Origin of the sequence: Paraburkholderia translucens, assembly GCF_020881035.1 — a bacterium.
GTDB classification, from domain to species: Bacteria; Pseudomonadota; Gammaproteobacteria; order Burkholderiales; family Burkholderiaceae; genus Paraburkholderia; species Paraburkholderia translucens.
Window position 1 is genome coordinate 1 of record NZ_JAJITC010000017.1, and the last position, 57,186, is coordinate 57,186.

The window sequence follows — 57,186 nt, forward strand, 5'->3', positions numbered from 1 at the left end:
ATTCCCGTCGTGTTGTCATGCTGAGCTGCCTCGCCATAAGTCGCTCCCGCCAGCATTCTGACGGGTAGCAAATTACATGAGGCAATGCCCGTGGCTCGGTAACAAAAAAACTGAGTCAATGCGCGCCGGTCGTTGACGATTGTTTTGGCCGGTGGTGAGGAGTCGGAGGCGGCGTAGCCGCCGGAGACCACGAACCACCGGCGGCGCCGCGTCAGCGGGGCAAGAGGATGGTTGATCGATTCTCAAAGAAGAAGCGGTCAGCACATGTCTGGAACCCGCATCACCGACCAACAGGTTCGCCTCTATATGAACAAGCGCAAACACCACCCGCAGGAACTGGCGGCCGCGAAGGCAGGAATAAGCGTGCGAAGCGCACGCCGCATCGAGCGTGACGCGACGTTGCCATCCCAGAAGCCGCAGCGCTCCTGGCGTACGCGTTCCGATCCGCTCGTCGATGTCTGGGACAGCGAGGTCGTGCCGTTGCTGCGTAACGCTCCCCATCTGATGGGCATCACGATCCTGCGCAAGCTGCAGGATGATCACCCGGGCTGCTATCCCGACAGCATGCGTCGCACGCTGGTACGACGCATTTCTCAATGGCGGGCGCTCGAAGGTCCCAGCCAGGATATCTTCTTCCCCCAGGAGCATCAGCCCGGCGTGCGCGGGCTGTCGGACTTTACCGATATGAGCAAGCTGCGCGGCATCCCCTACAGTGCGCCGTCGCGCCTGATTGTCACCGCCTGAAGGTGCGCGTCTACGGCGACCGGCTCGACTGTTACCTGTCCGGCGTGCTGGTGCACAGCACCGCACGGGGCTCCCGTGCCCACGACAACCGTCACGCGCTTGATTACCGCCACTTCATTGGCTCCCTGAAGCGCAAACCGCAGGCATTCAAGGGGCTCGCGTTTCGTGACGCACTGTTCCCGCGCGAGGCCTACCGCCGGACTTGGGAACAACTCGATGGCCGCCTGTCGCAACGCGACGCATGCAAGACGATGGTTGGGCTGCTTGAACTCGCAGGCCTGCACGGCGTGGAGGCCGTACTGGCCGGGCAACTCGACCTGTTGCTCGAAGCAGGCGAGCTTCCCGATCTCAAACAGCTGCGTGAGCAGTTCGCTCCACGTCAGACCTTGTGTCCCGAGGTGGAGGTTCAGATGCCGCCCGTTGCTGTCAAGCCGATCAGCGCGCCGATGCCGAGAATCAGCAGCGCATTAGTTACGGGAGTGCCGGGCGTCATATGCGTAACATCGAGCAACACACCGGCAATGTGCCCGCCCAGCCCACTTTCGGTCATTACGGCACCAAGACCTAGCAGGCTGTTGAAAAACACCTCGCCGGCGTTGAGCACTCCGTTTCATTGAGTCGCTGCGCCGTTTGGTTGATGTCGATTTAATACTCGAAGCCTTTCATTCAGGTGGACACAATGCCATTTCCTCGCCACCAGTTGCGCCTATGCCGCTTTCGCGGCGAGCGTACGCATGCGAGTCAGGTTGTAGGCCGCCTGAGTCAACAGAAAGAGCTGGTCAACGCGTTGCAGTCCCCGAAACATCGCCTGCCGAATCCTGCCAACCGTCTTGCTCCAGCCGAAGACCTGTTCAATGCATTTGCGCTTGCGCTGACTGACGGCATAGCCGGCCCAGCGCGTTGTGCGCCCGTCGATGGCCGAACCGCCCGCGCGGCCATTGTTTTGTGCGACATGTGGCGTCACGCCGTGTGCGCGGCACGTTGCCACGAAGCCGGCCGTGTCGTAGTTCTTGTCAGCACCTACCGTAATCGATGTATCGGCAAACTGCGCGGCGCCCGCAAGCATTTCGGCTGCTGTGTCCCGCTCGGCTGTGCCATTCGCCTGCGTCACCTGTGCGTTTACCACGAGGCCGTGCCGGTTATCAGTCAGCACGTGACCCATGTAGCAAAGCATCGCGCCCGTGCCCCGACTCTTGCGAAACAGTCGGGCCTGACTGTCCGTGCTCGATTCATGCGTGTCGTTGCTACGCTTCTCGCCATGCCAGTTCTCGTGAGAGCCGGCACCACTGTCAGGCGGCGAATCGTCATCCGACTTCGTCCTCGGCACAAAGCTCTTGTGTCCGGCCCAAGCCTGAATGAGCGTCCCGTCGACGCTGAAATGCTCGCCCGACAGATGGCCACGCACGCGTGCTGTCTCGACCGTCTCGTTGAACAGACTGACCATGACATCATGGGCCATCAGCCGGTCTCGGTTCTTACTGAAAGTGGAGTGGTCCCAGACCGCATCGTCCATTGCCAGTCCGACGAACCAGCGGAACAGCATGTTGTAGGAGATTTGCTCCATCAGCATGCGTTCGCTGCGAATCGAATACAGCACTTGCAACAGCAGTGCGCGAATCAGCTTCTCCGGCGCGATGCTCGGGCGTCCGCCCTTCGCATCGCTCTCGTACATGCGCGAAAAGACCGAATCCATACGGGTGAGCGCATCGTTCAACCACAGCCGAATCGGTCGCAACGGGTGATTGGCCGGAACGAAGTCATCCAGCCTGGACATCGTGAACATCGACTCGGTATAGCCGTCCGCTCCGCGCATCGCTTCAGCCTCAGTGTTGTCCGATTCTTCGTTTCAACGCTTACCCCTCCCACGCGGATGACGCGCGCGGGAGGTATTTCAACAGCCTGCTAGAAAGCCCGCAACATAGAGGAGTGGCGTAACGTGCATCTGCTCGGTGAACTCCCTGACCGACACGATTTTCGTCTGCGGTAGCAGGCACGCGACGCCGGCCCCAAGACTCACCCATGCAGGCGATACGCCATGCCAGAAATCGGTGGAATAGCACAACAGGGACAAGCCAAGAACGACACACAAGGCGATCTCGCGCGGAGTGAGTCGCAGGCCGGCAGAATCGGATGTGCGCTGTACGTCGATGTGATCGGGATAGAGCCGGCAGATCAACCAGATCAGAAGTGCCGATTTGAGAGCGCCGAGCACCGGGAAATGCAGCAGTAGATACGGTGCGTAATGCAGCCATGAGCAGCCGATCTGCATTGCGCGCGAAAGCAGCCGTTCGCGTTGCCGTTGCATCGTGAGCAACACACTCGGCATCTTGAATGTCGATTTGCTGGATTTGCGCATCCAGCAAAAATATCCACGAAAGGAAACAAGGCCGTTCGCCGCCCCTGTGCGGCCAGTCAACACTCCCGCCGAGTCGTCGTTCAAAGACGACTGGTGCGTGTGCCGGGATTTCGCCCCCACGCGCGTACTCCAGATATTGCGCAGGGGCAAATCAATCTCGGATGACGCGAGCCTCAATATCCCGGATTGACTCACTTCGCTGCGTGCACCTGCGTCCATGACCGTCGCGTCGAATGACGCGAATATTTCGCTGGCTCTGGTACACAATGCAGATCACTTCCCATGTTAATGGGAGAGAAATGACGCGTTTTCGAGCAGTGGTTCACACCCTTTCTGTCCAGAAATCGCAAAAATCGGAACCTCTATTAATCATGTCGCCTTCGGCGACTCATTTTACGCCCGCAAACCCTCGAAATATAAATGCTGTCTCTTTATGCCGTCCCCGCTGACGCCCACCTAGCCAGTATTCCATCCGGTCTATGTGCACTACACACTGCGCACTGTACATATCGCAGTGTGCAGTGCACATAACGCATTGAACATTCGATCAGCAAATCGCTGGCGCACTCGGCATCGCAGATCATCCATAACACGTATTGATAATTGTAAAAATAGATTTATATTCCATTTAATTAATTTTACTAATTTATAATGATGTAAATCATCCTCGGCGTATGCGTCATGCTCCATCCCGACAAAATCCGCTACATGCAGCGCCTCCAGCAGGCTGCGACCCATCAGCACTTCTTCTATACGTCGGGACGAACGGACCTCGCGGGCTTCGACCGACTTGCAAAAAAATTCGCTGAAGCCTATGGCACGGAGCTCAGTCGCCAGACCAAGCACAAACACCGAATGGCCGGTGAGGCCAGCACCTGCCTGCATGCCGTACGATTGACTGCGCGGAGCGCAAACGGACAACGGGTTGTCGACTGGGTATTACTGGTAAGCGAAGGCCGTGGCCTCGTAACCCGGCGCGAACAGCTTCAGGATCTGCGCGATCCGCATTCGCGGCTGAAATCATCCGATCAGCAACACGAACTGGTCCACGACGGCAAATCCTGGTCGTGGCGATTAACCCATCGCAGCTACAACCTGTGCCTCGATCGCATTCATCGGATCGCCTCATTGTCCCCGGATCGGCGCCGGCAGATCGAAATCGATGGCGTCTTGCGGGATGCCGATGCCGAGATCCTGCTCGACCAGCTTTACGCTGAGCCGGGTTTTCGTCTCGTGCGCCGACAGGTCGGCAAGCTTGTCGCCGAACTGCGGCGCGACTGGAAACGCCTGCGGCCGGCCAGTGGACCGCAATTGTCCGAACGCTCTTTCCTTGCTTACGTCCGTTTCCTGCCGGATCGGCCCGTGGTTAATGGGCTGACGCATGCGGAAAGACGCGAGGCCTTTCTGTGCGCATTTCCCGAACAGGCCAAAAACGCGGTCGTTTACTGACGTTACTGACCAGACGTAACGCTTCAGCGCCCCCAAATCAACATGGCCATGGTGACCAGGGTCGCGATCGATCCGATCGCGCCGGAAATCACCGCCGACAATGCAACGACCGCTTCCCGGCCCTGTGCGCGAGGAAACAGGCGATGTGCGATCGCAATCATCCTTCCGTCCATTATCGGGTCCTCCACTCTCTACGTTAGGTCAAGCCCGGTATTCGAACACGCATATACGCACGTGTTCGACATAGCGATGTGCCACGACAACCAACCGGAGCCATCACATGTCGACTCGCGACCCCTTCCAGGAATTTCTCAACCAGATCCTGCACAATACCAGCCCAACCAGAACCTCGTCGACAATGGGGTTCCTGCCCTGCGCCGGCTGTTCGCCATCGCCCACGAGGACTCGGGAGCGAGCTATGTCGTTGCCCTGTTCCTGCTCGGCCTGTACAACTCGAAGCGTTTCCCGTTTCAGCTCACCGACCTGCGCATGCTCGACCGGGAATGCTTCGACGACGTACTTCGTGTTCTTAAAATGGACACCCTGGCCTGCTCGCACAGCATCGATCAATATTTTTGCCTTGGTGTAAAACGCTTCGAGCAACTGGCGATCGATTGGGGCCTCATTGACTCATCCGACTAATTGACGCAGCTCCCCGTGGCAATGCCACGGGGAGAAAGCCCAGGCACGGAATCGTTCTATCAGAACATCCGGTACTTTTCGAGCGGGAGACCATTTTTCTCGATGTAGTCGTTGTAGTACGCGATCGCTTCCGCGTTTTCCCTCAGCCAAAGCTCGGCACGCCAGTCGGACATGGCGCGGGCAAGTTCCGCCTCTGTCACGTTAGAGACATCAACGCCCAGAATTTTTGCCTCAGAAAGAAGGTTTTCAGTCGGCGAGACATTTGCCCTCCTTTCCGGGATGCCGGTACAGGTTGCCATCGTCAATTTCCACACTGATCATCGGTAAGCACAGCGTCAACACATGGTGTATCCGCTTCCCTGATTCTAGAACGCAAAATACGGCCCGGTTCTGCCCGGCGTCGAGGCATTGTCGATGGCGGCCTTAGCGCGCAGCTGGTGTGTCAGCCCCCAGGCGCTTCAAACCATCCACGAAGCCGCCAACGTAATCCGGGCTGAATTCGAACGTCAAACCCTTGCGGACCTCGTGCGCGACCGTCACCGGCTTGTAGCCGTCGCTCGTCGACTCATATTTTGTCAGCGTCTTGCCCGCGAAAATCCGGACAGGCTGATTCTGGCGATACGCATCCTCAAGCACGCTGGCCGGCAGGTCGATCATCTGGGTCCACGAGGCCCCACTACCGGTACTGTTGAAGCATTCGAGGTTTTTGATCGTCTCGCCATTCATGTCGGCGACGTGGCCGAGCGGCACATAGGTGCCGTCGCTCTTCACCAGCCAGAACTCGATGCCCTGCCCCGCATGGAAGCCGTGATAGCCATGCACGACCTCGTTATCGCTCGGGCAGCGCTCTTCCGGATGATTCGTGCGCCACGCATCGACAAAGCCACCGTTCACGATCACGCCAGCGACGATCCGATATGCCTGTGCGTGCCCGGCCGTGTTGTAGTTCGTCGAGGCCAGTTGCAGATTCAGATCGAGCCAGCCGTGGAAATCCGGATCGTTGACGAACTGCTGCCGGTAAAGCTGCGGTGCGGCATACGTCCTGACCATATTGCAACCATCGCAGCCGGGATACCCGGTCCTGACCGCGACCTTCGCGGCGACCTGGTCCCGCGTGAGCGGTGCGGTGCTGACTGCGCAGCCAGACAGCGCAATGGCACTCGCGAGCGATACGGCAAACAGAAATTTCTTCATTGTTGATCCCCGAATAGAGAGCGACGCGCAGCGGCGGACAGCATCCTGTCCGCGGCATGGATGACAACCAGATGGATTGGCAGCTGTAACCTGAAAACGATTCAGGTCAGGCAGGCGCGTGCGCGGTGCGTCACGGCGAGGTATTTCGACTTTGACTTCTCAATTTCTTTGGCCCCGAGGTGTTGTCTTGTTCTTCCGGCGCAAATTTCCACCGGAGAGCTACGTTATTTGTAGCTGTTACCTGAATAGGTTGCTACGATATTCGTAGTATGTCAACTGACAGCCTGATCATGCCGGGGAGCCATCCAGACGGGTCGATGTCATGCGGAGCATCCGCTTCCCGCGGAGTAGCCCGGAGACTCGCAACAGAAGGGGAACGAGATGAAGTCGCTGATACTGGCCTATCGCCGATTGGCCCGGGCACCGCTCATGATTCGGGCACTGGTGGGTCTGCTGACGTTTGCAACGGCGGTCCTGATCGAAGTTTTGCTGGATGCTGTCTGGACGCATTTCCACATCGACCTGTATACCGCCGACCGCTTCGTGCATGTGGTCGTCTCGCCCATCGTCGGTCTGCTGGTTGCACCCATGCTGTCTTCTCTCGCTCCCCTGTTTCATGGAGCGCCGTCGGGCAGAACGCAGCGATTTGACCGCGACGATCCATTCGATCGAGGAAATGAAGTGACTGCTCATGCCCTGCGTCACGATGACTTCGATTTCCCCAACCTTCACGACGACGACTCACGGGATTGGCCGGGACGTCTCGACTCGGGAGCAGACTGGCGCACTGATCCCAGCTATTCATGGTTTTCGGGAAACATTTTCTACGACGATCCACATCGGTCGTGAAACAATGCGGGCTGACTATTCCCCGCGGGTTTCGCACGTCTCGAAGGAGTATCTCCAATGAATGCTTTCATGCGCGAATTCATCAAGGCGGCCAGGGAGGCCCCACGGCTATTCTTCCTGCCACTCACCGGTGCAATTGAAGCGGTTCGTCGGGAGGTAGACGACCGCCGATGCGGTCGGGACCCGGAAGAGCCTGCCAATGCCCGCTCCCATCGTGGCGTCCACGATTCGCGCTGATCGGGAATCGCCGGGCACGGACCGAGTCCTATATCGATTTCCTGATCTGATACGAGTCATGGCACTGACCCTACACATTCTTGCCGTCGGCATCCCGATCGTGATCGGCGCATTCTGGCTGGCAGCGAAGCAACTCGAAGCCGAGAAGGCGAAGAAAGCTCGCGACGAGAAGCGGCAGGCGTAGGCAGGCGCCTGAGGCACCACTCTCGATCGACGCCGATGGAACGCTCCTGACATCGACAGGCTTCCTTGCACCGGTTTCGCAACCAGAGACCGGCTTGTCATCCCCCGGATTACCGCGCACCAACACTACGATCTTCGTAGTATCTGGAAAATCCATTAACTACGACATTCGTAACCTTGGAAGATACAGGGTTACGCAATGTCGGCAGCAGGAAATACGGTTTTTGGAAGTCGGCTGAAAGAAGCCCGACTTCGCGCCGGCCTCTCGCAAAAATCGCTTGGCATCGCGGCCGGTCTTGATCCGTTCGTCGCCAGCACACGCATCAATCGCTATGAACTGGATATCCACAAGGTGGATTACCCGTTCGCCTGCCGGCTGGCTGCGGAGCTTTCGGTACCCGTGGCGTACTTGTATACAGACGACGACGAACTGGCGGAATTGATCCTGCTGTACGGACAGGCATCGAAGCGGGCGCGAAGCCGGTTGCTTGCCGCTGCCCGCGAAATGTAATCGCACGCGGTCCCGCCGCAGACCCGCCTCTATCGGTATACCCGCTGAACCGGCAACAGAAAGGAAAACTGCCGGGTTGAACTACCCCGGCAGCGGTTGTGCGCCACGTCCTGTGACGACTTTGGCCATGCGGCCGTTGGTCTGATGTTTTTACTACGTCGTTTCTCCATGAAAATGAGCAGGGCTGCCAGGCCCTGCCATGGTTCAGAACACTCTCGTACACTTCAAGATACCGCCCTGGTCTTTCGCTCCGCCTGGACAACCGTCAGGTCTGCCCTCGCATCGTCGCTACTGAACCAGTCTCCCTCACCTTTACCTTGCCCGGTGCCACCCGGGCTCAATCGGTATGCAGGTGATTCCCACGTTAGCCATGTACGTCGACATGACACGCCGCCGCGCTCCGCTACCAGCAATTAGCCCTGCGGGCCTACCCCGCCTTGTGGCGGGTTTCAGGGGGTCGAGGTTCCAGAGCACCTCCCCTACTTTGCCGGCGCATCGCCGCGCCCCGACTAGCTGATCCACCTCCCGGTGAATCAACCAGCGGCTTGTCATACCTTACCCGGATGCATCCTCTGCGGATGCAACGTACGGCTTGAGCTATCCAGCGATCTCATGAGCTTGCGCCCGTGAGTACCAGACGATCCAGATTTCTCCTCACGCCCCTGCGCCATTCCTGACGCCTCAGCAGCCCACCGCCCGGGACACCGTCCGACCCTTTCGAGCCGCCCGTTGTCGGGATTTCCACCCATTCGCACATGGCAGGGTTACTCCAGTCGCCTGGAGGCCCGTTTCCGTGTCGCCCAACTTCCTGCATCACAAATCAGGATTGGGTCGAAGGAGGCATCGCAGCCCCCAGCGCCCTGCGTAGCATGGCGAGCCTGACTACAGGCACCACGCTTCAGCGGTCACTTTCAATTGATTGGCAGTCAACTGAAACTGAAGTGCACGAACGTGTCTGGGGTTGGCAGCCCCGACACATTCAATAGAGTGTGTGGACTGCCGACTCTTTCACAGATCGCATAGTCATCCTAACAGTAATTCCGGAAATCACCATACGCGCGTCTGTTATAGGGATATTTGTCGATCAGGAGGGTAACAGGTATGCATATTTCTGCCGATCCATTTTACTGATCGGCGTTCGCCATTACCTGCTGTCAGGACAAAAACCATTCCCTTCATGGTCCATGACATAACTGGAGATTCAAATGGAGAACGTTCCGCAATCACCTATTCACGTCACTTGTGATTATTTTCTGGATGCTGTCCTGGCTTGCGTCGTGCGCGATCAGGCCACCATCGACTGCATTAATGAAGTACGGCTTGTCCGGCTCGACAACAATGAAGCGCCTGTTGGCACTGTAGGACGCCTTGTGGTGTTTTACACACCGCATGGTGAACACTGGCAGTTTCGTCCCTATCGCCATCAGAGCTGGCGCAGGATGCCCGATCTGGACACAGCATCGAACTGGGCGTGGCGCTGCATGGAAACGGGGGAACTCACAACGACCATGATCGGTTCCATACCGGCTCATGCCCCCACGGCTTCGCCACAATCGGATGATGTAGGCGATCTGCCGTTTTTTTAATCAATCAAACAGGAGGGCACTCATGCCCTCCTGTTTTTTCAAGCCAGTGAGCTTCCCCTGAAATTTCGCCTTCCAGCAGGTCGCGTATAAACTCGACCCAAAGGAAGGAAAGCAGAGATGTTCAAGGTACCGCACCAGGTGTACACGGCAGAGTTCAGGGAAGCCGCCGTGCGACGAATCAAGGACGGGCAAGGCGTGAGCGCCGTGGCCCGCGAATTGGGTATGTCGACGCAGACCCTGCGCAACTGGCTGAAGGCTTTCGAGGCCGGCAAGCTGAATGGTCCCGGAGCGAAGGCCGTCACGGCGGAACAGATGGAGCTGTCGCGGCTGCGGGCGGAGAACAAGCGCTTGCAGATGGAGCTGGAAATCGCAAAAAAAGCGGCGGCGTTCTTCGCGAAGGACCTCCTGTGAAGTTCGCCTGGATTGACACACAGTGCCGGCAATACCCGCTTGCTGCGCTGTGCGAGGTCCTTTGCGTGAGCGTGAACGGCTATCGTGCGTGGAAGCGCGGCGGCACGCCCGAGCGTCAGCGGCTGACCGATGCGCAGTTGCTCACGTTGATTCGGATAATTCACGCCGAGGTCAAAGGCGCCTACGGCTCGCCGCGCATGACCGAAGAGGTTCGCTCTCGAGGCTTCCCGGCCAGCAAGGCACGCGTCGAGCGGTTGATGAGCGCCAACGGTATTCGAGCCCGCCACAAGCGCCGTTTCCGCGTGACAACTGATTCCCGGCACAAACTGCCGGTCGCGCCGAACGTATTGAACCGCAACTTCACGCCGGCCGAGCCCAATCAGGTGTTCACCTCGGACATCACGTACATCTGGACCGACGAAGGTTGGCTGTACCTGGCCGTCACGCTGGACCTGTTCAACCGGGAGGTCGTGGGCTGGTCCGTCAAGCCGCGCATGACGACGGAACTCGTGACCGACGCGCTGACGATGGCATGGTTCCGCCGCCGGCCCGCGCCCGGCGCGCTGCATCATTCGGATAGGGGCAGTCAATACGCCAGCCACGACTTCCAGCGCAAACTGAACTCGTACGGCATGCGCTGCTCGATGAGCCGCAAAGGCAGTTGCTGGGATAACGCGCCGACGGAAAGCTTCTTCAACAGCCTGAAGAACGAGCGCGTGCATGGCACGAGGTATCGCACGCACCGCGAAGCCGTCGCGGACTTGTTCGAATACATAGAAGTGTTTTATAACCGCAGTCGTCGTCATTCATCGCTTGGCTTCATGTCGCCAACCCAGTTCATACAAGACTGGCTTGTGGCTCAGCGGACAAGAGATGCGGCTGCATAACCCGGGGCCTCTGGAAGGCGAAAAACCGGGGGAACCTCAATGAGGGTTTTACCCACATTCATGTGTTCCACGAGGTGCACGAGATCGATGGTGCCACCGTGAGAATAATCGCGGGCCGGTAACATGGCTTTGCCGCCGTAAGCTTGCACACGAGGCTCTCCTGTTCATTGCATGTGCGACTTGCCGTGCCCCGTAAAGCACGACGGGGATTGTGCGGCCAACGACAAGCTGGAAGGATTGTGCGCAAGCGCCCCGCACGCCCGATTGCCTTGCCCGCTTGGAGGAGGCATGAAATCCGATCGCGCTCGGCGATGAGCCCAGCGGCCCCCAGATCTCAGGCTGGCTCGACGGATGGACACCCCGCGCAAGCGCCTATGCCGTGGCGGCCCGCTCTACCGTGGACATGGTTGCAGGCATCAATTTCGTCCGCCGACACAATTTGCGTCTGGTGGTGAAAGGTGGTGCCGCATGGCCCGCGAGACGCTCAGGACGGGTTCTGCGCTGCCTGCGCGGTTGCGCCAGGCACAATGACGAACCCGCTATTCGCCCTACCCGTCGACAACAAGCGCCAGCACGCTGAGCAAGTGACGGTCCGAATTCCAGCGGGCCAGATTGTCCGAGCAGCACTGCGCCATGCGGCCCGGCCAACCGAGGATGTTGTCGGCGCTGTGCGGCGAAGCGTCGGTCAGCAGCCGGCCCACCACCGGTCGATAGGAGGGCACAGAATGCTGTCGTTGGAATGGCTGCAATAGCCTGAGAATCCGACCGACGAGCTACGCGCGCGATCTGGTTTCGGCTGACGGTCGAGAATCGGGAGCCGTGTGACGACTGCACAGCTGCCGATTCAACCGGCCGAGCGACCGCAGCGGGACGGCTACCATCGACCGCACGGGGCGGGCTACGTTGGGAGTCAAGCTGAGCGAATCCAGTGTTGAAGACCGTGATCGCGAATCAGACGATTGATGTGGGAGTAGGAATAGGAAATCTGGAATTCCCGCTCGATGTAGCGCTGAACCAACGGATTCGTCCAGCACTCTGCCACGAAGCCTACCTTGTGCGGTGACTGCCTGATTGCGTCGATCAGCCGCGCGAGCCCATCGGCGCTAAGACGCGGCCGGCGCCCGACGTCGCCCAGTCCCATCAGCGCACCCAGCCCGCCCGCCGCGAAAACGCTCTCGTAACGCCGTGCTGTTGCGGGACTCAAATCCAGCACAGTCGCTACGCGCGCGATGTCTATCCCAGCAGCCAGCATCTGGGCTGCTCGCGCCCGGCGACCCGACCACCGTGGGCCAGTGGTGTTGTTGGTGCTCATCGCCACTCTCCGCTGAACCTTCACGAATGATCTTTACTTTTCGTCGCTGACGCCATCAGGACTGAACCGAACCAGGTCCGAGGTTCAGCCGTGATGGCACAGCCGGCGGTGATGCCGGAAAGACCAAGCAGGGATGATTGTTTGCAAGGCGGCGAATTCTGCTAGCTGGGCCTGGGCACAAGCCGCTCTACCGTCATGAGCATGACATCTGCGGATACGGGCTTCTGTCAAAACGCATCCCACAGAGCTTCGCTCGAGGCTGGCTTCTCGCCTGCACTGGCCAGGATGACGGGGATTTCAGCCAGCTTCGGATCACGTTTGAGTTGACGGCAAAATTCAATACCGCCCATTCCTGGCATATGCCAATCTGTAACAATCAGGCACGGGTGTGCGTATTTCGGCGAAACCGAACACGGATTTCGGTTGAAGTCGAACAGGGTTTCCGGAGGAAGGTGAACAGCCGTTTCGCTTGAAGTCGAACGGTTTCGGGGGTATTCCGGAATCGGTGTTCGATGGTTCGAAACGCGTGTTCATCTGTTCATCTTCCCGAAATCGGTGTTCAGCCCGCCGAAACGGCTGTTCACTCTGCCGAAATGCGTGTTCGGTGGACCGAAACGAAAGGCGCGATTTCGGTTGGCGGTACTGCGGATGGCTCAATCGGCCGGCGGTTAAGGTTGCTCCTTTTGGGAGAAACCGACGATGCCGGCTCACCGGACGACCATGCGCAAAATAAAGGATGTGCTTCGCCTGAAATGGACCTGTAATCTGTCTCACCGCCAGGTGAGCGGCGCGCTCGGCGTCGGGCTCGGTACCATTACCCAATATTTGCAACTTGCCGCCTCGGCCGGCCTGGACTGGGCGAAGATCGAGCCGCTGTCCGAGGCAGAGCTGGAGCAGTTGCTCGTCAACGGCGCAGTTCCGACGACGGCCGCCGGCAAGCGCATGGAGCCTGACTGCGCCTGGATTCATCGGGAGTTGCGCCGCAAAGGCGTGACGTTGCAACTGCTGTGGGAAGAGTACGTCGGCGCGAACCCCGGCCAGAAGACCTTGCGCTACACGCAGTTCTGTCAGCGATACAAGGACTGGGCCCAGACGTTGAAGCGGTCGATGCCCCAGCAACATTACGCCGGCGAGAAGTTGTTCGCCGACTACGCCGGGCAAACGGTGCCGATTCTCGATCGCACCGGCGGCATTGCGTTCAAGGCGCACATCTTCGTCGCCGTGCTCGGCGCATCGAATTACACGTATGCGTGCGCCACGCGTTCGGAAGCAACACCCGACTGGATCGGGCCTCATTGACGCGATGGAGTTCTGCGGCGGCGTGCCAAGGCTGCTTGTGCCTGACAACCCGAGGGCACTGATCTCGAACGCCGACCGCTACGAACCCACGCTCGGCCTGACCACGCAGGACTTCGTGAGCCATTACGGTACCGCGATGCTGCCCGCGCGCCCGCGCAAGCCGAAGGATAAGGCGAAGGTCGAGGTCGGCGTACAGATCGTCGAACGATGGATTCTCGCCCGCCTCCGGAATTACCGGTTCTACAGTCTGGCCGAACTGAACAAGGCGATCGCCGGGTTGATCAACGACCTGAATACGCGGCCGTTCAAGAAGCTCGATGGCACTCGACGCGAGTGGTTCGAGCGGCTCGACAAACCTGCACTGCGCCCGCTGCCGACGCGTCGCTACGAAATCGCCACCTTCCAGAAGTGCCGCGTCAACATTGACGCGCACATCGAGGTCGACGGTCACTACTACAGCGCACCGCACAGCCTTGTGCGTCAGGAAGTCCACGCGCGCGTGACGCGTTACGGTGTGGAAGTCCTGCACGGCGGCAAACGCGTCGCCGCCCACGCTCGCAGTCGGCTCAAGGGGAAGTACACCACCGTGGCCGAGCATATGCCTGCGGCTTACCGCGCCCATATGGAATGGACCCCGAGCCGGTTGCTGAACTGGGGCGCATCGATCGGGGTCAGCGCCGAGGCGATCGTCAGGCATTTGCTGACGAACCGTCCGCACCCGGAAATGGGATACCGCGCCTGCCTGGGTCTGCTGTCGCTGTCGCGCAAGTACGGCAAGGAGCGGCTGGAAGCGGCGTGCCAGCGCGCACTCGTGATTGGCGCGCCGACCCACGCCCAGTGATAGTAGGCCGACCCGATTGCGGTCAGCACGAGCCCGAATCCGGCGACGACCATGCCGGGGAATTTCGGCGGCTGCGGGTCATGCCGGTACGCATTTCGCTTCGACCAGATGAGGCAGGCGATCCCCGCCGCCAGAATGACGAGATTCGACAGCACGTCCGCCGCATGCGGTATCGAGCCCAGCGCGCGTTGGTCCGCGAAGTGGTGATAGGACGCTGGCTGCGCGAGCGGCCATACCAGCTGCAACACCGTGCCCACTACGAACAGCACGATGCTGCCAATCAGCAATCGGGGAATGTTCACGGAGCTCGTCTCCGGGTATGACGTCACACTCGACAGGCGCTTGCGCACCCTCCCCGTATGATCGGGCAAACCGGGCCAGGTAACAAGGTTGGCTGGATCGATTACGGCTCGTCGTAATCGCCGCCGACCTGCTCGAGTTCCTTCAACTCCTCTGCGGGGTCTTCCGGCTTCCCGGCAGCGGTCTCGTGAGTGCGCTTCGGCGAATCGACAACAGGAGGGGGCATCTTGCCGATCCCCTCGTCGATACGTTGCAGGAGATACGGGAAGAACGGATTCGATGCGATCCGGAACATCGAGTCGAGCGTCAGAATCAACGTGCCGCGCTCTCCGCGCGGCGCGAGCGTACCCAGGTTGACATTGAAGTTTTCGTCGTCGCCCGGCTTGATGCCGTAGAGCGAATCTGTCACGGGAAATGGAATCGCCACATGCGATAACGAAAAATATCCGGCGGATAGTCGATCTCCAAAGGCCGAACCTGAGTTTCCACACCGCCGGCATCGACACTGCGTTCGACCGTATGAGCCGAATCCCGTGACGCGTTGGCAATGACCGTGGTGCGATAGTTCTGCGGCCCGATGCGCAGCAGCCGCGTGAGCGCGGAATAGGACGCGACGCGCAGGAAGGTTCTGAAGCTCACGCTGCGGTTCACGTCGAACAACACGATTTCGCTGCCGTTTGCGGGAAGCTTGTCATACAGCGACGACATGACAGCAGGCGTGCTGACCGTGAAATCGGTCACCGACTGGAACGTCAGTATGGGAGGGAGCGAATTCAACCGGTTCTCGCGCTCGAGCCTCGTCATCTGCTCCTGGACGGCGCTGGTAAGCAGCCAGGACTGGCGCGCCCCGTTCACCGGGAACGAGTTGTATTTGAAGGGGTTGAATTCCGGCACGATGCCGAGCCAGGCGGCCCGCGCGAACGCAGGCAACACCGCGGGTAGTCCCACGAGGCCGGCAAACCGCGCGTAACGGGTGACGCCGATCATCGGCGAAATGAGCACGAGCCGGGTGGGAGGCGTGAGCGCGGGGTTCTCGATGGCGTCCATCGCATACTGCAGGGCAAGCGCGCCGCCGTTCGAAAAGCCTATCAGTTCGAGCGGCTTGTCCGGGCCCACGCGCCGGCGCGCTTCGCGAACCGCGAGCCGCGTTGCCGCGGCCCATTCTTGCCATGTGACGTTGGTCAGTCCCGCGGGCACGGTACCGTGTCCAGGCAAACGGATGGCGATCGCGACAAAGCCCCGGTCACGATAATTGCGCGCGATGTGCCGCAAACTGTAAGGCGAGTCCGTCATGCCATGCAGCAGCACCATCGCACCAACCGGCGGTCCTGCTGGTTCCAGTATGTATGAGCGGTTCCAGTCCTGAGCGAAGTGCTCCGGATAAATCGGTGAGCCTTCGTAGTATCGGTTCGACGGAACACGCTCGGATGCCTTGATCTTGTCGACGACGTTGACGCGCACATCCTCGAAAAGCCGCGCTTCCTCCCGCATGTACGCAATCCAGTCGCCGGCGTCCATGTCTTCGACGGTCATCTCGTGCGGTACGAAGGTGTGCCAGACCGAAAGTTCCGGGCCGCGCAGCGAAGACCACGCCCGCAAACCCAGTGCGAGCAGCGCGAGCACGACCAGAATCGATACCCCTATTTTTATTACCTTCAGCGACGTGCGTAGCATTGGTTTTCTCTTGGGAACCATTTCAAAACTGAGTATGGAAGATTCAAGCTTCCTTCGTTGAATCGCTGTCCTGGGGCGCCGGGCGTTGCTACGGCGCATCCGCCTTTTTGCTTTCTGCCGGCACGGCGCCCGGTTCGACCTTGCCGGTCTCAGGCGGGTCGACAATGCGCGCCCCTGCCGCCTTGAGGGCGGCCTGGAATTGCGGGGAGGCCAGGATGATCGTGCTCGCCGCGTTGCGCAAGCGATCGATTGCCTCATCCGGCAGCGCAAGTGAAGTCGGCAATTGATTCAGGCCGTCCCGCTCGGCTTTGTCGGCCAGTGCGTCAAATGACACGTTGACGACATAGATATCGGTATCGGGCGCTTCCACGGCCCGGGCCAGCGTGGGGTCCTTGTTATCCCTGAACGCCTCGGAGTTGCGGATCTGGCGCAACAGCGCCCAGCGGGCCTTGATGTCCTGCAATAGCTCGACTGATTCGCTGGAAAACCGGTCGATCGGCACGCCAACCGCCTGGACAAGCGTCCTGATGGCGCCTGGAGGACGTTCCGAAAGATTCCAGCTGGTCGACGGAGACGACGCCGCGTTCACCACGAAAATAATGAGTCTGCGTACGTTGTCGAGCGGCGCGGGTTGCCCGGCTTCGTGGAGCGCCTCGAATGTTCCGATGAAATCCAGCACGCCCCTTAGCCCCAGATTGTCGGAGATGCCGCCATCGACGAGATGGAAATAGGGGTTCTGGGTCGCGTCGACGATTTCGCGCAAATCCTGCAGTCGATTGAGGATACGGCTCGCGGATCGTTGCACCGTGTCGGCACTGGCAAGCGCGTGACTCCAATCGGGTTCTTCGTAGCCACACGTGCCGCCGTAGTTGTTGACCGTGATCGGAGCCAGCACGACCGGCACCGCCGAGGATGCCGCCGCCGCACGCGATAGCTTGATTGGGCCGAGATCCGCGCACATGACGTCGAAGTTCTGCTGGAGAAACACGATGCGCGATCCCGTCGTCAGTTCCGTTGCGCTGACCGCGATCATCGGACCGCCCTTGCGCTCGAGTTCGGCGAATGTCGCATTGTTGAACAGGACTTCGTCATACAGCTTCGCCGCAAGCTCGGAGCGGCTCCAGCGCGCGGAAGCCAGTGCGGGCCAGTTCACCGGATTCAGAATACGGGCGATGAGTTCGCCCTGCACATTGCGTTTGAGAAAGCGGTCCTCATAGAAGTCGAACAGATGCCTGCCGTAAAGCCCGTACGCCAGCGCGGTGAAGCTGCCGCCGGAGACTCCGGTGATCAGATCCACTTCGTCGAGCAAGCGGATCTTCTCGCCCGACTCGCCTGTCACTTCGATACGCTGCAGCGTCTCCAGCGTTCCGTATGAAAACGCGGCCGCACGCATTCCGCCACCGGAGAAGGCCAGAATGACCATGTCCTGCCTGCCGCGCCGGTTGCCTTCGAGCCGGTCGAAAGGGCTCATTTGCTGCGGGTCGTATCGAATGATCGCTGGGTTCACAGGCCGTGTCGCGCAGCCGCCAATCAACAGCAACGAAGTGGCGGCAAGCAATACGGCGTAGTTCCATGAACGCACAACCATGTCTTTACAGCCTGTGTCACCTGCCCTGCGCGGCATTGCCCTTGCGGTCGGCGCTCAAAGAGACGGGCGTACGCGAATCGGCGATATCGACCCAGCCGCCGCCCATGGCCTGATACACGCTGATCACCTGGTTATAGCGCGAGGCCTGCAAGCTGGCGAGGGCAAGCTCGGCTGAGAACAGGTCGTTTTCGGATATCAGCACTTCGAGATAGCCAATCAGGCCGTCTTCGAACTTGAGACTCGATAATCGTGCAAATTCACGCAGCGCATCGACACGCTGTTGCTGAAATCCGGTCTGCTCGATGGTCTTCTGCGAGCTGACGAGCGCATTGTTGGTGTCGTTGAACGCGCCCAGTACCGTCTGACGGTAGACCAGTTCGGCCTGGCGCTTTTGCGCCTCGGCCGACTGCACCTGGCCTTCAATGGCGCCTGAGGTGAATATCGGCCCGGTCAATCCTGCTGCGACGGACCAGAGCGCAGCAGGCCCGGAAAGGAAGTCGCCGAAGGCCGTGCTGACCGAACCCAGCGCCCCGGTCAGCGAGATCGTGGGATAGTAAAGCGCGCGCGTGGCCCCGACGTTCGCATTGGCGGAGACCAGATTTTGTTCGGCCTGCAGAATATCTGGCCGCCGCTCGAGCAGTGTCGAAGGCAGATCCGCCGGGATGACGGGAAGCACCAGCTCGCTCACCGACTTGCCGCGCGGAATCGGCCCAGGATTGCGCCCCAGCAGAATGGAGATGCCGTTTTCCACGATGGCAATCTGCTGCTCGACGGCCGGTATCGTGGACTGTGCCAGCTTGTACTGCGAGCGCACCTGGGAAAGCTCCGTCTGGGAAACGAGCCCGTCGCGGTAGCGCAGTTCGAATATCCGTAATGTTTCGCCGAAGTTACTCGCCGTGGCCCGCGCGATTTCGAGTTGCCGGTCGAGCCCGCGCAGCGTGATGTAGCTGGTCGCCACGCCGGTCACCAGCGAAAGCACGACGCCCCGCTGAGCCTGTTCGCTGGCATAGACCTGCGCCTGCGCGGCTTCGGTCAGGCGTCTCACCCGGCCGAACAGGTCGATTTGCCAGGAAGCGGACAGCATGCCCTGATAGAGATTGAAGACGGGATCGAGCACCGGGGACAGCGGTGGCATGCCGACCTCGCTGGTCCGGTTGCGGCTCACGTTGGCGCCATAGCCGATCTGCGGGAGACCCTGCGAGCGCGCAGCGCGCAACAAGCCGATGAACTGGTCGATACGCGCCGCTGCGATGCGCACGTCCAGATTGCCTTGCAGTGCGGTTTGAATCAGGTCGTTCAACACCGGGTCGTCGAACTGCTCCCACCACGCCGTGTCCACGACTTCTTCAGCCTCGGGCAAATCGACCCGCCACGTTGCGGGCACCGCCACCTCGGGGCGACCGTAATCGGGGCCCACGCTAATGCAGCCGGCCAGGCAACTGGTAGCGGCGGCAAATATCGCAGCACGCGTCAGCGTTCTCATGACGTACTCCAGGTTCTGCTGCGACCGCGTCCCGTATGCGCAGGCCGTGCAGTCGTTTGCGCCACACACATCAGGCCGCCACCGCGAGCAGGCCACCGAACAGCAGCGCCGCGAGCAACAGCGTCAGACAGGACACGGACCAGCCGCGCACGAACGCATCCGTACACACCGCGATTCGTGCGGCCCCCGCGCCGCCTCGTTGCAAACCGCGCAGGAGGCCACCGACATCGCCCACAGGCACGGACGGCACCGTCTTGCCCCATCGACTCCAGCCAATCGCGAGCGCCGCGCCAACGAGCACCGGCCAGAGTGCCGACCACAGCGCCGCGGGAGCCAGCGCCTCGGGCAGCGAGCCTACCGGGATACGCAGATACAGCACCCACGGAACGGCCAGCGAGACCACGACCATTGCCAGCCATGCCCCCCTGAGCGGCCCCGGAGCGCGCGCGTTGGAATCGGTCGTGGCCACGGCTCCCAGACAGCGCACGAAATGAAGCATCAGCAACGTGGTCGCGGCTGAAGACGCCGCAGCCAGCACGCTGGCCAGATTGCCGGACAGCAGGTCCTTGGCCGCGTATTTCGCCAACGCGCCGCCGGTCAACGGCAAGCCGCCCAAGCCCAGCGCGATGACCGCCGTGGGCAGCAGCACGAGTCGCAACGATCTGGCACCCGTCAGCACGACCACGCCCACGGCCAGAAACAGCGTGCCTTTGACGAGCAGATGGTGCGCGGCATAGTAAGCGGCCGCCACGACGGTAGCGGGATCGCCTGCGGCCAGCCCCATGCCGATCACGGCCACGAGGAAACCCATCTGGCTGACGCTCGAGTACGCAAGCACGACTTTCGGCTGAGACTGGGTGATGCCGATTGCCACGCCGTAGAACGCGCCAAACATGCCGAGCACTGCGAAAGGGATGCCGAAGTGCGGCCATGCGTCGTTGAAAGCAAATGGCAGAAAACGAACCAGTGCGATCACGCTGGCCTTGACCACCGCGCCGCTCATCACCGCCGCCGCCGGAACCGGTGCAGCGCGATAGGCATGCGGCATCCAGAAATGCAGCGGCACCATCCCGGCCTTCATGCCGAGGCCAACCAGCAGCAATAGCAGCGTGGCGTCGCGCGTAGGCGAGCCCGGCAAGGCCGCAGCCGCATCGCGTATCAGCAGGCTGCCGTGGGGCGTGGCCTGTGCCAGCAGGACCAATCCTCCGAGCACGAAAGCCTCGGCCAGCAATGCAACACCAAGATAAAGCGCGCCTGCGTATCGGGCTTCGGACCCGTCGCCCTGGAGCACCAATCCGCTGGCGCCGACACTCAACACTGCCAGCATCAGATAGAAGCCAATCAGATCGGCCGCCAGAAACACGCCCACGCTGCCGGTCAAGGCCATGAACCAGCAGACGACAAACCCATCGATATCTTCGCGACCGCGCACATAGCGTGCGGCATAGATTCCGGCGAAGACCCACAACAGCGCCGCCGTGCCGAGCAACAACGCGCCTGGCGTATCGAGCGCGAAACTCAGAGCGAACCCGCTGTGACCGAGCGTCAGGGTTTCGCTCTGGCTGGCGCCGACGGCCGCGGCCAGGGCGGGCAGCGCAGCGATCGCGAACCATGAAGGCAGGCGCCTGCGAACAGACGCCGATGCACAGAGCAGCAGCATCAGCAGTGGCAGCCCGACGGCTGCGGCGAGCAGAGCTTGGGAGAGGTTCATGGCAGCCCCGCTGGCGGCATCACTGTGCGGCCAATCTGCGCCACGTCGACCGGCAGCAGCACAGCGAGGCCAAGCACGAAGGAACACGTTGCGACGCCAAGCACGGCGAGCTGCTGGTAACGAGGCACCTGCTTTTGCGGCGACCAGCCGGGCGCGGCCGGCTCCATCGCGCGCACCACCACCAAGAAGACGTAGACGCTCGTGAGCAGGCCGCCGACCAGCATCACCAGCGCCCACCACCATTGCCCCGTCGCGAGTGCCGCCGACATCAGCAGCCACTTGGCCAGAAAGCCGCCGGAAGGCGGCAAGCCGATCAACGTGGCGCCGGCCAGCGCGAAAGCCGTCAGCGTCATGGGCAAGGCGCGCGCGACACCACGCAGGTCCGCCAGACGGTCATGCCCCAGCGTGCTATAGATCAGACCGGCCGCGAGGAACATGGCCGCTTTCGCGCTCGCGTGCGATACGGCCTGCAACACGCCGCCCGTGACGGCTCGGGCGCTTTCGTGCTGCACGGCAAGCGGGAACAGCAAGAACAGATAGCCGATCTGGGCGACCGTCGAGTAAGCGATCAGGAGCTTTAGCCGTACCTGGCGCAGCGCCACCACATTGCCGCAGACGATCGCGAGCGCCCCCAGACCCGCAAGCAGTTGCGCGCAGGAACCGCTCACGATGCCGGCGAAAACGTCGACCCACAACCGCAACACCACGAACCACGATCCCTTGATGACCAATGCCGAGAGCAGCGCGCTCGCGGCGGCGGGTGCGCCCGCGTGCGCAGGCGGCAACCACAGATGCAGCGGGAACAGCGCGGTTTTGGCGAGCATGCCGGCCGTCATCAACGCCAACGCGGTCCAGGCGAGCGGCTGCGCCCCGATCCTCGCGGCAAGCAGCGCGATGTCCAGCGTGCCATGGGCGCCATACAGCAGAAAAACGCCAAGCAGATACAGCATCGATCCGATCAGCGCGTACAGCAGATAGCGCAACGCCGCCTGCAACGTTTCGGCGCGACCATCCAGGGACACCAGGGGAACGCCGGCAAAAGTCAGCAGTTCGAGCGCGACGTAGAGCGTAAAGATGTCTGCGCTCACGAACACCAGATTGAGCGCTCCCCATACCGCCAGCAGCAGCAGCCAGAACGCCAGCGGCGCGCGGGCTTCGCTCATGCCGGACGGCGTGCCGAAATCGCCATTGGCGTAAATCGCCACCGCGCCCACCACCACGGCGACCACGAGCATCATGCAGACCGAGAGGCCGTCGGCGCGAAGCATGACGCCCAGCGGCGGCGACCAGCCGCCCAGCAGATAGCGCAATGCGTCGCCCGAGACCAGCAGTCTGGCCGCAATTTCCAGCACCGTGCCGAAGCCGAAGGCGATCGTCACCCAGGCCACGCGTTGCGCGTGGCGGCCCCCGAGCGCCAACCCCGCCAGCATCCCGGCAAAAGGCAACAACACGGCGACCACCAGCAGCAGGCCCCCCGGCGTTGATTGCCCCGTGAGCGCCAGCGTCGTCACCTCGCCTCCGTATTGGCGCGAGCCTGGCCCGACGCCGCATCACCGTCCGCCGAAAGCGAATTCGAGCCCGTTTCCGAGAACCCGCGCAGCATGAGTCCGACGGCCAGAGCAGAAGCGGCAAACGAAACGACAATCGCTGTGATCAATAGCGCCTGCGGCACCGGATCACCGGACATGCCGGCGCCCGCGCCTCGATGCGCGATCACGGCACAGGCCAGAAAAACGCCATTGCCTGTGAGGTTGAAGGCCAGCACCTTGCGCAGGGGCTGCGGGTTGACGATCAGGCCATACATGCCAAGACCCACCAGGGCGGCAGCGGTCAAGCCGAACAGTTGCGAGACGTTCATGCGTTCACCTCCGGCCGCTGAGGTGGCCCGACCAGCAGGAGTACCAGGGTCACGGCAAGCGAAGGCAGCAGCGCGGCTTCGATGATGATGATCCACGCCTTCGCCCAGCCATCGGGATACGCCAGAAACGCTCCCGCCATGACGGCGCCGAGCAGGCCAAGCGCGATGAAGACCGCCGGCCCGAGGATCAGCACGGCGCGCAGCCAGCGCCGGCTGACCGGCGGCGCGTCGCGCAGACCGGACATCATGACGAGCAGCCACATCGCGGCAATCACCGTGGCGCCCTGGAATTTGCCGCCCGGATGATCGGCGCCGACCCAGAAAATGTAGATGCCGATCACGACGCCTATCGGCGGCAATACGCGCGCCAGATACACCAGAATGTCGTTGGGGCTGACCACCTGCGCCAGTCCCGGCCTGCCGCCCCAGCAGCGGTCCGGCGCCAGCGACCAGACGCCGACCACGCCGAACAGCAACACGATCGCTTCCAGCAGCGTGTCGATCGCGCGGAACGACAGCAGGACGGCCGTGATCGGGTTGCCGACGCCAGTCGCCTGAATGTGTCGCGCCACCTCGGGCGCGAGCGTCGGGGCGGGGTCCGGCAAATTCAACAGGCAAGCGGCGATCACCACCGCGACGCCCGTGGCGGCGGCGCCCGCCGCGATGCGCATCGCGAGGCCCGGCTCCTCGGCCTGGGCTGCCGCTTCGGTTGGCTGCAGCCGCGAAGCCGCGCGAATCAGAAGCGCGCCGGTCAAGCCCGCGCCGATGGCCGCTTCCGTCAACGCCACGTCGACTGCGCGCAGCACGAGCCAGGCCAGCGTGAGCAGCAGGCCATAGGGGATGAACCCGGCGACCGCGGCGAACGTATCGCGCACGACGACCGTCCACAGTGCGAGCGCCAGCAGCAAAATCCCGATGCCGATGGAGATGGCGGCGGTCATGCGCCCTCCTCCTGCCGGCGCGCCGCGCGCGCGATGAGCTGGGACACCTCGGACGACGTCAGCATCACCAGCAGCCACACCACGATCAGCTTGAGGGCGACCACGATATGCCCGGTCTGCGGCACGAGCCCCAGCACCACCATGCCGAGGCCCAGATTGTCGGCCTTGGTCAACGCGTGCAGTCGCGTGTAGGTGTCGGGGAAGCGCAGCAGCCCGACCGTGCCGGCGACGAAGAAGAAAATGCCGGCCAGCATGGCAACGATCGTGAAGACGTCGGCTGCGGTTTTCATTTCCGGTCCTCCTGGGCGATCTCGCCTTCGGCCTGACGATCCGCCTTGACGAAGGCCACCGACGCGAACGCCGCCAGCACGGCGAGCGTCAACGCGACATCCACGACCGCCTCCACGCCGCTTGCCGTGCCGACCAGCAGCAAGGCCGCGATCCCGCCCGTGCCGAACAGTTGCGCCGCCATCATGCGGTCGGCGCGCGTGGGCCCGCGCAGCACGCTCAGCAAGCCCACGGCCACCATCAGCAGCACGAGCGCGCAAGCGGCAATGAGCACGTCAGCCATGACGTTCACCGCTGACCGAAGCGCCCACCAAAGCACCCGCGAGGCGCCGTTCTTCATCCGCCAGTTGTTCGGGAACCCGCTGCGAGGTGTCGAGGCAGTGGTAGACGAGCCCGTCCGCGGTCTCGTCCACCGGAAGCGACCCCGGCAAGAGACTCGTGATGATGGCGAAACCATTGCGCGCGGTACCCGGCGGAAAACCGACACGATAGACCACGATGCCGGGCTGCAAAGGCAGGCGCGGGTCCAAGGCGCGGCGCGCGACGTCTATGCCCGCGAGCAGGGACTGCACGAGGAAATGCGGCACGAACACGATCAAGGCGCCGAGGCGCACCTTTCCCGCGGCGGGAGGCAGCAGTCGCAGGCTCATCTGCGTCGCGACGAGCGTCGCAATCAGGCCGCAGATGAGATCGGCCGGCTTCACGCTCGGCATCAGGATGATCCATAGCGCGAGAAAACAAACCGCGCGTGCCAGCGCGACGCGCCAGTGCGAACGCCAGTCGAGCAGGAAAGCACGGAGCGTTGGTGAGCTCATGGAAGATGCGCCTCCTTGATGGAACACCCGTGAAAAAACCAGCGTGCGCGAAAACGGCGGTCGTCTGCCGGATGGCGTCAGGCCACGGTGGCTCACGTCGCCCCGCTCGCCATCCCCGAAGACTGCGACGGCGGCCGGTCTTCCTTGCCGAACACGACCATGTACAGCGCCGGCAGGAACACCAGGGTCAGTACCGTCGCCACAAGCAAGCCGCCCATGATCGCGAAGGCCATGGCGCCCCAGAACACGGTGGGCGCGATTGGGATCAGGCCGAACACGGTCGAGATCGACGTCAACATCATGGGCCGTATGCGCGAAGTGCCCGAGGCGACAACGGCCTCCAGCACACCCATACCCTCTTGCCGATAGGTCTCGATCTGCACAATCAGGATCAGGCCGTTCTTCGCGATCATGCCGATCAACGCGAGAATGCCCAGGATGGCGACAAAACCAAGCGGCCGGTTGAAAATCAGCAGCGCGAGCACCACGCCTATCAGGCCCAATGGCATCACCGAGACCACCATGGCGAGGCGCTTGAAGCTCACGAGTAGCAGCATCATGCTCGTCAGCATCAGCACGATCATCACCGGGACCACGGCAAACACCGAGGCTTGCGAAATCGCGCTTTCCTCGAAGATGCCGCCGGTCGCGACGTGGTAGCCCTTGGGCAGCTTCGCATTGAACGCATCGATCTTCGGCGCGAGCGTTGCTACGACTTCGTCGGGCAGCTTGCCATGCATCACGTCGGCGCGCACCGTGAGCGTCGGCACGCGGTTACGCCGCCATATCAGCGGCGACTCCTGTTCCTCAGTGAACGTCGCGAACTGGCTGAGTGGAACCATGCGCCCGCTCGGCGTGGGAACCTGCAACGTACTCAGCGACTGGACCGTCAGTGGCTGCTCTTCCTGCGCTCGCGCCACGACGTTGACGAGGTAGATGTCGTCGCGTATCTGCGTGAGTGGCGTGCCGGTAATGACGGTGTTCATGATGGCGGCCAGCGCAGCGGAACTCACGCCGAGCTGACGCGCTTCATCCTGGTTGATGTGGATGCGGATCTGCCGGGCCGGCTCCATCCAGTCGAAATTGATGTGGCGCGTTCGCGCGTCCGCACCCACGATACCGGCCAGATCGAGTGCGACCCTGCGCACCTGCGCCGGGTCGGGGCCAGAAACGCGATACTGCAGCGGCCACCCCACCGGCGGCCCCAGTTCCAGCGGCGACACGCGAGCGACGATGCCGGGGAATTGGTCGCTCAGTATCTTCTCCAGTTTCAATTGCAGCCGGTCCCGCGCCTCGAGACTTTTCGCGACCACGATAATCTGTGCGAAAAACGGATTGGGTAACTGAGCATTGAGCGTGAGAATAAATCGCACTGCGCCGCGGCCCACATAGCTGCTGAAGTGATCGACATCGGGATCGCTTTTCAAAATGGCTTCGAGCCGCTTGACCTGGTCTTCGGTCGCGTGGATGGACGCGTTCTGGCGCAAGGTCAGATCCACCGTCAGTTCGGGCCGGTCCGAAGCGGGAAAGAACTGCCGCGGCACGAACCGCACGAGGAAGATCGACACCACGAACGCCGCGAGCGTGATGGCAATCGTCAACCACCTCAGCCGCAGCGCGCCACGCAGGAAGCGGCCATAGGCTGTGAGCATTTTGCCGGGTTTGCGCGGCTCCTTCTCTGCCTTGGGCGCTTTCAGGATCACCACACCGACCAGCGGCGAGAAAATCACCGCACCGAACCACGACGCGAGCAGTGCGATCGCGACCACCGAAAAAATGGAAAACGTATATTCGCCGGCCGAACTCTTCGCGAAGCCAATCGGCACGAAACTCGATATCGATACGAGCGTGCCGATCAGCATTGGCGCAGCCAGCGTACGGTACGCGAAAGTCGCGGCCTGATCCTTGCTGTCACCGGCGGCGAGGCGGTTGATCATGGCGTCGACCGTGGTCATGGCGTCGTCGACCAGCAAGGTCAACGCAATGATCAGCGCGCCTAACGACACCCGGTGCAGGTCGATGTGCACGACGTCCATGATCCCGAAAACGATCGCCAGCGTCAGCGGGATCGATAACGCCACCACCGTCCCCGGCCGTATGCCCAGACTTACGAAGCTGCACACCAGGATGATGATGATGGCCTGCCAGAGCGACGCCATGAAGTCGTTGATTGCGACATCGACGGTATCCGACTGATTGGCGACCAGGAATGGCTCGATGCCGCCGGGCAGGTTCGCGGTGGCGTCGGCCATCTCGGCCTTCAGGTTGCGACCGAGCGCCAGTATGTCGCCCGAATCGCGCATGGCGATCGCGAGACCGATGGCCGGCTTGCCGTTGACGCGGAACATTGGCTGTGGAGGGTCGGCGAAGCCGCGTCTCACGGTGGCGATGTCGCCGAGGCGAACGATGCGCCCGCCCAGCACCAGGTTGACATTCTCGATGTCGCGTTCGGAATCGAAGGCGCCCGTCACCCTGAAGAACACCCGCTCCTGCCCGGTTTGCAGGACGCCGGTCGGTCTGATGAGATTTTGCGCTCTCAATGCCGCGACGATGGTCGGGTAGTCCAGACGCAGGCCCGCGAGACGGGCGGTCGAGAACTCGATGTAGATCTGTTCGTCCTGTGCACCTAACACCTCGATCTTCGAAACGTCCGGCACCAGCAGCAAACGCGAGCGAATCGCCTCGACGCGATCACGCAACTCGCGCATGTTGTAGCCGTCGGCCGTGAATCCGTAGATGATGCCGTAGGTGTCGCCGAAGTCATCGTTGAAGAACGGCCCGAGCGTTCCCGCCGGGAGCGTTTGCCGCATATCACCTACGTTTTTGCGAACCTGATACCAGATGTCCTGGACTTCGGAGGGTGGCGTGGATTGCAGAAGATCGACGAAGATCGTCGTCTGACCCGCTGTCGTATAACTGCGTATGCGATCGAGGTGACGGGTCTCCTGCAACGTGCGTTCGAGCCGCTCGGTCACCTGCGAGAGCGTATCGTCGACGGTGGCCCCCGGCCACGCGGCGGCCACCACCATGGTGCGGAATGTAAAGACCGGATCCTCGGCACGCCCCAACCGCAAGAATGACAGCGTTCCCGCCACCAGTGCGGCGATCATCAGGAACACCACCAGGGGGCGCTTCGAAAGCGCCCACTCGGAGAGATTCGGGCCAATCACCTGGGAGCCTCGGTCCAGTTAATTTTCTGTCCCGGCCGCAATGCCTGAACACCGGCAGTCACGACCACGTCGCCGGTGGCGAGGCCCTGGGAAACCTGAACGCGGTCCTCGCCATACGCCTGAAGCTCGACCTCACGCACCGAAACCGTCCCCGTCTTCGTATCGATCACCCAGACCGCCGGTTTGCCGCCGGGCTGGATCAGCGCGCTCGAGGGAATCTCGATGGCCGGCGCGCGCTGCAGCGTCATGTGGCCAATGACCGTACCACCAAGGCGCATGGCAGCCGGCGGATTGAGAACTTGAACCCGGACCGCAAAGGTTCCGGTCACCGGATCGGCCCGGGGCGATACTTCGCGCACCTTACCAACGGCGGTGACCTCAGGGTTGCTGGCAAGCGCGATGACAATGTCGGGATTGCCAGGCGCGACATCCTTGATTGCGGCGGGCACATCGAATACGGCATCCACCGCGCCTTCGCGAGCGATCTGCACGACCATGCGGCCAGCCGGAACCACCTCGCCGGGCTCCGCCCCGCGCGCCGTGACCACGCCCGCAACGTCGGAAACCAGATCGGTGTAGCTGAGCCGGTTCTGTGCGATGCTGACCAACGACTGCGCCGAATCGACTTGCGACTGGGTGATCTTTGCCATCGCTTCCGACTGTTCGAACGAAGCACGCGACACGGCATGCTCCGCAAGCAGATCGCGCATGCGGGTGAACATGGTGCGCGCTTCCAGGGCTTGTGCCTGGGCCGCGGCCAGTTGCGCCCGCGCGGACTGCAGGCTGCTTTCCTCGTTCATCCGGTCGAGCCGCGCCAGCACCTGGCCCGCCCGCACGCGGTCCCCGACATCGACGTTGCGGGACGTCATTCTTCCGTCGATACGGAACGACTGATTGATCTCGGCCTGCGCCTGCAACCTTCCGGTCAAGGAGATGGTGGTTCCCGCCTCCTGCTTTTCCACCTTGACGGCGCGTACCGGGCGGACCTCCGTCACCGGCGCTTCTTCGCCTTTACGGCAGCCCGTCAGTGAGCCTGCCGCCAATACCCACAGCAGCGCAGACAGCGTCACGGCCAAAGGCAGGGAAACCGCTCGACCCGTAGCATGATTCGCAAACACTGGCGTATTCCCCTGGATCTCTGGACGGGCCGGCCGCGTCCAACCTGACAGCACTTCGCGCCCTGTTGCAACCCCGTCGGGCACGCAGCGTATCCATCCGAAAACAACGACGATTCCTGCCCTAGAAGGCGACCGCATCGCGAATGATCGGACACGTCATGCAATGGCCGCCGCCGCGTCCGCGCCCGAGCTCCGCGCCCACGATACTCACGACCTCGATGCCGGCCTTGCGCAGCAGCGTGTTCGTATAGGTGTTGCGGTCGTAAGCGAACACGACGCCAGGCGACGTGCAAACCAGGTTCGCGCCGCTGTCCCACTGCGTGCGTTCGCGCTGGTAGTCGTTGCCGCCCGCTTCCACCACGCGCATTTTCTTGATGCCGAGCGCCGCGCTCACCACGTCGACGAAAGACTTCTTTTCCTGATGCAGTTCCATCCCCGCCGGTTGATCGCTGGGCCGGTAAGTGAAGGTTCGGGTACGCGCGAGAAAATCCGGCGCAATCAGCACGCAGTCGCGATCGGCAAACGTGAAGACCGTATCGAGGTGCATGGCCGCGCGAATTTTCGGCATGGCCGCCACGATCACCTGCTCCGCCGCGCCCTTCCTGAACAGGGTGGCGGCGAGCTGGCTGATCGCCTGGCGCGACGTGCGCTCGCTCATGCCGATCAGCACGGTCTTGTTGCCGATGGGCATGACGTCGCCGCCTTCGAGCGTGGCCATGCCGTGGTCCTCCGTGGGGTCGCCCCACCACACATTGACCTTGCCCGCAAAGTCCGGATGGAAGCGGTAGATCGCCGCCGCAAGGATCGTCTCCTCGTGCCGCGCCGGCCAGTACAGCGGATTGAGCGTCACGCCGCCGTAAATCCAGCACGTGGTGTCGCGCGTGTATAGCGTATTCGGTAGCGGCGGCAACAGATATTCGGTAGACCCGGCCGCTTCGCGCACGACCTTGAGCGCCGCACCGCCATGCGATTCGGGAAAGTCGTAGATCGACAGGCCGCCAAGCAAGGTCTCGGCCAGCTTGCGATCCTCGAGCCCTTCCAGATAGCTGCGCAGCTCGTCGATGAAGCCGAGCCCGACCTGGTTCGGCACGATCTGATTGTCGAGAATCCACTTCTTGCCGTCGGGCACAGCAACGGTTTCGGCGAGCAGGTTGTGCATTTCCACGACCTCTACACCCCGGTCGCGCATCTTGGTGACGAAGTCGAAATGATCGCGCTTCGCGTTGTCGACCCACAGCACATCGTCGAACAGCAACTCGTCGCAATTGCTCGGCGTGAGACGCGAGTGCGCCATACCAGGCGCGCACACCATCACCTTGCGCAGTTGGCCGACTTCCGAATACACCCCGAACGGGCTTTCGCTCTTCGTCTTGCCCTTTTCGTCACCCTTCGCCTTGGACATATCGATCTCCGCTTGTTCCCTTTAGATGGCCATGGTGCCCGTAGCCAACGCAATGACACCGACGATCGCCGCCACGGCCGCGACAATGAAAATCACCCAGTCGCTCGTACGCTGGAAAACCTTCAGCTTGCGCTCGCGACGCGCGAGGAAATACAGCACCGTGCCAGGTGCGTAAAGAATCGCCGAAAGCAGGATGAATTTGAGGCCTCCTGCAAGAATCATGAATATCGTATAGATCACGGCAATCGACGCCAGCACGAGATCTCGCTTGCGCTCTTCGGGTCGAACCTCGTAACTCTCTCCCCGGTTCGAGACGATCCATCCATAGGCGGCGACGAAGAGATAGGGAATCAACGACATCGAGCTCGTGAGATTGAGCATCAGCGAGAACGCATCGCGCGAGAAATACGTACTCGCGACCAGAATCTGAACAACGATATTGGTAATCCAGAGCGCATTGGCCGGCACGTCGTTGGCGTTTTCACGCGCGAACACAGCCGGCATGTCCTGATTGCGTGCCGCCGCGAACATCACCTCGGCGCAGATGAGCGACCACGCCAGATACGCGCCCAGCACAGAGATAATCAGGCCGACGCTCACGAAGATCCCGCCCCACGGACCGACCACGCTTTCGAGCACTGCCGCCATGGAGGGCTGGCGCATGCCCGCCACGTCCGCGCGCGGCAGCACGGCGAACGGCAGCATCGAAACAAGCACCATGAGCGTAGTCACACCGGCGAACCCGAGGATCGTTGCGCGCCCGATGTCCGCGCGCTCCTTCGCGTAGCGCGAATATACACTCGCACCTTCGATGCCAATGAACACGAACACGGTGACCAGCATCGTTGCGCGAATCTGCTGGATGAGGCCGCCCTCTTGCGCCGCAGACTGGATATTCAGATGGAAGGTCCCGTACTTGAATACAAACAGGAGGATGACGATGAATACCATGATCGGAATGACCTTGGCGAACGTCACGATCGTGTTGATGAACGCGGCCTGCTTCACGCCGCGAAGAATGAGGAAGTGAAACAGCCAGATGCCGACCGAAGCGACGACGATGGCGGCGACCGTATTGCCGTCGCCGAAGATCGGAAAGAACGCCCCGAGCGTGGACTTGATCAGCACCCAGTACGAAGTGTTGCCAATACAACTACTGATCCAGTACCCGAACGCCGAGAGGAAGCCCGGGTAATCGCCGAAACCTTCTTTGGCATAGACGAACACGCCGGCATCAAGCTTCGGCTTGCGCTCCGCGAGCGCCTGAAACACGCGTGCAAGCGTGTACATGCCTATGCCCGCTACGAGCCACGCAAAGGCCGCGCCGACTGGCCCCGTCGCGTTGGCGAAGGTCCGCGGCAGAGAAAATATGCCCGCGCCCACCATGCCCCCGACGACCATCGCCGTGAGCTGCAAGCGACTCATCTTCTGCTCGGTATCGGCCATTGGTTTCCTCGCTTTTCTGGAGCTTCGCTTTACAGAGAGAACAACCAGACCTGCGTCGCACTGCGCGAATCGTCTTACTGATTGCGCCTCTCAGGCGCGGCATCAACCACGTCCGACTCAATCAGGCGAGTAGCCGCACGCAAAGGCCGAGCATTGACGCCTTGTTTTCGAACGTGCCTTCGAGCTTACTCAATGGTCCGGCACGAGTAAAGACTAGTCCATTTTCTAAAAAGCGGTATTTTGTGCCGCTATCCTGAATGAACCACAGCCTTTCCCTTTGAATCGTCCGCTGCTACGTTGGCGACGACCGACAGAAGTTACCTTCTCGTGAAGATCTCGTGGTTCAACAAAGACTGCACGGACGTTTATTTGAAAATGTGCTTCACGAACTGGCTCAACGCGATTTGACGACTAGCGCTGCAAACATCTGGTTCAATCCCGACTGTATTGATGCGTCATTTGGGGAACCATTCGTGCATGACACGAATGGTTCTCAATATTGATTTCAAGTTGTTCGTAATTCTCATAGGCGGTCGTACTCCAGTCTGCCGGATAACTCGGCGACCTGTGTTGGCTCAACCGCAACGAGGACCAGTTCCGGGGCAAACCTTTATTGTCAGCACAAGGCCAATGCAACCCCTCCGGTTTCAGTTCAATGCTAGTGACCGGTCCCCGCGCAGCATCGCTGAGACCTGCCGGGGGGTGGTATATAAGCGCGACGCCCCCGTCGTTGGATCCGCATGCCGCTCTTCGATCTGCGCACAGTCGCCTTGATGTCTTCGGTCATGCCGGGACTCATGGTAATCGCCCTTTTCTCGCTTACCAGAGGTTTTCCTCAGAACATACGCGGAGTCAGTCACTGGCGCCTTTGGGTGCGCTGGTGGTCAGCATATCGTCATCCTCCTCGCGTTGCGCGGCAGCGTGCCGGACTGGCTGTCGATCCTCGTGGCAAACGGCGGAATAATCTTTGGTACGGGGCTGGGACTCGTTGGCTCACAGCTTTTCTTCGGGCGACGACCGCGTTGGCACTTCATCGCGATGCTGCTCACGATTGGCGCCGTCAGTACGGCCTGGTTGTGGTTGGCCCATGAATCCGTTGTGGGTCGAACTATCCTTATCAGCATCGTGCTGACCGTCCTTTACGGCACGCGCGGCGTCGTACTGCTGCGCGTCGGTCGACCGAATCACCCGGCTATCTCTGTTTGCGTGCTCCTTCTGGCCGAATCCATTCTGGCAGGTGCGCGCTGCATCAGCGCCGCGCTTGCGACAGAGCGCCTGACCGATCTCTTCGATCACGCCAGCGGACGGCCTTGCGGCTCTCGTAGTTCGGCTCATAGATCGCTTCGCAAGGAATCAACGTAAGTTGTAGCTCCTTCCATGCCCCGCTGAACGAGCGCTTCTCGCCCAACGTTTCCGAACGCGCGTTCATGGTGTCGAACGGGTTCACGCCCTCAGGGATATGCCGCCGCGGGACAATACCGAACGTCGCGAGGTCCGCTCGGTCGCGTCCCTCGACGCGCCGGATGATCGGCGCGGGATAGCCCTTGTCCACCTCATCGCGCCACGGACTGTCAGGCGGCTCGATCCCCAAGTGCTTCAATAGCTGATCGCTGCGCGCGGCTGCGAAGTTGGTGCACATGCTCCACTCCGAATCCCGGCGAAGGGTTGATCTTGGCCGACGCTCCCTAGCGCGGCACACGGCTCCATGATTCTGTGTATTCATACAGTATTCGAGGCAGATCATGGAACCGCTTCGGGAGTGGAAATGGGCCTACTTGGATGAGAAACTGGCGCGCTTCGAGCAGACCGTCGGCTGGATGACCGATGCCGAAGCGTGCGCCGTCTTCTGGGTCTGCAGCGATCAGCGTTCGCACAGGGTCGAGCACACAAAACGGGACCGTCATCGTGTCGCTCCGCTTGCCTTGGTCAAGGCACCGGCAAAAGATGTGGATTGGACGAAGGAGGCACGCCAGCGGGCGGAGCGCAGCCGTTTCGGGCTGCCGCCGCAGAGATACGTAGGCTAAAGACAGTTAGTTGCACGACGGAACGAAAGCCCCCAGAGGATTCGACCCATGCCTAGAGAGCATCGTACAAACCACGAAATGTATGATGCCGATTATCGCGACAAGGCGACGTCGCTACGTTGACGATCGGAGAACCGAGCCAGGCTTAGTGCGCATCGAGCCTCCACTGGTCCTATCGCCGCTGCGTCGTCCTGCATTAATTTTGAACTGGGCTTGTCTGCAGAAACGGGTTACCGGCACTAGAGGGATCCATGTTCGACAAGGCGCTACGTATCGAGGGCGGTCCGGACTGGCATCACTTCCACGTTTATGGCTACGCTGATCAAGCCGCGTAAACACGACTAGTTGCGACCAAGGCATGCGTAAACTTTCGAGATCGCGAATAACAGCCGCGCAAGCCGGCATTCCAGCTCCCATCACGCCCCCTGAGGGGCTCTGCGCGGGCTTTTTGCCCGCCTTTGACCCTTTACGGGCGCACCTGTGCCGTCGAGCGACCTCGCCACATGTAAAGATTGGCCAGCGCGAGCGCAACGAAGGCGCGATTGGCGTTCTTCGCCAGACCACGATAGCGCACCTTCGTGAAGCCCCACAACCGCTTCACGACCGCGAATACGTGCTCGACCCGGGCGCGGATCTTCGACTTGTTGCGGTTCTTGCGCCGCGCCACTTCGTCGACAATGTCCTTGCGACGCGTGCGCTTGTTGGTGAAGTCACGTGCCTTCGGAGCCTTGCTGTGAATCAGTGCTTTCTGGCTCGCGTATGCGCTGTCGCCGTAGACGCGTTGCTCGTTACCGTGCAGCAACTGGGGCAGCGGATGCTTGTCGTGCACATTCGCGGCCGTCACGACGGCGCTATGAGCCAGCCCGCTCTGACTGTCCACGCCAATGTGGAGCTTCATGCCGAAATACCACTGTTGGCCCTTGCGGGTCTGGTGCATCTCAGGATCCCGAGCCTTTTCCTTGTTCTTGGTCGACGAGGGTGCTCCAATCAGCGTGGCGTCCACAATCGTGCCGCTCTTGAGCTTCGCTCCGCGCTCCTGCAACACCAAGCCCACCTCCGAGAAAATCCGTTCGCCCAGTTTCTGTTCTTCCAGCAGATGCCGGAATTTGAGCATCGTCGTGGCGTCCGGCACCGTTTCGCTGCCCAGGTCAATGCCAACGAAACGGCGCAGGCTGAGGCTGTCGTACAGCGCCTCTTCGCATGCCAGGTCGGCAAGATTGAACGGTCAATCTGCGTCAGGTCCGGCAGCAGCTGTACTTCGTCGATCAGGAATTCGGCCTCCCGCGTGTCCCTCCTGACTCTGCATTGCATTTTCCTCATGAGGGAAACTGCCAGCAGGTAGAGCTCGATCGTTCGAATGGATGCGGTCATGGCGGCTTGCTCGCAGTAATTTGACTTTCTTAGCAACCGCCGTGCCGCGTTCAATGGCTGGAGCTGCGAGCCGTCCCACCGAATTCAGTTCCGGTTGCTTTGGCTGGACCGTCGCCGGTTCAGGCGAGACAGCAACTGCACAGATGGGCGACCGCAGCCGTACTACAAGCCGTCGTTGGAGTTGCAAAAGACGACTGGCGGTTCAGGGTCGATCTCGGCCAAACGCCATGGTGCAGCAAAGGATGAGCGCATCAACCGATAACGTACGGCCGAGGTGTTACCGTGATCTTGGGCCATTCAATACTGTCTAGTGCCTCTCGCATGGTCTTGGGGCTTGCTGCCTTGGTGTAGTCCACGCGACCGCTAGAACCCTGCGCCGCATGGCCCGTGATTGAGTCTGACGTTTCGGTGCCGATTCCCTTATCGGCCAGCGCCCCGCGTATCCAATGGCGGAACTTGTGCGATCCGTGAAGACGACCAGTCGGCAACCCGAGGGAGCGCCTAAGCTCCAGGAACCATTTGCCCAAGGTGTCGCCCGGTGCGCTTGCCCGGCCGCTCAATGACGGAAATGCATTGCCCGTACCACCCGCGGTTCTCTCATGCCACGCAGAGAACCACGGATCTGCCAGCAGGTGAGAAGCTAGAGCGACGATACGCTCCGATTCGTCGGTCTTGACCGTTCCGGCCTCAGCGGTAATGCGAATGGTCTTGATGCCGTGGCGGGTCTGGAAGTCCTCGCAGCGTAGCTGTGCTATCTCGCCGATACGGGCTCCGGTATGCAGAAGCAGCAGCAGGGCTGCCCGGCCATCTTCGGGCGTTACGTTATCCCAATGGCGTACTTGCTCCATCTGGTCGGAGAACAGGAGCGCCCCGAACAGTATTTCTAGTTCGTTATCGGTCCATCCTTCGCGTTTCTTCGCACCCTTGGTCTTGTCGAACGAAACCGCGAACTGGTTACGGTCGAGGATGCCATCCTTGACAGCCGTGTTCACTAAAGCATTTACGGACGTGTAGTGATTGTGAGCGGTCTTGGCCCCGAAGCCCCGCGCCTTGCTGTCTAACAGGAACTTGACGAAGGCCGCTCCGGTCGCTCGCGTCAGATTGCTCAAGGGGACTGTGCCGCACGCTTCCTCGAATAACGCTAGCGCTTTCCCGGTGCGCTTGGCGGGGTTGTCTGTCTCGGCATACCCGTTCCACTGCTGCCAGGACGGCACCATGTCCCGCAGAGTCTTGGGCGCGTCCCGAGTCTTCTTCGAAGGTTCGTCGTCGGGCGTGAGTTCCTTGGGGATGACGGGGGCGGGCGGTGTATCTACAGGTTCGCCTTGGCTTCTTTGTGCCACGGCATCCATGGCCCTAACCAGAGTTCGCGTGATGCGCTGAAGTGCCAGACGCCCCTCGGTCGAGTCCCATTCCACACGAATAGACAGAGGGTCACAAACGAAGTCTACGTACTCACGGGTGGCCGAGAAATCGCCCCGAGCTAATGCTGCTTTCCAAGCCTGCACCTGTTCCTGGTCAAACCGCTGTACCGCTGCGGCTTGCTCCTGTGTCAGAAAATCCCTCGTTTGTTCCCATGCAACCTGATCGGTATTGGGGAGGTGCCCCCTGTAGGCGCCAACCAGTATCGGGGTAACGCGGGTTTGCTCATCCAGCGTCAGGACCAGATTTTGTACAGCCTGGGCGATGTAAGCCTCTAGCTCTTCTGACAGCGGGACGAATGGTGCGGGGCGTGTGCTGTCTTCCAGCGCCTGAAATCGGACTCGGTGTTCGGCTATCAGCCGGTGTGCGATGGTGATCGCTTCAGCGCGGTTGCGGGTCTTGAGGCTGGCTCTGTATGCATCGGTCGCCAGCTTGCCACCACTCGTGCGAGGGAACAGGTGTTGAAGGTGCTTGGGAATGCCAATACGGAGCTGGTAGATACCGCTTTTGGGATGCGGTTCCAGTCCAGGAGGCAGTGTTGTCATGTCGTCCATCCGCACATTTTGACACGCGAATTGACAAGGTAGATTGACGATGCCGGAAAAGACAAAGCCCGGAAAATCTTGCCAGTATTGGGATTCCCTTTACTGGCCTGGATTTCCGGGCCTTAATCCTTGGTCGGGGCGAGAGGATTTGAACCTCCGACCACCTGCACCCCATGCAGGTACGCTACCAGGCTGCGCTACGCCCCGAACAGACGAAAAATTATAACAGACACTTCATTCGATTAGAACTGTCCCGCGCGAACAAAGTGAACCGGCTCATGAACTAGTGGCCTAGCAGATCGATTACGTTCTGCAGTTCCTTACGCAGCTTCTCCAAGTCGACGGCGGCCGCTGCCGCCGATGCCTCGCCCCGCCCCGCAGGTCCCCCAGCGCCCTCGCCTTCCTCGACCACCGCATCCGGGCTTCCGGCACCGTGCGAATCGAGACGATTGCGCGCACCGTTGATCGTAAAACCCTGCTCGTACAGCAACTCTCGAATCCGCCGGATCAACAGCACCTCGTGATGCTGATAATACCGACGATTGCCGCGTCGCTTGACCGGCCTCAACTGGGTGAACTCCTGCTCCCAATAACGCAGCACATGAGGCTTCACGCCGCATAGCTCGCTAACCTCACCGATCGTGAAGTAGCGCTTCGCCGGAATCGGAGGCAAGACGACTTTTTCGATCGTCGCTGTCATCGTCAGTTAGCCGTGATGGGTTGCGCGAAAGCGCGCCAGTCAATCAGCGCGCGAAACTCGCTTCGGCGCCGTTCTCGACGAGCGCCTTCAGCTTTTGACTTGCATGAAACGTCACCACGCGACGCGCGGCGATCGGAATCGCCTCGCCAGTCTTCGGATTTCTGCCCGGGCGCTGCGGCTTGTCGCGCAGCTGGAAGTTACCGAAGCCCGACAGCTTCACGCTATCGCCGCTCTCCAGCGCATCGCGGATCACCTCGAAAAACGCCTCGACCATGTCCTTCGCTTCCCGCTTGTTGAGCCCGACATTGTCGAACAGCAACTCGGCAAGTTCCGCTTTGGTGAGCGTCGGCGTTTCAGTGGAAACGACGGCGGGTGATGTCGGAATATCTCGAATCATGGCGCTGCGTTGCGCCGTAAGAAGGGCTTCGAAATCACTCGAGTTCATTTCATTCATATCTATCAAATGGCGCGCCAAGCGTAAAACAATGGATGCGGAAACAGCCGTGCAATTGTTAAATGCGGGTTATCCGCGCAACCGTGCGCCATATACTCGAGCCAGACGTTCCACCAGAGTTTGAATAGCCAGATCGACCGTTTCATCCTGAAGGGTTCCGCCAGTATCTTGCAAGGTCACCCGGAACGCAAGGCTTTTCTCGTGCGCGGCCAGACCACCGGAAGTGTTTGATTTTGGACGAAATTCGTCGAAAAGTGCAACCTTCTGGACCGCCTTGCAAGCCGGCTCGGACTGCGCCTTCTGAAGCTCGTCGAGCAGCGCCTGAACCTCGATTTTCTGATCGACGACCACCGCAATATCACGTCGCACCGGCGGGAATTTTGAAACTTCCGAGGGAATCGGCAATACCCGTTGCATTAATGCTTCCGCTTCGATTTCAAACAGAATCGGGGCATGCGGCAAATCATATTTTTGCATCCAGCGCGGATGCAATTCGCCAATCCAGCCCACTGCGCGGCCATTCAATTCGATCCGCGCACTGCGTCCCGGATGCAGCGCCGGATGCTCGGCCTTCACGAAATTCGCGAGCGCCGGTGCAACCAGGGCTTCGAGGTCGCCCTTCACGTCGAAGAAGTCGACCACGCGTGCCGGCGCGCCCCATTGCTCCTCGAGCGCGGGACCATAGGCAAGCGCGCCGATCATCTTCGGCTGAGCAAAGCCTTCGACCGTCAACTCGCCGGCCCTGATCGACGGATCGTGCAGGAACACGCGGCCAGCTTCGAACACGCGCACACGGTCCGCCGCACGACGGTTCAGGTTCGTGCGCAGCACATGAATGAGGCTGCCGAAGAGCGTCGTACGCATCACCGACAGCTGGCTCGCGATCGGATTGATCAGACGCACCGGGTTGCTGTTGCCCGCGAAGTCCTGCTCCCACTCGGCGTCGACGAAGCTGAAGTTCACCGTTTCCGCGTAGTCGCGTGCGGCGAGCGCGTGACGGATCGCATGGATCGAGCGTTGCGTCTCGTTGGTCGCGCGCATTTCACTGGTCGCGACCGGCGGGCGGGCCGGAATCTTTTCGAAGCCGTAGATACGCGCGACTTCTTCGATCAGATCCTCTTCGATCTCGATATCGAAGCGGTACGAAGGCGGCGTGACCGAGAACGTATCGCCGTCGCGCTCGAACGACAGACCAAGGCGCGCGAAAATCTGCGCGATTTCATCGCCGCCGATCGCGACGCCAATGATGCGGTTCGCACGCGAGACGCGCATCTTCACGGGCGCGCGCTTCGGCACGTTGACGATCTGATCGTCGACCGGACCCGCTTCGCCCCCGCAGATGTCGAGGATCAACTGCGTGATGCGCTCGATATGGTCGACGGTCGTCGCGTAGTCGACCCCGCGCTCGAAGCGATGGCCCGCATCGGTCGAGAAGTTGTACTTGCGCGAGCGGCCACGAATGCTATCGGGCCACCAGAACGCGGCTTCGAGATAGATGTTGGTGGTGTCGAGCGTCACCGCTGTGCTGTCGCCGCCCATGATGCCCGCGAGGCTCTCGATGTGCTGCTCGTCGGCGATCACGCCGACCGTTTCGTCGAGCTCGACCGTGCTGCCGTTCAGCAGCTTCAGCGTTTCGCCCTTGCGGCCCCAGCGCACGTCCATGCCGCCATGGATCTTGTCGAGATCGAACACGTGCGACGGACGCCCAAGCTCGAGCATCACGTAGTTCGAGATGTCGACGAGCGCGGAGATGCTGCGCTGGCCCGAGCGTTCGAGACGCTCGACCATCCATAGCGGCGACTTCGCGCGCGCATTGACACCGCGGATCACGCGGCCCGAGAAACGGCCGCACAGATCGGGCGCCGATATTTTCACGGGCAGCGTTTCATTGAGCTTGACCTGAGCCGGCTTGATTTCGAGCGGGCGCAGCGGTGCGCCGGTAATCGCCGACGTTTCGCGAGCGACGCCGAACACCGACAGGCAGTCCGCCTTGTTCGGTGTGAGCTTGATTTCAAAAATGGTGTCGTCGAGATTGAGCGTTTCGCGAATGTCCTGGCCGATCGGCGTATCTTCCGGCAGGATCATCAGACCGCTATGGTCTTCTGAAAGCTTCAGCTCGCGCGCCGAGCACAGCATGCCCTGGCTTTCCACGCCGCGCAGCTTCGACAGCTTGATCGCGAACGGCGCGCCGCCCTCTTCGACCGGCGGCAGTTGCGCGCCGACCAGCGCGACCGGCACCTTGATGCCGGGCGCAACGTTCGGCGCACCGCACACGATGGTCAGCGTCGCGCCGGTACCGGCGTTGACCTGACACACGTTGAGCTTGTCCGCATCCGGGTGCTTGACGACTTCCAGCACCTGGCCGACGACGATCTTCGAGGTCGGCGGCGCGGCCGGCCGCAGGTCTTCGACTTCGAGACCCGCCATCGTCAACGCGTGCGACAGCTCGTCGGTGGTCAGTTGCGGGTCGACAAAAGTTCTGAGCCAGGATTCCGGAAATTGCATGGTTCTGTGTACGTTCTGATCAGGTTGGGTCCACGTCCGGCAGATGCTTCATAAAGCCCGGTGGTCTTGCGCCGGTTCAGCGGGCTCTGCCGGGGACGCTCGCGGCACACACCGGGTGCGCTACCGCGTTCTAAGCTTTGTCGCGCTCACGCGCGCCGGTTCACGCGAATTGACGCAGGAAACGCAGGTCGTTTTCAAAGAACAGGCGCAGATCCTGCACACCGTAGCGCAGCATCGTCAGACGCTCGAGGCCGCTGCCGAAAGCGAAGCCGATGTAGCGTTCTGGGTCGAGACCCATATTGCGGATCACGGTGGGGTGAACCTGGCCGGAGCCCGAAATTTCGAGCCACTTGCCCGCGTTCTTACCCGTTTCGAACTGCATGTCGATCTCGGCCGACGGTTCGGTGAACGGAAAATACGACGGACGAAAGCGCACGAGGATGTCGTCGCGCTCGAAGAATTTCTTCAGGAAGTCGGTATAGACACCCTTCAGGTCCGCGAAACTGATGTTTTCGTCGATCCACAGGCCTTCGACCTGGTTGAACATCGGCGAATGCGTGGCGTCGCTATCCACGCGATAAGTGCGGCCCGGGACGATCACCTTGATCGGCGGCGTATTGGTGCGTGCGTAGCGCACCTGCATCGGGCTTGTATGCGTGCGCAGCAGCAGCGGGCGGCCGTCGGCATCCTTGCCGTCGACATAAAAGGTGTCCTGCATTGAACGCGCCGGATGGTTTTCGGGGCTGTTCAACGAGGTGAAGTTGTACCAGTCGGTTTCGATCTCCGGCCCATCGGCCACGTCGAATCCGATCGTACGGAAAATCTGTTCGACGCGCTCCCAGGTGCGCATCACCGGGTGCAGGCTACCCGCGGCGGCGCCGCGGCCGGGTAGCGTGACGTCGATCGCTTCAGCGGCGAGGCGCTGGTTCAGGAGCGCGTCGGCAAGTGCCTGACGACGTGCCGTCAGCGCGGCTTCGACCTGTTGCTTGACGAGGTTGATCCGTGCGCCTTCGGTCTTGCGCGTTTCGGGATCGAGTTTGCCAAGGCCCTTCAGCAGCTCGGTCAGTGCACCCGCCTTACCGAGAAAGCGGGCTTTCTCGTTCTCGAGGGTGGTGACGTCGGGGGCTTGTGCGAAGGCTTTTTGCGCGTCGGCGACAATCTGGTCCAGATCCATTGATCCCATCATTTCAACGTCAGTGTTCTATCGAAACAAAACTGGTTCTACCAACAAAAACGGGGCTCGGTGAGGAGCCCCGTTTTTGTTGCAGCGTCACCGAGACTACCGGATGTTCGCTGCAACGAACCACGCAGTTTTAATTGCCAGAAGCGCAATCAGGCTGCAACGGCGGCCTTCACCTGCTGAACGATTGCAGCAAAAGCAGCCTTGTCGAACACAGCCATGTCGGCCAGCACCTTGCGGTCCAGTTCGATCGACGCCTTCTTCAGGCCGTTGATGAACACGCTGTACGTCATGTCGTGCTGACGCACCGCCGCGTTGATACGCGTGATCCACAGTGCGCGGAACACACGCTTCTTGTTGCGGCGATCGCGGTAGGCATACTGGCCTGCGCGCATGACCGCCTGCTTGGCGATGCGATAGACGTTATTGCGACGGCCGCGGTAACCCTTGGCCAGCTTGATGATCTTCTTGTGACGGGCCCGTGCGGTAACCCCACGTTTTACTCGAGGCATGTTTCGCTCCTGTGAGTGTCGGTTAAGGGTTAAGCGAACGGCAGCATTGCGCGAACGGAGTTCAGATCGGAATCATGAACTGCCGTGGAGCCGCGCAGATGGCGTTTGTTCTTGGTGGTCTTCTTGGTAAGAATGTGACGCTTGAAGGCCTGACCGCGCTTGACGGTACCGCCCGGACGCACCACGAAGCGCTTTGCAGCGCTCTTCTTGGTCTTCATCTTCGGCATGACAACTCCATTATTAGATGGACATGGGTGTGCGGTCGGCCAGACGCCCATTTCCCGCCCTTCGAAACCCATTCCACTTGGTATGCAGACCGCCGATACCACTGGCGGCCGCTTTCCGGGAACCACCGCGCACGTACATGCGCGCCGTCCCGAAACCTTCCGATACCCCGCCGGACAGCCGGCTAGGCACCAAACGAATCGGCTTCACGGCAGCGTGCGCCACATGGCACGCCGCCGCTCCGGCCAATTGCTTCGAGCTTACTTCTTTTTCTTCGGAGCGAGCACCATGATCATCTGGCGCCCCTCCATTTTCGGCATCTGCTCGACCTGACCGACTTCGTCGAGGTCAGTACGCAGGCGTTCGAGCATGCGCATGCCGATTTCCTGGTGAGCCATTTCGCGGCCACGGAAACGCAACGTGATTTTCGTCTTGTCGCCGTCTTCGAGAAAGCGAACGAGGTTGCGCAGCTTGACGTTGTAATCACCGTCGTCGGTACCCGGGCGGAACTTGACTTCCTTGACCTGGATGACCTTCTGCTTGAGTTTGGCCTCGTGTTGCTTCTTCGCTTCCTGGTACTTGAACTTGCCGTAATCCATCAAGCGGCAAACCGGCGGAACCGCTTGGGGAGCGATTTCGACCAGATCCACGTCCTGCTGTTCCGACATTCGGAAAGCATCAGCGAGTTTCACGATGCCGAGCGGTTCGTTCTCGACGCCGACCAGTCGCACCTCGGGTGCTGTAATTTCACCGTTGATGCGGTGCGCAGACTTATCAGTAGCGATGTTACGTTTCCTCTAAAAATTAAAAAAAACGAGCCGGGGTACCAGGTGGTTCAGTTGAACGACTGCACGTCCTGGCGCAGACGCTCAATGAAGGCGTCAACAGGCATTACACCCAGATCGACACCGCCACGGGCACGCACGGCTACCGTTTGCGCTTCACGCTCCTTGTCGCCGACCACCAGTAGGTACGGCACCTTTTCCAGCGTGTGCTCGCGTATTTTATAGCTAATCTTCTCGTTGCGCAAATCGGCCTCGACTCTAACCCCTTGTTTTTGCAACGATTGGGCTAGCGACTGCGCATATTCGGCCTGGCTTTCCGCAATATTCATCACGACGGCCTGCATCGGCGCAAGCCACACCGGCATTGCACCAGCATGGTGCTCGATGAGAATCCCAAGGAAACGTTCCATCGATCCGACGATCGCCCGGTGCAGCATGATCGGGCGGCGGCGGCTGTTGTCTTCGGCGACGTATTCGGCACCCAGACGCTCCGGCAGGACCATGTCAAGCTGCAGCGTACCGCACTGCCACGAGCGGCCGAGCGCGTCCTTGATGTGGTACTCGACCTTCGGGCCGTAGAACGCGCCCTCGCCGGGCAGTTCTTCCCACGTGACGCCGCAGGCCGTCAGCGCCTCGCGCAACCCCTGCTCCGCGCGATCCCATGTCTCGTCGGTACCGGCACGCGCATCCGGGCGCAGCGACAGCTTGATCTCGACATTGTCGAAGCCGAAGTCGCGGTAGACGCTCATTGCGAGCGTGTTGAAAGCGATCGATTCGCTGATGAACTGCTCTTCAGTACAGAAAATATGCGCGTCGTCCTGCACGAAGCCGCGCACGCGCATCAGTCCATGCAGCGCGCCCGACGATTCGTTGCGATGGCACGAACCGAACTCCGCGTAACGCAGCGGCAGATCGCGATACGAGCGCAGACCGTGGTTGAACACCTGCACGTGACCGGGGCAGTTCATCGGCTTGATCGCGTAGTCCCGCTTTTCCGATTCCGTCGTGAACATGTTTTCACGATAGTTCTGCCAATGGCCCGACGCCTCCCAGAGCGAGCGGTCCATGATCATCGGCGTTTTGATTTCAAGGTAGCCCGCGTCGTTCACGCGACGGCGCATGTACTGCTCGACCTGCTGCCAAAGCGTCCAGCCGCGCGGATGCCAAAACACCATGCCCGGCGACTCGTCCTGCATATGAAACAGGTCGAGTTGCTTACCGAGCTTACGATGGTCGCGCTTCTCGGCTTCTTCGAGCATGTGAAGATACGCTTCCTGGTCCTCCTTCTTCGTCCAGGCCGTGCCATAAATGCGCTGGAGCTGCTCGTTCTTCGAGTCGCCGCGCCAGTACGCGCCCGCGACCTTCATCAGCTTGAAAACCTTCAGCTTGCCGGTGGATGGCACATGCGGGCCGCGGCACAGGTCGGTGAAGCCGCCATGCGAGTACAGCTTGATTTCGTCGCTTGCGGGGATCGATTCGATGATCTCGGCCTTGTACTTTTCGCCGATGCTCTTGAAATACTCGACCGCTTCGTCGCGTGACACCACGCGGCGCGACACCGGCTCGTCTATCTTCGCGAGTTCCTGCATGCGCTTTTCGATCTTTTCGAGATCTTCCGGCGTGAAAGGACGGTTGTACGAAAAGTCGTAATAGAAGCCGTTGTCGATGACCGGGCCGATCGTGACCTGCGCTTCCGGATACAAATCCTTCACCGCGTACGCGAGCAGGTGCGCCGTCGAGTGGCGGATGATATCGAGACCGTCTGCGTCCTTCTCCGTGACGATGGCGAGCGCCACGTCACGATCGATCAGCGCGGACGTATCGACCAGCTCACCGTCGATCTTGCCGCCGAGCGCGGCTTTCGCGAGGCCGGGGCCGATCGAGGCGGCCACTTCGGCGACGGTCACCGGATGCTCGTACTGTCGAACAGAACCGTCAGGCAAACGTATCGAAACCATTGCGTTCTCCGTGATGCCGACCGGCGGCGGCACATACAACCAGGGTCAAAAAAAGACAAAAAAAATGCGGCCCCGCTTTCGAGGGGCCGCATTCACATTTTATGCAAACTTCACCGGCGAAATTGGTCCTCGACTAGCGTCGCTCCGAAATGCTTCCGGTCAACGTTCGCGGTGTCATAACCGTATTCGCCTTTTTTGCGCTCACAGCGCTTACTGCAGTTTGCGAAATTCCGGCGAAGCCAAAATTTCATTTTCGTTGGTAGGCTCGATTGGACTCGAACCAACGACCCCCACCATGTCAAGGTGGTGCTCTAACCAGCTGAGCTACGAGCCTGAAGAAACGAGAGTATATGGGGTATGGCGCTGCTTGGCAAGCACTTTTATGCGAAGGCTCTGACTCTCCGTCGCACCACTGCCGGGCTCTTTCCCAACCGCCCGCATCTCAATTCTTGCGCGCCGCCCGCACCACGCCCGTAATCTCGCCCAGCAGTGTGGAGGCCCGCTGAATCTGCGCGGAGCTTGACACTTCGACGGTAAATTGCATGAACGCGGCATTGCGGCGCGATTGCGTCTTCACGCCGATCACGTTCATCTTTTCCCGCGCGAACACTTCGGAGATGTCGCGCAGCAGACCTTGGCGGTCCGTCGCCTCGATGCTGAGGTCGACGGGGTAGACGGATTGGCCGCGGCCACTCATCACGTCCGCCGACCACGCGGTCTGCAGCACGCGCTCCGGCGCCCGCTCGGCCATCCGGCGGAACGTCGCGCAGTCGCTGCGGTGCACCGACATCCCCTTACCGCGCGTGACGAAGCCGCAGATGTCGTCGGGCGGTGCGGGCCGGCAGCAGCGCGCGAGCTGCGTAAGCAACGCATCGACGCCGACCACCAAAACGCCGGTGGACGCGCCACGCGCGACGCTCGCGCCGCTGCTGCGCTTCTCGAATTTTTCCGGCGCCTCGACCTCGGGCTCGGGCGGCGGCGCATCCTGCAGCGCCTGCTCCACGAGCCTCAGACTGAACTCCTCCTTGCCGACTACGGAGAACAGGTCGTCGGTCGTTTTGAAGCCGAGCCGCGTGGCCAGCTGATCGAGGTTGACCGAAGTCTTGCCCTCGCGCTGCAGGGTTTTCTCGACCATCGCGCGACCGTTCGCGATGTGTTCCTGCAACTCGACCGCATTGAACCACGCGCGCACCTTCTGCCGGGCGCGCGCGCTTTGCAGATACCCCAGTTGGGGATTGAGCCAGTCGCGCGACGGACCGCCCTCCTTCACCGCCACGATCTCGACCGTCTGGCCGTTCTGCAATGGCGTGTTCAGCGGCACCATCGCGCCGTCGACGCGCGCGCCGCGGCAGCGATGCCCGAGCTCGCTGTGCAGGTGATACGCGAAGTCGATCGGCGTGGCGCCGTGCGGCAACGGGATCACGCGCGCCTGCGGCGTCAGCACGTAGATGTGATCGTCGTCGAGCGTGGCCTGGCGCAACTGCTCCCACGGCTGCGCCGCGCGCGCTTCGTCATGCTCGCCTTCTGACACCTCGTCCTTCCACGCTAGCAACTGCCGCAGCCAGGCAATCTTCTCGTCGTATTTCTCGTTCGCGGCGAAGGTACCGCCGTAACCGCGCGCGCCCGCTTCCTTGTAGCGCCAGTGCGCGGCCACGCCGTATTCGGCGAAGCTATGCATTTCCTGCGTGCGGATCTGCACTTCGAACGCGCGGCCGTCGTCGCCGATCACGACCGTGTGCAGCGACTTGTAGCCGTTCGGCTTCGGCCGCGAGATGTAGTCGTCAAACTCCTTCGGCACCGGTTGCCACAGGTTGTGCACGATGCCGAGCACGGTGTAGCAGTCCTTGATGTCCGGCACGATCACGCGAAACGCGCGCACGTCGTACAGTTCGGCGAAGTCGAGCTCCTTGCCGCGCATCTTGCGCCAGATGCTGTAGATATGCTTCGGCCGTCCGCTCACTTCCGCGCGGATGTGCGCGGCGGCGAGTTCCTGTTGCAGACGTTCGATCGCCTGCGCGACATAGCTCTCGCGTTCGACGCGCTTCTCGTCGAGCAACCTGGCGATGCGCTTGTAGGTGTCCGGCTCCTCGAAGCGGAACGCGAGGTCCTCGAGCTCCCACTTCAGTTGCCAGATGCCGAGGCGGTTCGCGAGCGGCGCGTAGATATCGAGCGTTTCGCGCGCGACGTCGGGCGACGGCGTAATCTTCGCCGCCGCGTAAAAGCGCAGTGTCTGCAATCGCGACGCGAGGCGGATCAGCACGACGCGAATGTCCTGCGCGAACGCGAGCAGCATCTTGCGCAACGCCTCGACCTGCGCACGGCGCGCGGCCTGCGCATCGCGTCCGGCTTCGGGGATCGCGTTTTGCGCCGCGCGCAGACTGACTGTGCCGAGGCGCAGCAGCTTGCGCACATCGCTGACCAGTTGCGCAACTTCTTCGCCGAAGTTCTCGGCGATCACGCGCTCCGGATCACTTAGATGCGGCGTCAGCGCAAACAGCGCCGCGGCCAGCACCGCCGGCGGATCGACGTTCAGCTTCCGGACGATCGACGCCGTGCCCGCCGCGTGATCCGCAAGCAGTTCGCCCGACGACAGCCGCACTTCGCCCGCATGCTCGCGCACGAACGCCATCGCTTCATCGAAGGAAGGATGGGGATGAGGCGCGTTCGTAACGATTTCGGTGTTCATGGTGCGACGGCCCGCCGGGCCAGACGATTCAACGGAATTTCAACAACGGTGCTGCGCAACGACCTCGACTCAACTGCGTTGCGCCGCGATCACAACGATTTCGACGAGGCACTTCGGGTTCGCGAGCCTGGCTTCGACGGTCGCGCGCGGCGGCGTGTTGCCCTGCGCGACCCACTCGTCCCACACGGCGTTCATGCCTGCGAAATGCGCCATGTCCGAGATGTAGATCTGCACCGACAGCAGCAGCGACTTGTCGCTGTTCGCTTCAGCCAGCAGACGGTCGATGTGGCCGAGCACTTCGCGCGTCTGACCGGTGATGTCCTGATCGTCGTCTTCTGCGATCTGACCCGCAAGGTACACGGTGCCGTTGTGCACGGCCATTTCCGAGAGACGCTTGCCCACGTGGTAACGAATGACTGCCATGAAAATCCTGAGCTGGTGGGTTGATCCAATTACGTCCCGCATGACACGACCGATGAGAATGTCGTGCGGAACTCAATATTATGACGCGTTCGCGGCCGGCCCGATGAAGAACGCCCTCGCGAGCGCGATCTGGTCCGCCGCCAGAAACGCCGGCGCATGCCCGACGCCCGCGATTTCCACGCTCGATACCGCACGCCCGGTCGCCACCATCTTCGCGACCGTTTCACGCGACAGCAAATCCGACTGCTCGCCGCGCACCACGAGCACCGGCCCCTGGAACGACGCCAGCGAATGCCAGAGCGCCGCCTCGCCGAGCTTCGCCGCTTCCTCGGTGACCGCGGCGAACGGCTGCGCAATGCGCGGATCGTAGCGCGGCACCCAGGCGCCGCCCTCCTCGCGCAGCAACGGCGTATTGATTTCGCGCCATTCGTCCGGTGTCAGCGGGCCGAAGCCTTGCGCGAGCTGTGCGGCGTAGTCGACACCTTCCTGCAGCGTATCGAAGCGCGCCGGCTTGCCCAGGTAATCGCCGATGCGCTCGACCGCGGCCGGTTCCAGATGCGGCCCGACGTCGTTCAGCAGCAGCTTGCGGATCGGCGTGTCAGGCAGGCCCGCGAGCCCCAGGCCGATCAGACCGCCCATCGAAGTGCCGAACCAGTCGACAGTGTCGACGTCGAGCCGCGCGATCAGCGTGACCAGGTCGGCGACGTACTGCGGCACCGCATATAACTTGGGGTTGGGAAGCCACGACGACAAGCCCCGGCCGACCACGTCCGGGCAGACCACGCGATAGGTATCGGCGAAGTCGGCGGCAAGGCGGTCGAAATCGCGCCCCGACCGCGTGAGTCCATGCACGCACAGCAAGACGCGCGGATTGTCCGGGTCGCCCCATTCGGTATAAGCGACGCGATGCAGGCCCGCCGCGCTCGCGCACTGCACGTAACGTTGACGCGGCTCGGGCCGCCCGGCGGTGGAAGCGGAAGTCGTTGCGGTCATCTGGGATCCTTGCGAAGGCGCTGCGGATGGGCTCGGACGATTGTAAACCGCTTCGTCGCGCGGCAAGCATCGGCCAGAAGGCTTAGGAAGGTCGATCCAGCGGGCGGGCGCACAAACAGAACGGGCGAGACTCACGCCTCGCCCGTCCGCACGACACGTTGCCGGGGCGCCGCCGCATCGGCCGGCGTAGCCTCGTGGCGATCCGCGTCAGCTCACCGCACTCACGTCGAGCGGCGCGCCGGTTTTCGCCTTGATTTCGTCGACACTCACGCCCGGCGCGAGCTCGGTTACCTTCAGGCCGTTTTGGGTCACTTCGATCACGCCGAGATCGGTGATGATCTCGTCGACCACGCCCACGCCCGTCAGCGGGAGCGTGCATTCTTCGAGGATCTTGTGCTGGTCGCCCTTCGCGACGTGCTCCATCAGCACGACCACGCGCTTGACCCCCGCGACGAGATCCATCGCGCCGCCCATGCCCTTGATCATCTTGCCCGGGATCATCCAGTTCGCGAGGTCGCCGTTCTTGCTGATCTGCATTGCGCCAAGAATCGCCAGATTGATGTGGCCGCCGCGAATCATCGCGAACGAATCCGCCGACGAGAAAATCGACGAGCCGGGCAGCGTCGTCACCGTCTGCTTGCCGGCGTTGATCAGGTCGGCGTCGACTTCGTCTTCGGTCGGCGACGGGCCGATGCCGAGCAGACCGTTCTCCGACTGCAGCCACACTTCGACGCCCTCCGGCACGTGGTTGGCGACGAGCGTCGGCAGACCGATGCCGAGGTTCACGTAGAAGCCGTCCCGCAGTTCCTTCGCCGCGCGCGCGGCCATTTCGTCACGAGTCCATGCCATGATCAGTCTCCTTTCGCGCGGACGACGCGTTGTTCGATGCGTTTTTCCGGATGCGCATTCAGCACGATGCGTTGCACGAAGATGCCCGGCGTGTGGATCGCGTCCGGATCGAGCTCGCCCACTTCGACGATCTCTTCGACTTCCGCGACGGTGACGCGGCCCGCCATCGCACACATCGGATTGAAGTTGCGCGCGGTGCGGCGATAGATCAGGTTGCCCGCCTTGTCGGCCTTCCATGCCTTGACGAGCGCGACATCGGCGGTCAGCGAGTGTTCGAGCACGTAGTGGTTTTCGCCGAACTGGCGGGTTTCCTTGCCCTCGGCGATCTGCGTGCCGTAGCCGGTGTTCGTGAAAAACGCAGGGATGCCCGCGCCACCGGCGCGCAGCTTCTCGGCAAGCGTGCCTTGCGGCGTGAATTCGAGCTCGAGTTCGCCGGCCAGGTACTGGCGTTCGAACTCCTTGTTCTCTCCGACGTACGACGAGATCATCTTTCGGATCTGGCGCGTCTCGAGCAGCAGGCCAAGGCCGAAGCCATCGACGCCCGCGTTGTTGCTGATGCAGGTGATGCCCTGCACCTTCGAATCGCGCAGCGCGGCGATCAGCGCCTCTGGAATGCCGCACAGCCCAAAACCGCCGACGGCGAACGTCTGGCCGTCCTTGACGATGTCCTTCAGCGCCTCGGCGGCGCCTGGATAGACCTTGTTCATCAGTTTGTCCCTTCCTCTATGGAAACCCGAAGCCTCTGCGCAGGCCGCCGGATCATTGCGGTTGACTTTGCGCCTCGCGAACTTGCCGTCGCCTCGCGAAACCGCTGCGTCATTCTTGTCATCCGCGGCATGCGCCGCGTTGTCATCTGCCCGAAAGAGTACGCTCGGGCCGCCATGCGGCACAATACGCAAAAATACATAAGTACTTGCCGACCGCTCATGCCCGCCCTGGATTACCGCACCGCGTTTCACCTCGCGCCGATCGGACTCGTGCTGTCGCGCGAACGGATCATCGAAGACTGCAACGACCAGCTCGCGTCGATCTTCGGCTACGCACGTGACGCGCTGATTGGTCAGTCGTTCCTAATGCTGTATCCATCGGCCGATGAATTCGAGCGGATCGGCGCGCGCATTCCGCCGATCATGACCGCGCACGGCAGCTACGCGGACGACCGCATCATGAAGCGCGCGAACGGCGAGCTGTTCTGGTGTCACGTGACGGGCCGCGCGCAGCAGCGCGCCGACCCGCACGCGGCGGGCGTCTGGACCTTCGAGGATCTGAGCGCGACGCGGCGCGTCGCGGTGGAACTCACGCCGCGCGAGCGCGAAATCGCTGCGCAACTGGTGACCGGCAAGACCAGCAAGCAGATCGGCCGCGTGCTCGATATCAGCCCGCGCACGGTCGACGTCTACCGCGCGCGGCTCATGCGCAAATACGATACCGGCAATGCCACCGAACTGTTGCAGCGGCTGCTCGGGCATTGAGAGAGAGGGGGCTCGAAACGCGCGGGGCCGCGCTCTCAGGCCGCCTTGACGAGCGCCGCGCGCTCGATGGCCGCGCGCAGTACGTCGGGCACCGGCAACGACTTGCCCGCCGCATAGTCGATCCACACGCATCGCGCGGCGCCCCGCGCATAGAGCGTATCCGGTTCATCGGCGCGCAGGAGCTCGAAAGCCGTATCGAAGCTGCTGCGCCCCGGCGTCGCCACCGACATTCGGCCGATCACGTCGCCCGGATAGTGCAATTGCTTCAGGAACTCCATCGATGCATTGACGATCACCGGCCCCTGCCCCTCCACGCGCTGACCGAGAAAGTCCATGTGCTCGAACCACGAAATGCGCACCTGTTCCATGTAGCGGAAATAAACCGTGTTGTTGACGTGACCGAAGGCGTCCATGTCGCCCCAGCGGATCGGCATCGTCATTTCGAAAACCGCGTGAAAATCGCTCATGCTGTACTTCCGTTATTCCTTCTTCTGCGTGACTGCCGAAACTCTGGACGACCGGCTCACGCGAGCCCGAAGCCGTCGTCCGCGGCGATCACCGAGCCGTTGATGAACTGCGATTCGTCCGCCGCGAGCAGCAACAGGAGCCCGTCGAGATCCTCCGGCTTGCCGACGCGATGACGCGGCAACATCGCAACGAGTTTCTGCCCCTGGTCGGTCGACCAGTGGTGATGGTTGATTTCGGTGTCGATATACCCCGGGCAGATCGCGTTCACATTGATGCCGTGCTTGCCCCACTCGAGCGCCATCGCCTTCGTCATATGCACGACCGCAGCCTTGCTCATCGAATACAGGCCGATTTGCGGCAACACGCGCAAGCCCGCCATCGATGCGATGTTGATGATCCGGTACGACGGCTTCTGTGCGTTGTTGCCGCGCATGATCATGCGCTTGGCAACTTCCTGCGCGACGAAAAACGCGCCGCGCGTGTTCGTGTCGAACACGTATTCGAAGTCCGCCGGCGTCACCTCGGACAGCTTCTGCGTGGTCGACACGCCCGAGTTATTGACGAGAATATCGATGGTGCCAGCCTCGGTCTCCGCATGCGCGACCGCCGACTTGATGCTCTGGTAATCGGTCACGTCAAGCGAGACGACATGCGCGGCGCCGCCGGACGCCTCGATTTCCGCGCGCAGCTCCTTGAGCCGTTCGGTGCGTCGGCTCGCCAGCACGACCTTCGCGCCGGCCTGCGACAGCACCTGCGCGAAGCGCTTGCCCAACCCGCTCGAGGCGCCCGTAATCAGCGCGACCTTGCCTTCCAGATTGATCGAACGGCCCATTGTCTTTCCTTGTTCGGTTGTGGTGACAACTGCGGTTGACGGGGTTCGGTACGACCGCCACTCAGGGTCGATACCGTATCATGAAATAGTACGATCGTGCTAATCTGTGGCTTTTGGGTTGCGGTGCGGGAATCGATCGCCCACAATACGAACCCGAAAAAACTATTCTAACGGCAAGAGGAGCATCAATGACCCCCGCAAGTCTCATCGAGCAGTACGGCCCGCGCGAGTCGATGGAGTACGACGTCGTGATCGTCGGCGGCGGCCCGGCTGGCCTGTCGGCGGCGATTCGTCTGAAGCAGCGCGCTGCCGAACGCGGCGTCGAGCTTGGCGTGTGCGTACTCGAAAAAGGCTCTGAGATTGGGGCGCATATTCTGTCGGGCGCGGTGATGGATCCGCGCGCGCTCACCGAACTGATCCCGGACTGGAAAGAAAAAGGCGCGCCGCTCACCGTCGACGTGACCGAAGACCGCTTCCTGTTCCTGTCGGAAACGGGCGCGAAGAGCGTGCCCGCCTGGGCGCTGCCGGACAATTTCAAGAACCACGGCAACTACGTGATCAGCCTCGCGAACGTGACGCGCTGGCTGGGTCAGCAGGCCGAGGCGCTCGGCGTCGAGATTTTCCCGGGCTTTCCGGCCGCTGAAGTGCTGTACAACGACGACGGCTCGGTCAAGGGTGTCGCGACCGGCAACCTCGGCATCGGCAAGGACGGCGAACCGACCGAGAACTTCCAGCTCGGCATGGAGCTGCACGCGAAGTACACGCTGTTCTGCGAAGGCGCGCGCGGTCACCTCGGCCGTCAACTGAACGACAGGTTCAAGCTGCGCGACGGCGTCGATCCGCAGGTGTACGGCATTGGCATCAAGGAGCTGTGGGAGATCGATCCCGCGAAGCACAAGCCGGGTCTGGTGATGCACACGGCCGGCTGGCCGCTCGACAACGACACCTACGGCGGCTCGTTCCTCTACCACATGGACAACAACCAGGTCGTGGTGGGCTTCGTGGTCGGCCTCGGCTATTCGAATCCGTATCTGTCGCCGTTCGAGGAGTTCCAGCGCTATAAGACCCATCCGGCGATCCGCGCGATTCTCGAAGGCGGTAAGCGCGTGTCATACGGGGCGCGCGCGATCACCGCGGGCGGCCTGATGTCGCTGCCGAAGCTGGTGTTCCCGGGCGGCGCGCTGGTCGGCGATGACGCGGGCTTCCTGAACGCATCGCGCATCAAGGGTTCGCACGCCGCGATCAAGACCGGCATGCTCGCGGCCGACGCCGCGTTCGACGCCGTGCAAGCCGGTCGTCAGGCAGACGAGCTGAGCGCTTACCCGGAAACCTTCAAGACCTCGTGGCTGTACACCGAACTGTATCGCGCGCGTAACTTCAAGCAGTGGATGAGCAAGGGTCTCTATCTCGGCACGCTGATGGTCGGTATCGAGCAGAAGCTGCTCGGCGGCAATGTGCCCTGGACGCTGCATCATCAGCACTCCGATCATGAGATGCTGAAGCCGGCTTCGCAGTGCAAGCCGATCACGTATCCGAAGCCGGACGGCAAGCTGACGTTCGATCGACTCTCTTCAGTGTTCATCTCGAACACGAATCACGAGGAAAACCAGCCGGCGCACCTGACGCTGAAAGATCCGACCGTGCCGGTCAACGTGAACTGGCAGACCTATGCGGGACCGGAGTCGCGTTATTGCCCGGCGGCTGTCTACGAGTTCGTCAAGAACGACGAAGGCAACGAGCAACTCGTGATCAATGCGCAGAACTGCGTGCACTGCAAGACCTGCGATATCAAGGACCCGACGCAGAATATCGTGTGGGTCACGCCGGAAGGCGGTGGCGGTCCGAACTATCCGAATATGTGATTGGCCAAGAAGGCCGCGTGCGCGATTGCGCACGCGATGCCGCACGAGATTTGCGGCGTGAGATGGCGCGTTACGGTGCGCTCGCCGCGATCTTCGGCGTGCTCACGGCCACGTCGCCGCATTGCGCGCGATGACGCAGCGCATGATCGATCAGCACGAGCGCGAGCATCGACTCGGCGATCGGCGTCGCGCGAATACCGACGCACGGGTCGTGCCGCCCGAAGGTTTCGACGACCACCGGCTGCCCCGCCTTGTCGATCGAACGGCGCGGCGTGCGAATGCTCGACGTCGGCTTGATCGCGATCGACACCGTGATGTCCTGCCCCGTCGAAATGCCACCGAGCACGCCGCCCGCGTGATTGCCGACGAAACCCTCCGGCGTCAGCTCGTCGCCATGCACTGAACCGCGTTGGGCGACGCTCGCGAAGCCCGCCCCGATCTCCACACCCTTCACCGCGTTGATGCCCATCATCGCGTGCGCGATGTCGGCGTCGAGGCGATCGAACAGCGGCTCGCCGAGGCCGACCGGCACACCGGATGCGACCACGTTGATGCGCGCGCCGATCGAATCGCCGTCCTTGCGCAGCGCGTCCATATACGCCTCGAGTTGCGGCACGATCTGCGCGTTCGGCACGAAGAACGGGTTTTCGCGCACCTGCGCCCAGTCGACGAACGGCACGTCGATCTCGCCGAGCGCCGCCATATAGCCACGAATCTCGGTGCCGAACTTCTCGCGCAGCCACTTCTTCGCGACCGCGCCCGCCGCGACCGTCGGCGCCGTCAGCCGCGCCGACGAACGGCCGCCGCCGCGGTAATCGCGAATGCCGTATTTCTGCCAGTAGGTGTAGTCGGCGTGGCCGGGGCGGAACGTCTCGGCGATGTTGCCGTAGTCCTTGCTGCGCTGATCGGTATTGCGGATCAGCAGCGCGATCGGTGCGCCGGTGGTCTGACCTTCGAACACGCCCGACAGGATCTCGACCTTGTCCTCTTCCTGGCGCTGCGTCACATGGCGCGACGTGCCCGGCCTCCGGCGATCGAGTTCGAACTGGATGTCGGCTTCATTGAGCGCCATGCCCGGCGGGCAGCCGTCGATCACGCAGCCGATAGCGGGGCCGTGCGATTCGCCGAAGGTCGTGACAGTGAAAAGCGTACCGAGCGTGTTGCCGGACATGGGCGTCGTCCAAAGAAATGCGAGGAGAACGCTATTATGCCAGCCCGCTCGCGCCGAGGCGGGGCCCGGTACCAGCAATGGCCGCTATTTCCGCGCGCCGCGCAGCTCAGTCACGGTCTGCTGCAGCTTCTCCGGCGTCGCCAGCGCCGGATCGATCGGCTCGCCGACCGCGAGGCTCAGCCGGCTCATCACGCCTTTGCTGATCGGCCGCGGCCAGTGCGCATCGAGCGCGCGCGAAAACACGCTGCCCCACAGACCGCGCAGCGCCATCGGAATGACCGGCGCAGGCGTGCGCTTGACGATCTCGCTCACACCGTGGCGAAACGGATTCAGCTCGCGGGTGCGCGTCAGCTTGCCTTCGGGAAAGATGCAGACGAGTTCGCCGTCGGCGAGCGCCTGCGCGCACCGATCGTACGCGCGCGCGAGCAGCGCCGGATCCTCATGCGCGGGCGCGATC

General features: G+C 61.7%; 51 protein-coding genes, 2 tRNA genes and 4 pseudogenes (1 of these 57 only partly in view). 12 read left to right on the forward strand and 45 right to left on the reverse strand.

The features are described from left to right. Nucleotides 1–264: 264 nt before the first annotated feature. Nucleotides 265–1,160: pseudogene (locus tag LJ655_RS25140) on the forward strand (IS21 family transposase); the annotation flags it as partial. 290 nt (nt 1,161–1,450) lie between these two features. Here the strand turns inward: LJ655_RS25140 and LJ655_RS25145 are convergent. Together LJ655_RS25145 and LJ655_RS25150 are read right to left on the reverse strand one after the other, a co-directional pair. Next, entirely contained in the window at nt 1,451–2,557 is a 1,107-nt protein-coding gene (locus LJ655_RS25145) for an IS5-like element ISBph2 family transposase (protein WP_230563901.1), read from the reverse strand. Between the two features lie 78 nt (nt 2,558–2,635). Beyond that, the gene (locus LJ655_RS25150) at nt 2,636–3,319 is read right to left on the reverse strand and encodes a hypothetical protein (RefSeq protein WP_230563902.1); all 684 of its coding nucleotides are present in this window, start codon (nt 3,317–3,319) and stop codon (nt 2,636–2,638) included. A 462-nt stretch (nt 3,320–3,781) separates the two neighbouring features. Between LJ655_RS25150 and LJ655_RS25155 the strand changes: the two genes are divergently transcribed. Beyond that, the gene (locus LJ655_RS25155; RefSeq protein ID WP_230563903.1) at nt 3,782–4,549 is read left to right on the forward strand and encodes a hypothetical protein; all 768 of its coding nucleotides are present in this window, start codon (nt 3,782–3,784) and stop codon (nt 4,547–4,549) included. 23 nt (nt 4,550–4,572) lie between these two features. Here the strand turns inward: LJ655_RS25155 and LJ655_RS25160 are convergent, their stop codons facing one another. Beyond that, nucleotides 4,573–4,710, reverse strand: a complete 138-nt coding sequence (locus LJ655_RS25160; protein ID WP_230563904.1) for a hypothetical protein — start codon at nt 4,708–4,710, stop codon at nt 4,573–4,575. Between the two features lie 73 nt (nt 4,711–4,783). On the opposite strand from LJ655_RS25160, the gene LJ655_RS25165 reads away from it, so the two are divergent. Next, on the forward strand, nt 4,784–5,191 hold the full coding sequence (locus tag LJ655_RS25165; protein ID WP_230563905.1) for a DUF7673 family protein: 408 nt from the start codon (nt 4,784–4,786) through the stop codon (nt 5,189–5,191). Between the two features lie 59 nt (nt 5,192–5,250). Here the strand turns inward: LJ655_RS25165 and LJ655_RS25170 are convergent, their stop codons facing one another. After that, the gene (locus LJ655_RS25170; RefSeq protein WP_230563906.1) at nt 5,251–5,490 is read right to left on the reverse strand and encodes a type II toxin-antitoxin system CcdA family antitoxin; all 240 of its coding nucleotides are present in this window, start codon (nt 5,488–5,490) and stop codon (nt 5,251–5,253) included. A gap of 124 nt (nt 5,491–5,614) precedes the next feature. Continuing rightward, a complete protein-coding gene (locus tag LJ655_RS25175; RefSeq protein ID WP_230563907.1) occupies nt 5,615–6,385 on the reverse strand; it encodes a hypothetical protein in 771 nt (256 codons plus the stop codon). 381 nt (nt 6,386–6,766) lie between these two features. Here LJ655_RS25175 and LJ655_RS25180 point away from each other — a divergent pair, with 381 nt between their 5' ends. The 5 genes from LJ655_RS25180 (at nt 6,767) to LJ655_RS25195 (ending at nt 11,049) form a co-directional block, all read left to right on the forward strand. Then, complete coding sequence (locus LJ655_RS25180; protein WP_230563908.1) at nt 6,767–7,234, forward strand: hypothetical protein; 468 nt, start codon at nt 6,767–6,769, stop codon at nt 7,232–7,234. A 295-nt stretch (nt 7,235–7,529) separates the two neighbouring features. Then, complete coding sequence (locus LJ655_RS30140) at nt 7,530–7,655, forward strand: hypothetical protein (RefSeq protein ID WP_268991702.1); 126 nt, start codon at nt 7,530–7,532, stop codon at nt 7,653–7,655. A gap of 198 nt (nt 7,656–7,853) precedes the next feature. Continuing rightward, the gene (locus LJ655_RS25185) at nt 7,854–8,165 is read left to right on the forward strand and encodes a helix-turn-helix domain-containing protein (RefSeq protein ID WP_230563909.1); all 312 of its coding nucleotides are present in this window, start codon (nt 7,854–7,856) and stop codon (nt 8,163–8,165) included. 1,205 nt (nt 8,166–9,370) lie between these two features. Further along, on the forward strand, nt 9,371–9,751 hold the full coding sequence (locus tag LJ655_RS25190) for a hypothetical protein (protein WP_230563910.1): 381 nt from the start codon (nt 9,371–9,373) through the stop codon (nt 9,749–9,751). A 117-nt stretch (nt 9,752–9,868) separates the two neighbouring features. Then, nucleotides 9,869–11,049 (forward strand): IS3 family transposase gene (locus tag LJ655_RS25195; protein ID WP_230563911.1). Its coding sequence is split into 2 segments (ribosomal slippage): nt 9,869–10,121 and nt 10,121–11,049, totalling 1,182 coding nucleotides; the frame shifts between segments, so codons are not numbered across the junction. A 548-nt stretch (nt 11,050–11,597) separates the two neighbouring features. On the opposite strand, the gene LJ655_RS25200 is transcribed toward LJ655_RS25195, so the two are convergent. The 3 genes from LJ655_RS25200 to LJ655_RS30270 form a co-directional block, all read right to left on the reverse strand. Next, a complete protein-coding gene (locus LJ655_RS25200; RefSeq protein WP_230563912.1) occupies nt 11,598–11,771 on the reverse strand; it encodes a hypothetical protein in 174 nt (57 codons plus the stop codon). Nucleotides 11,772–11,959: 188 nt separating this feature from the next. Then, nucleotides 11,960–12,361, reverse strand: coding sequence for a helix-turn-helix domain-containing protein (locus tag LJ655_RS25205; protein ID WP_230563913.1), 402 nt, complete (start codon nt 12,359–12,361; stop codon nt 11,960–11,962). 227 nt (nt 12,362–12,588) lie between these two features. Next, the gene (locus LJ655_RS30270) at nt 12,589–12,864 is read right to left on the reverse strand and encodes a response regulator (RefSeq protein WP_329959734.1); all 276 of its coding nucleotides are present in this window, start codon (nt 12,862–12,864) and stop codon (nt 12,589–12,591) included. A 196-nt stretch (nt 12,865–13,060) separates the two neighbouring features. Here LJ655_RS30270 and istA point away from each other — a divergent pair. Continuing rightward, nucleotides 13,061–14,489 (forward strand): annotated as a pseudogene (gene istA / locus LJ655_RS25215) (IS21 family transposase); the annotation flags it as partial. A 415-nt stretch (nt 14,490–14,904) separates the two neighbouring features. Here istA and LJ655_RS25220 read toward each other — a convergent pair. From LJ655_RS25220 to LJ655_RS25295, 16 genes and pseudogenes are all read right to left on the reverse strand, one after another. After that, nucleotides 14,905–16,475, reverse strand: a pseudogene (locus LJ655_RS25220) (alpha/beta hydrolase). Nucleotides 16,476–16,563: 88 nt separating this feature from the next. Next, nucleotides 16,564–18,063, reverse strand: coding sequence for a patatin-like phospholipase family protein (locus LJ655_RS25225; protein WP_230563915.1), 1,500 nt, complete (start codon nt 18,061–18,063; stop codon nt 16,564–16,566). Nucleotides 18,064–18,079: 16 nt separating this feature from the next. Further along, nucleotides 18,080–19,546, reverse strand: a complete 1,467-nt coding sequence (locus tag LJ655_RS25230; protein WP_230563916.1) for an efflux transporter outer membrane subunit — start codon at nt 19,544–19,546, stop codon at nt 18,080–18,082. Between the two features lie 70 nt (nt 19,547–19,616). Then, nucleotides 19,617–21,257 (reverse strand): proton-conducting transporter transmembrane domain-containing protein, encoded by a 1,641-nt coding sequence (locus LJ655_RS25235; RefSeq protein ID WP_230563917.1) that lies wholly within the window; start codon nt 21,255–21,257, stop codon nt 19,617–19,619. Next, the gene (locus tag LJ655_RS25240; protein ID WP_230563918.1) at nt 21,254–22,768 is read right to left on the reverse strand and encodes a complex I subunit 5 family protein; all 1,515 of its coding nucleotides are present in this window, start codon (nt 22,766–22,768) and stop codon (nt 21,254–21,256) included. Before LJ655_RS25240 ends, LJ655_RS25235 begins: the two co-directional genes overlap by 4 nt. Then, nucleotides 22,765–23,115, reverse strand: coding sequence for a sodium:proton antiporter (locus tag LJ655_RS25245; RefSeq protein ID WP_230563919.1), 351 nt, complete (start codon nt 23,113–23,115; stop codon nt 22,765–22,767). Before LJ655_RS25245 ends, LJ655_RS25240 begins: the two co-directional genes overlap by 4 nt. Next, entirely contained in the window at nt 23,112–24,056 is a 945-nt protein-coding gene (locus LJ655_RS25250) for a hydrogenase subunit MbhD domain-containing protein (RefSeq protein ID WP_230563920.1), read from the reverse strand. The genes LJ655_RS25245 and LJ655_RS25250 overlap by 4 nt, the downstream gene beginning before the upstream one ends. Further along, complete coding sequence (gene mnhG, locus LJ655_RS25255; protein ID WP_230563921.1) at nt 24,053–24,346, reverse strand: monovalent cation/H(+) antiporter subunit G; 294 nt, start codon at nt 24,344–24,346, stop codon at nt 24,053–24,055. The genes LJ655_RS25250 and mnhG overlap by 4 nt, the downstream gene beginning before the upstream one ends. Beyond that, entirely contained in the window at nt 24,343–24,627 is a 285-nt protein-coding gene (locus tag LJ655_RS25260) for an MrpF/PhaF family protein (RefSeq protein ID WP_230563922.1), read from the reverse strand. The genes mnhG and LJ655_RS25260 overlap by 4 nt, the downstream gene beginning before the upstream one ends. Then, a complete protein-coding gene (locus LJ655_RS25265) occupies nt 24,620–25,159 on the reverse strand; it encodes a Na+/H+ antiporter subunit E (RefSeq protein ID WP_230563923.1) in 540 nt (179 codons plus the stop codon). Before LJ655_RS25265 ends, LJ655_RS25260 begins: the two co-directional genes overlap by 8 nt. Before the next feature lie 92 nt (nt 25,160–25,251). Then, on the reverse strand, nt 25,252–28,329 hold the full coding sequence (locus LJ655_RS25270; RefSeq protein WP_230563924.1) for an efflux RND transporter permease subunit: 3,078 nt from the start codon (nt 28,327–28,329) through the stop codon (nt 25,252–25,254). Next, nucleotides 28,326–29,399, reverse strand: coding sequence for an efflux RND transporter periplasmic adaptor subunit (locus tag LJ655_RS25275; RefSeq protein WP_230564002.1), 1,074 nt, complete (start codon nt 29,397–29,399; stop codon nt 28,326–28,328). Before LJ655_RS25275 ends, LJ655_RS25270 begins: the two co-directional genes overlap by 4 nt. Before the next feature lie 169 nt (nt 29,400–29,568). Continuing rightward, a complete protein-coding gene (gene arcA / locus LJ655_RS25280; protein WP_230563925.1) occupies nt 29,569–30,849 on the reverse strand; it encodes an arginine deiminase in 1,281 nt (426 codons plus the stop codon). Nucleotides 30,850–30,870: 21 nt separating this feature from the next. Next, nucleotides 30,871–32,295, reverse strand: coding sequence for a basic amino acid/polyamine antiporter (locus LJ655_RS25285; protein ID WP_230563926.1), 1,425 nt, complete (start codon nt 32,293–32,295; stop codon nt 30,871–30,873). 993 nt (nt 32,296–33,288) lie between these two features. Beyond that, a complete protein-coding gene (locus LJ655_RS25290) occupies nt 33,289–33,591 on the reverse strand; it encodes a hypothetical protein (RefSeq protein ID WP_230563927.1) in 303 nt (100 codons plus the stop codon). Next, entirely contained in the window at nt 33,545–33,934 is a 390-nt protein-coding gene (locus LJ655_RS25295) for an SOS response-associated peptidase family protein (RefSeq protein WP_230563928.1), read from the reverse strand. The genes LJ655_RS25290 and LJ655_RS25295 overlap by 47 nt, the downstream gene beginning before the upstream one ends. A 103-nt stretch (nt 33,935–34,037) precedes the next feature. Between LJ655_RS25295 and LJ655_RS25300 the strand changes: the two genes are divergently transcribed. Continuing rightward, nucleotides 34,038–34,319, forward strand: coding sequence for a hypothetical protein (locus LJ655_RS25300; protein WP_230563929.1), 282 nt, complete (start codon nt 34,038–34,040; stop codon nt 34,317–34,319). 466 nt (nt 34,320–34,785) lie between these two features. Here LJ655_RS25300 and LJ655_RS25305 read toward each other — a convergent pair. The 17 genes and pseudogenes from LJ655_RS25305 to LJ655_RS25385 all read right to left on the reverse strand — a co-directional run. Continuing rightward, nucleotides 34,786–35,541, reverse strand: a pseudogene (locus tag LJ655_RS25305) (IS5 family transposase); the annotation flags it as partial. A gap of 400 nt (nt 35,542–35,941) precedes the next feature. Then, complete coding sequence (locus LJ655_RS25310; protein ID WP_230563930.1) at nt 35,942–37,654, reverse strand: DUF6538 domain-containing protein; 1,713 nt, start codon at nt 37,652–37,654, stop codon at nt 35,942–35,944. 130 nt (nt 37,655–37,784) lie between these two features. Next, nucleotides 37,785–37,861: transfer RNA gene (locus LJ655_RS25315), tRNA-Pro, on the reverse strand. Between the two features lie 76 nt (nt 37,862–37,937). After that, the gene (locus LJ655_RS25320) at nt 37,938–38,354 is read right to left on the reverse strand and encodes a MerR family transcriptional regulator (protein ID WP_230563931.1); all 417 of its coding nucleotides are present in this window, start codon (nt 38,352–38,354) and stop codon (nt 37,938–37,940) included. Between the two features lie 43 nt (nt 38,355–38,397). Further along, nucleotides 38,398–38,808 (reverse strand): integration host factor subunit alpha, encoded by a 411-nt coding sequence (locus LJ655_RS25325; RefSeq protein ID WP_075301562.1) that lies wholly within the window; start codon nt 38,806–38,808, stop codon nt 38,398–38,400. A gap of 69 nt (nt 38,809–38,877) precedes the next feature. Beyond that, nucleotides 38,878–41,313 (reverse strand): phenylalanine--tRNA ligase subunit beta, encoded by a 2,436-nt coding sequence (gene pheT, locus LJ655_RS25330; protein WP_230563932.1) that lies wholly within the window; start codon nt 41,311–41,313, stop codon nt 38,878–38,880. Between the two features lie 160 nt (nt 41,314–41,473). Next, on the reverse strand, nt 41,474–42,487 hold the full coding sequence (gene pheS, locus LJ655_RS25335; RefSeq protein ID WP_230563933.1) for a phenylalanine--tRNA ligase subunit alpha: 1,014 nt from the start codon (nt 42,485–42,487) through the stop codon (nt 41,474–41,476). Nucleotides 42,488–42,645: 158 nt separating this feature from the next. Further along, nucleotides 42,646–43,005 (reverse strand): 50S ribosomal protein L20, encoded by a 360-nt coding sequence (gene rplT / locus LJ655_RS25340; RefSeq protein ID WP_006052502.1) that lies wholly within the window; start codon nt 43,003–43,005, stop codon nt 42,646–42,648. 29 nt (nt 43,006–43,034) lie between these two features. Then, entirely contained in the window at nt 43,035–43,232 is a 198-nt protein-coding gene (gene rpmI, locus LJ655_RS25345; protein ID WP_006052501.1) for a 50S ribosomal protein L35, read from the reverse strand. Between the two features lie 258 nt (nt 43,233–43,490). Beyond that, the gene (infC, locus tag LJ655_RS25350; protein ID WP_075643713.1) at nt 43,491–44,015 is read right to left on the reverse strand and encodes a translation initiation factor IF-3; all 525 of its coding nucleotides are present in this window, start codon (nt 44,013–44,015) and stop codon (nt 43,491–43,493) included. A 50-nt stretch (nt 44,016–44,065) separates the two neighbouring features. Further along, nucleotides 44,066–45,973, reverse strand: coding sequence for a threonine--tRNA ligase (gene thrS, locus LJ655_RS25355; RefSeq protein WP_230563934.1), 1,908 nt, complete (start codon nt 45,971–45,973; stop codon nt 44,066–44,068). Between the two features lie 257 nt (nt 45,974–46,230). Further along, nucleotides 46,231–46,307, reverse strand: a tRNA-Val gene (locus LJ655_RS25360). Nucleotides 46,308–46,415: 108 nt separating this feature from the next. Continuing rightward, nucleotides 46,416–48,659: a RelA/SpoT family protein gene (locus LJ655_RS25365; protein ID WP_230563935.1), complete on the reverse strand. Its 2,244-nt coding sequence runs from the start codon at nt 48,657–48,659 to the stop codon at nt 46,416–46,418. A 69-nt stretch (nt 48,660–48,728) separates the two neighbouring features. Then, complete coding sequence (locus LJ655_RS25370; protein WP_230563936.1) at nt 48,729–49,082, reverse strand: RidA family protein; 354 nt, start codon at nt 49,080–49,082, stop codon at nt 48,729–48,731. A gap of 78 nt (nt 49,083–49,160) precedes the next feature. Further along, on the reverse strand, nt 49,161–50,075 hold the full coding sequence (locus LJ655_RS25375) for an alpha/beta fold hydrolase (RefSeq protein ID WP_230563937.1): 915 nt from the start codon (nt 50,073–50,075) through the stop codon (nt 49,161–49,163). A gap of 207 nt (nt 50,076–50,282) precedes the next feature. Then, complete coding sequence (locus LJ655_RS25380; protein WP_230563938.1) at nt 50,283–50,924, reverse strand: CoA transferase subunit B; 642 nt, start codon at nt 50,922–50,924, stop codon at nt 50,283–50,285. A gap of 2 nt (nt 50,925–50,926) precedes the next feature. Beyond that, nucleotides 50,927–51,631, reverse strand: coding sequence for a CoA transferase subunit A (locus LJ655_RS25385; RefSeq protein ID WP_230563939.1), 705 nt, complete (start codon nt 51,629–51,631; stop codon nt 50,927–50,929). Nucleotides 51,632–51,850: 219 nt separating this feature from the next. On the opposite strand from LJ655_RS25385, the gene LJ655_RS25390 reads away from it, so the two are divergent. After that, nucleotides 51,851–52,396: a LuxR C-terminal-related transcriptional regulator gene (locus tag LJ655_RS25390; protein WP_230563940.1), complete on the forward strand. Its 546-nt coding sequence runs from the start codon at nt 51,851–51,853 to the stop codon at nt 52,394–52,396. Between the two features lie 35 nt (nt 52,397–52,431). On the opposite strand, the gene LJ655_RS25395 is transcribed toward LJ655_RS25390, so the two are convergent. Next, nucleotides 52,432–52,863, reverse strand: a complete 432-nt coding sequence (locus LJ655_RS25395) for an acyl-CoA thioesterase (RefSeq protein WP_230563941.1) — start codon at nt 52,861–52,863, stop codon at nt 52,432–52,434. A gap of 56 nt (nt 52,864–52,919) precedes the next feature. Next, on the reverse strand, nt 52,920–53,696 hold the full coding sequence (locus LJ655_RS25400) for an SDR family oxidoreductase (protein WP_027198225.1): 777 nt from the start codon (nt 53,694–53,696) through the stop codon (nt 52,920–52,922). Nucleotides 53,697–53,884: 188 nt separating this feature from the next. On the opposite strand from LJ655_RS25400, the gene LJ655_RS25405 reads away from it, so the two are divergent. Further along, nucleotides 53,885–55,558, forward strand: a complete 1,674-nt coding sequence (locus LJ655_RS25405; RefSeq protein WP_230563942.1) for an electron transfer flavoprotein-ubiquinone oxidoreductase — start codon at nt 53,885–53,887, stop codon at nt 55,556–55,558. 70 nt (nt 55,559–55,628) lie between these two features. Here the strand turns inward: LJ655_RS25405 and aroC are convergent, their stop codons facing one another. Next, on the reverse strand, nt 55,629–56,729 hold the full coding sequence (gene aroC / locus LJ655_RS25410; protein WP_230563943.1) for a chorismate synthase: 1,101 nt from the start codon (nt 56,727–56,729) through the stop codon (nt 55,629–55,631). 84 nt (nt 56,730–56,813) lie between these two features. Continuing rightward, nucleotides 56,814–57,186 carry the 3' portion of an MFS transporter gene (locus tag LJ655_RS25415; RefSeq protein ID WP_230563944.1) on the reverse strand. The gene runs 1,565 nt beyond the window's last position, so the window shows 373 of its 1,938 coding nt (coding positions 1,566–1,938); the start codon falls outside the window, past its right edge; the stop codon is at nt 56,814–56,816.

Excerpts from the sequence above, each read along its gene's own strand:
- LJ655_RS25145 (WP_230563901.1), bottom strand. The coding sequence starts at position 2,557 with ATGCGCGGAGCGGACGGCTATACCGAGTCGATGTTCACGATGTCCAGG.
- LJ655_RS25150 (WP_230563902.1), bottom strand. The coding sequence starts at position 3,319 with ATGGACGCAGGTGCACGCAGCGAAGTGAGTCAATCCGGGATATTGAGG.
- LJ655_RS25155 (WP_230563903.1), top strand. The coding sequence starts at position 3,782 with ATGCTCCATCCCGACAAAATCCGCTACATGCAGCGCCTCCAGCAGGCT.
- LJ655_RS25160 (WP_230563904.1), bottom strand. The coding sequence starts at position 4,710 with ATGATTGCGATCGCACATCGCCTGTTTCCTCGCGCACAGGGCCGGGAA.
- LJ655_RS25170 (WP_230563906.1), bottom strand. The coding sequence starts at position 5,490 with ATGGCAACCTGTACCGGCATCCCGGAAAGGAGGGCAAATGTCTCGCCG.
- LJ655_RS25175 (WP_230563907.1), bottom strand. The coding sequence starts at position 6,385 with ATGAAGAAATTTCTGTTTGCCGTATCGCTCGCGAGTGCCATTGCGCTG.
- LJ655_RS25180 (WP_230563908.1), top strand. The coding sequence starts at position 6,767 with ATGAAGTCGCTGATACTGGCCTATCGCCGATTGGCCCGGGCACCGCTC.
- LJ655_RS30140 (WP_268991702.1), top strand. The coding sequence starts at position 7,530 with ATGGCACTGACCCTACACATTCTTGCCGTCGGCATCCCGATCGTGATC.
- LJ655_RS25185 (WP_230563909.1), top strand. The coding sequence starts at position 7,854 with ATGTCGGCAGCAGGAAATACGGTTTTTGGAAGTCGGCTGAAAGAAGCC.
- LJ655_RS25190 (WP_230563910.1), top strand. The coding sequence starts at position 9,371 with ATGGAGAACGTTCCGCAATCACCTATTCACGTCACTTGTGATTATTTT.
- LJ655_RS25205 (WP_230563913.1), bottom strand. The coding sequence starts at position 12,361 with ATGAGCACCAACAACACCACTGGCCCACGGTGGTCGGGTCGCCGGGCG.
- LJ655_RS25225 (WP_230563915.1), bottom strand. The coding sequence starts at position 18,063 with ATGGTTGTGCGTTCATGGAACTACGCCGTATTGCTTGCCGCCACTTCG.
- LJ655_RS25230 (WP_230563916.1), bottom strand. The coding sequence starts at position 19,546 with ATGAGAACGCTGACGCGTGCTGCGATATTTGCCGCCGCTACCAGTTGC.
- LJ655_RS25235 (WP_230563917.1), bottom strand. The coding sequence starts at position 21,257 with ATGAACCTCTCCCAAGCTCTGCTCGCCGCAGCCGTCGGGCTGCCACTG.
- LJ655_RS25245 (WP_230563919.1), bottom strand. The coding sequence starts at position 23,115 with ATGAACGTCTCGCAACTGTTCGGCTTGACCGCTGCCGCCCTGGTGGGT.
- LJ655_RS25250 (WP_230563920.1), bottom strand. The coding sequence starts at position 24,056 with ATGACCGCCGCCATCTCCATCGGCATCGGGATTTTGCTGCTGGCGCTC.
- mnhG (WP_230563921.1), bottom strand. The coding sequence starts at position 24,346 with ATGAAAACCGCAGCCGACGTCTTCACGATCGTTGCCATGCTGGCCGGC.
- LJ655_RS25260 (WP_230563922.1), bottom strand. The coding sequence starts at position 24,627 with ATGGCTGACGTGCTCATTGCCGCTTGCGCGCTCGTGCTGCTGATGGTG.
- LJ655_RS25265 (WP_230563923.1), bottom strand. The coding sequence starts at position 25,159 with ATGAGCTCACCAACGCTCCGTGCTTTCCTGCTCGACTGGCGTTCGCAC.
- arcA (WP_230563925.1), bottom strand. The coding sequence starts at position 30,849 with ATGTCCAAGGCGAAGGGTGACGAAAAGGGCAAGACGAAGAGCGAAAGC.
- LJ655_RS25285 (WP_230563926.1), bottom strand. The coding sequence starts at position 32,295 with ATGGCCGATACCGAGCAGAAGATGAGTCGCTTGCAGCTCACGGCGATG.
- LJ655_RS25295 (WP_230563928.1), bottom strand. The coding sequence starts at position 33,934 with ATGTGCACCAACTTCGCAGCCGCGCGCAGCGATCAGCTATTGAAGCAC.
- LJ655_RS25300 (WP_230563929.1), top strand. The coding sequence starts at position 34,038 with ATGGAACCGCTTCGGGAGTGGAAATGGGCCTACTTGGATGAGAAACTG.
- LJ655_RS25310 (WP_230563930.1), bottom strand. The coding sequence starts at position 37,654 with ATGACAACACTGCCTCCTGGACTGGAACCGCATCCCAAAAGCGGTATC.
- LJ655_RS25320 (WP_230563931.1), bottom strand. The coding sequence starts at position 38,354 with ATGACAGCGACGATCGAAAAAGTCGTCTTGCCTCCGATTCCGGCGAAG.
- LJ655_RS25325 (WP_075301562.1), bottom strand. The coding sequence starts at position 38,808 with ATGAATGAAATGAACTCGAGTGATTTCGAAGCCCTTCTTACGGCGCAA.
- pheT (WP_230563932.1), bottom strand. The coding sequence starts at position 41,313 with ATGCAATTTCCGGAATCCTGGCTCAGAACTTTTGTCGACCCGCAACTG.
- pheS (WP_230563933.1), bottom strand. The coding sequence starts at position 42,487 with ATGGATCTGGACCAGATTGTCGCCGACGCGCAAAAAGCCTTCGCACAA.
- rplT (WP_006052502.1), bottom strand. The coding sequence starts at position 43,005 with ATGCCTCGAGTAAAACGTGGGGTTACCGCACGGGCCCGTCACAAGAAG.
- rpmI (WP_006052501.1), bottom strand. The coding sequence starts at position 43,232 with ATGCCGAAGATGAAGACCAAGAAGAGCGCTGCAAAGCGCTTCGTGGTG.
- thrS (WP_230563934.1), bottom strand. The coding sequence starts at position 45,973 with ATGGTTTCGATACGTTTGCCTGACGGTTCTGTTCGACAGTACGAGCAT.
- LJ655_RS25365 (WP_230563935.1), bottom strand. The coding sequence starts at position 48,659 with ATGAACACCGAAATCGTTACGAACGCGCCTCATCCCCATCCTTCCTTC.
- LJ655_RS25370 (WP_230563936.1), bottom strand. The coding sequence starts at position 49,082 with ATGGCAGTCATTCGTTACCACGTGGGCAAGCGTCTCTCGGAAATGGCC.
- LJ655_RS25375 (WP_230563937.1), bottom strand. The coding sequence starts at position 50,075 with ATGACCGCAACGACTTCCGCTTCCACCGCCGGGCGGCCCGAGCCGCGT.
- LJ655_RS25380 (WP_230563938.1), bottom strand. The coding sequence starts at position 50,924 with ATGGCATGGACTCGTGACGAAATGGCCGCGCGCGCGGCGAAGGAACTG.
- LJ655_RS25385 (WP_230563939.1), bottom strand. The coding sequence starts at position 51,631 with ATGAACAAGGTCTATCCAGGCGCCGCCGAGGCGCTGAAGGACATCGTC.
- LJ655_RS25390 (WP_230563940.1), top strand. The coding sequence starts at position 51,851 with ATGCCCGCCCTGGATTACCGCACCGCGTTTCACCTCGCGCCGATCGGA.
- LJ655_RS25395 (WP_230563941.1), bottom strand. The coding sequence starts at position 52,863 with ATGAGCGATTTTCACGCGGTTTTCGAAATGACGATGCCGATCCGCTGG.
- LJ655_RS25400 (WP_027198225.1), bottom strand. The coding sequence starts at position 53,696 with ATGGGCCGTTCGATCAATCTGGAAGGCAAGGTCGCGCTGATTACGGGC.
- LJ655_RS25405 (WP_230563942.1), top strand. The coding sequence starts at position 53,885 with ATGACCCCCGCAAGTCTCATCGAGCAGTACGGCCCGCGCGAGTCGATG.
- aroC (WP_230563943.1), bottom strand. The coding sequence starts at position 56,729 with ATGTCCGGCAACACGCTCGGTACGCTTTTCACTGTCACGACCTTCGGC.